29 protein-coding genes are annotated in these 46,167 nt (G+C 72.7%); 18 read left to right on the plus strand and 11 right to left on the minus strand.

All coding sequences use genetic code 11. The annotated features are described in order from the left end of the window. The 3 genes from BMZ82_RS35490 to BMZ82_RS35530 all read left to right on the plus strand — a co-directional run. Window positions 1–3,275 (plus strand): SDR family NAD(P)-dependent oxidoreductase (locus BMZ82_RS35490; RefSeq protein ID WP_143098970.1); only part of this gene is annotated, 3,275 nt, incomplete at its 5' end. A gap of 186 nt (window positions 3,276–3,461) precedes the next feature. Beyond that, window positions 3,462–13,085 (plus strand): type I polyketide synthase, encoded by a 9,624-nt coding sequence (locus BMZ82_RS41075; protein ID WP_177244819.1) that lies wholly within the window; start codon window positions 3,462–3,464, stop codon window positions 13,083–13,085. 156 nt (window positions 13,086–13,241) lie between these two features. Beyond that, complete coding sequence (locus BMZ82_RS35530) at window positions 13,242–14,030, plus strand: thioesterase II family protein (RefSeq protein WP_093781530.1); 789 nt, start codon at window positions 13,242–13,244, stop codon at window positions 14,028–14,030. 87 nt (window positions 14,031–14,117) lie between these two features. On the opposite strand, the gene BMZ82_RS35535 is transcribed toward BMZ82_RS35530, so the two are convergent. From BMZ82_RS35535 to BMZ82_RS35545, 3 genes are all read right to left on the minus strand, one after another. Then, window positions 14,118–15,986, minus strand: a complete 1,869-nt coding sequence (locus BMZ82_RS35535) for a non-ribosomal peptide synthetase (RefSeq protein ID WP_093781531.1) — start codon at window positions 15,984–15,986, stop codon at window positions 14,118–14,120. Then, window positions 15,983–18,961: a condensation domain-containing protein gene (locus BMZ82_RS35540; RefSeq protein WP_093781532.1), complete on the minus strand. Its 2,979-nt coding sequence runs from the start codon at window positions 18,959–18,961 to the stop codon at window positions 15,983–15,985. Before BMZ82_RS35540 ends, BMZ82_RS35535 begins: the two co-directional genes overlap by 4 nt. 134 nt (window positions 18,962–19,095) lie before the next feature. Continuing rightward, the gene (locus BMZ82_RS35545; protein WP_177244820.1) at window positions 19,096–20,310 is read right to left on the minus strand and encodes a cytochrome P450; all 1,215 of its coding nucleotides are present in this window, start codon (window positions 20,308–20,310) and stop codon (window positions 19,096–19,098) included. 250 nt (window positions 20,311–20,560) lie between these two features. Between BMZ82_RS35545 and BMZ82_RS35550 the strand changes: the two genes are divergently transcribed. The 4 genes from BMZ82_RS35550 to BMZ82_RS35565 all read left to right on the plus strand — a co-directional run bounded on the left by BMZ82_RS35550 (window position 20,561) and on the right by BMZ82_RS35565 (window position 24,851). After that, a complete protein-coding gene (locus BMZ82_RS35550; protein WP_177244821.1) occupies window positions 20,561–21,577 on the plus strand; it encodes a sensor histidine kinase in 1,017 nt (338 codons plus the stop codon). Beyond that, entirely contained in the window at window positions 21,574–22,269 is a 696-nt protein-coding gene (locus BMZ82_RS35555; RefSeq protein WP_093781535.1) for a response regulator, read from the plus strand. Before BMZ82_RS35550 ends, BMZ82_RS35555 begins: the two co-directional genes overlap by 4 nt. Before the next feature lie 265 nt (window positions 22,270–22,534). Further along, window positions 22,535–23,899, plus strand: coding sequence for an NsdA family TPR-like regulatory protein (locus tag BMZ82_RS35560; protein WP_093781536.1), 1,365 nt, complete (start codon window positions 22,535–22,537; stop codon window positions 23,897–23,899). 94 nt (window positions 23,900–23,993) lie between these two features. Then, complete coding sequence (locus BMZ82_RS35565; RefSeq protein ID WP_256252279.1) at window positions 23,994–24,851, plus strand: SDR family NAD(P)-dependent oxidoreductase; 858 nt, start codon at window positions 23,994–23,996, stop codon at window positions 24,849–24,851. Here the strand turns inward: BMZ82_RS35565 and BMZ82_RS35570 are convergent. Further along, complete coding sequence (locus tag BMZ82_RS35570) at window positions 24,844–26,403, minus strand: class I adenylate-forming enzyme family protein (RefSeq protein WP_093781537.1); 1,560 nt, start codon at window positions 26,401–26,403, stop codon at window positions 24,844–24,846. The genes BMZ82_RS35565 and BMZ82_RS35570 overlap by 8 nt on opposite strands. Next, entirely contained in the window at window positions 26,396–27,568 is a 1,173-nt protein-coding gene (locus BMZ82_RS35575; protein ID WP_093781538.1) for an NAD(P)-dependent alcohol dehydrogenase, read from the minus strand. The genes BMZ82_RS35570 and BMZ82_RS35575 overlap by 8 nt, the downstream gene beginning before the upstream one ends. 575 nt (window positions 27,569–28,143) lie before the next feature. Here BMZ82_RS35575 and BMZ82_RS35580 point away from each other — a divergent pair. The 5 genes from BMZ82_RS35580 to BMZ82_RS35600 all read left to right on the plus strand — a co-directional run bounded on the left by BMZ82_RS35580 (window position 28,144) and on the right by BMZ82_RS35600 (window position 34,895). After that, entirely contained in the window at window positions 28,144–28,896 is a 753-nt protein-coding gene (locus tag BMZ82_RS35580) for a ZIP family metal transporter (RefSeq protein ID WP_143098972.1), read from the plus strand. Window positions 28,897–29,707: 811 nt separating this feature from the next. Next, window positions 29,708–31,195 (plus strand): tyrosinase family protein, encoded by a 1,488-nt coding sequence (locus BMZ82_RS35585; RefSeq protein WP_093781540.1) that lies wholly within the window; start codon window positions 29,708–29,710, stop codon window positions 31,193–31,195. A 586-nt stretch (window positions 31,196–31,781) separates the two neighbouring features. Further along, on the plus strand, window positions 31,782–32,909 hold the full coding sequence (gene rsgA, locus BMZ82_RS35590; RefSeq protein ID WP_177244822.1) for a ribosome small subunit-dependent GTPase A: 1,128 nt from the start codon (window positions 31,782–31,784) through the stop codon (window positions 32,907–32,909). A 55-nt stretch (window positions 32,910–32,964) separates the two neighbouring features. Next, window positions 32,965–34,350, plus strand: a complete 1,386-nt coding sequence (locus BMZ82_RS35595; RefSeq protein WP_093781542.1) for a DNA-3-methyladenine glycosylase 2 family protein — start codon at window positions 32,965–32,967, stop codon at window positions 34,348–34,350. Then, complete coding sequence (locus tag BMZ82_RS35600) at window positions 34,347–34,895, plus strand: methylated-DNA--[protein]-cysteine S-methyltransferase (protein ID WP_093781543.1); 549 nt, start codon at window positions 34,347–34,349, stop codon at window positions 34,893–34,895. The genes BMZ82_RS35595 and BMZ82_RS35600 overlap by 4 nt, the downstream gene beginning before the upstream one ends. On the opposite strand, the gene BMZ82_RS35605 is transcribed toward BMZ82_RS35600, so the two are convergent. Beyond that, complete coding sequence (locus BMZ82_RS35605) at window positions 34,858–35,340, minus strand: DUF456 domain-containing protein (RefSeq protein WP_093781544.1); 483 nt, start codon at window positions 35,338–35,340, stop codon at window positions 34,858–34,860. The two genes, BMZ82_RS35600 and BMZ82_RS35605, sit on opposite strands and share 38 nt — an antisense overlap. 140 nt (window positions 35,341–35,480) lie before the next feature. Between BMZ82_RS35605 and BMZ82_RS35610 the strand changes: the two genes are divergently transcribed. Continuing rightward, window positions 35,481–37,028 (plus strand): PP2C family serine/threonine-protein phosphatase, encoded by a 1,548-nt coding sequence (locus BMZ82_RS35610; protein ID WP_093781545.1) that lies wholly within the window; start codon window positions 35,481–35,483, stop codon window positions 37,026–37,028. Window positions 37,029–37,071: 43 nt separating this feature from the next. On the opposite strand, the gene BMZ82_RS35615 is transcribed toward BMZ82_RS35610, so the two are convergent. Both BMZ82_RS35615 and BMZ82_RS35620 read right to left on the minus strand, forming a co-directional pair. Next, window positions 37,072–37,287, minus strand: coding sequence for a DUF397 domain-containing protein (locus BMZ82_RS35615; RefSeq protein ID WP_093781546.1), 216 nt, complete (start codon window positions 37,285–37,287; stop codon window positions 37,072–37,074). Next, window positions 37,284–38,105 carry a DUF5753 domain-containing protein gene (locus BMZ82_RS35620; RefSeq protein ID WP_093781547.1) on the minus strand — a complete coding sequence of 274 codons (822 nt, stop codon included), beginning with the start codon at window positions 38,103–38,105 and terminating at the stop codon, window positions 37,284–37,286. The genes BMZ82_RS35615 and BMZ82_RS35620 overlap by 4 nt, the downstream gene beginning before the upstream one ends. On the opposite strand from BMZ82_RS35620, the gene BMZ82_RS35625 reads away from it, so the two are divergent. Further along, window positions 38,089–38,388 carry a hypothetical protein gene (locus BMZ82_RS35625; protein ID WP_143098973.1) on the plus strand — a complete coding sequence of 100 codons (300 nt, stop codon included), beginning with the start codon at window positions 38,089–38,091 and terminating at the stop codon, window positions 38,386–38,388. The genes BMZ82_RS35620 and BMZ82_RS35625 overlap by 17 nt on opposite strands. Window positions 38,389–38,507: 119 nt before the next feature. Here BMZ82_RS35625 and BMZ82_RS35630 read toward each other — a convergent pair whose 3' ends face one another. After that, on the minus strand, window positions 38,508–39,821 hold the full coding sequence (locus BMZ82_RS35630; protein ID WP_093781549.1) for a helix-turn-helix domain-containing protein: 1,314 nt from the start codon (window positions 39,819–39,821) through the stop codon (window positions 38,508–38,510). A 233-nt stretch (window positions 39,822–40,054) separates the two neighbouring features. Here BMZ82_RS35630 and BMZ82_RS35635 point away from each other — a divergent pair, with 233 nt between their 5' ends. From BMZ82_RS35635 to BMZ82_RS35645, 3 genes are all read left to right on the plus strand, one after another. Then, window positions 40,055–40,684 (plus strand): hypothetical protein, encoded by a 630-nt coding sequence (locus BMZ82_RS35635; protein ID WP_093781550.1) that lies wholly within the window; start codon window positions 40,055–40,057, stop codon window positions 40,682–40,684. A 137-nt stretch (window positions 40,685–40,821) separates the two neighbouring features. Continuing rightward, entirely contained in the window at window positions 40,822–41,289 is a 468-nt protein-coding gene (locus BMZ82_RS35640) for a hypothetical protein (protein ID WP_093781551.1), read from the plus strand. 630 nt (window positions 41,290–41,919) lie between these two features. Further along, the gene (locus tag BMZ82_RS35645) at window positions 41,920–42,408 is read left to right on the plus strand and encodes an ATP-binding protein (protein ID WP_093781552.1); all 489 of its coding nucleotides are present in this window, start codon (window positions 41,920–41,922) and stop codon (window positions 42,406–42,408) included. A 145-nt stretch (window positions 42,409–42,553) separates the two neighbouring features. Here BMZ82_RS35645 and BMZ82_RS35650 read toward each other — a convergent pair whose 3' ends face one another. Together BMZ82_RS35650 and BMZ82_RS35655 are read right to left on the minus strand one after the other, a co-directional pair. After that, on the minus strand, window positions 42,554–43,618 hold the full coding sequence (locus tag BMZ82_RS35650; RefSeq protein WP_093781553.1) for a DUF2637 domain-containing protein: 1,065 nt from the start codon (window positions 43,616–43,618) through the stop codon (window positions 42,554–42,556). A 314-nt stretch (window positions 43,619–43,932) separates the two neighbouring features. Further along, on the minus strand, window positions 43,933–44,781 hold the full coding sequence (locus BMZ82_RS35655; RefSeq protein WP_093781554.1) for a (2Fe-2S)-binding protein: 849 nt from the start codon (window positions 44,779–44,781) through the stop codon (window positions 43,933–43,935). Window positions 44,782–44,937: 156 nt separating this feature from the next. Between BMZ82_RS35655 and BMZ82_RS35660 the strand changes: the two genes are divergently transcribed. Continuing rightward, window positions 44,938–45,756: a GntR family transcriptional regulator gene (locus BMZ82_RS35660; protein WP_256252280.1), complete on the plus strand. Its 819-nt coding sequence runs from the start codon at window positions 44,938–44,940 to the stop codon at window positions 45,754–45,756. Window positions 45,757–46,167: the final 411 nt, after the last annotated feature.

Below are 46,167 nucleotides of genomic sequence, written 5' to 3' on the forward strand. Positions count from 1 at the left end.
AGGCGCATCCCGTGTTCGCGGATGCGTTGGACGAGGTGTGTGTGCGCTTCGACGGGCTGTTGGAACGTCCGTTGCGTGAAGTGCTTTTTGAGGATGCGGAGAAGGTGATCGACCGGACGGAGTTCACCCAGCCTGCGTTGTTCGCGGTCGAAGTGGCCCTGTTCCGGCTGCTGGAGTCGTGGGGCGTGACGCCCGACTTCGTCGCCGGTCATTCCATCGGTGAGATCGCCGCCGCGTACGTGGCCGGTGTCTGGTCCCTGGACGACGCGTGCACGCTGGTCGCGGCGCGTGGTCGTCTGATGGGCGAACTGCCCTCGGGCGGTGCGATGTTGGCGGTGCAGGCGACCGAGGCGGACGTACTGCTGGAGCTGGACGAGCGTGTTGCCGTCGCGGCGGTTAACGGACCCTCGTCGGTCGTGGTCTCCGGTGATGCGGAAGCAGTCGCGGAGTTGGAGTTGCGCTGGCGTGAACAGGGACGCCGGGTCAAGCAGTTGACGGTCAGTCATGCGTTCCACTCGCCGTTGATGGACCCGATGCTGGCCGAGTTCCGCCGCCTGGCCGAAGGCCTGTCGTACGACGCCCCGCGTATCCCGGTCGTCTCGAACCTGACCGGTGAGATCGCCACGGCCGACGAACTGTGCTCACCGGAGTACTGGGTCCGGCACGTCCGCGAGGCCGTCCGTTTCGCCGACGGGATCGTGACGCTGCGGGACCGGGGTGTGGCCACCCTGCTGGAAGTGGGCCCGGACGGCGTGTTGTCGGCGGCGGCCACGCAGTCCCTGGACGCGGGGCAGGCGTGCGTACCAGTGTTGCGCCGGGACCGGGCCGAGGGCATCAGCGTGGCGTCCGCGCTTGCGTCCCTGCACGTGCGCGGTGTGGTGGTGGACTGGTCGGCGTACTACGCGGGCTCGGGTGTCCGCCGGGTCGAGCTGCCGACGTACCCGTTCCAGCGCAGCCGTTACTGGCCCGAGGTGTCCACCGCCGTACCGCACACGACGCACACGACGCACACGCCGGACGGGTCGGGCAGCGAGATCGACCGGAGGTTCTGGGAGGCCGTCGAACGCGAAGACCTCGAGGCACTCGCCGGCGACGGTCTGGATGCCCTGGCCGATGCTCTGCCCGCGCTGTCCTCCTGGCGTCGTCGGCAGCATGAGAGCGCCACGGCCGACGGCTGGCGTTATCGCCTGGCGTGGCGTCCGGTGAGTCTGCCCACGCCGGAACTGCGCGGTGGTTGGCTGCTGGTGAGCACACCGGACGCGGGACCCACCGCCCGCCAGGCGGCCGAGGCTCTGGAACTGGCCGGGGCCGCCGTCGCACACGTCGTGCTGGATCCGGGCAGCGCCGACCGCGAGACGATCGCTGCAACGCTGCGCGAGGCGCTGGAGGCAACGGCCGCCCCGGCAGTCTCGGGCGTCCTCTCCTTGCTCGGCTGGCACGACGGGAGCGACGGGAGCGACGGACAGGACGGGGGCGATGGACATAACGGGGGCACCGGGGCCGTCCCGGTCGGCCTGTCGGCGACCACCGGGCTGATTCAGGCTCTCGGTGACGTGGGCATCGATGCCCCGTTGTGGTGTGCCACGCAGGGCGCGGTCGTCACGACGGCCTCGGAGCGGATCGTCGAACCCGCGCGGGCCGGGGTGTGGGGTCTGGGCCGGGTCGCCGCGCTGGAGTACCCGCAGCGCTGGGGTGGCCTGGTCGACCTGCCCGGCGACCTCACCCCGGCGGTGGGCGTACGCCTGGCCGGGGCGCTGTCCCAGACCGGCGAGGACCAGTTGGCGCTGCGTCCGGACCACGCGCTGGCCGCCCGTCTCGAACCGGCCCCGACGGCCCTGACCGCCCCGACCGGGTCCCTTGACTCCACAGGGTCTCTTGACTCCACCGGCTCCCTCGGCTCCACCGACTGGACGCCAGGTCCGGGCACCGTCCTGGTCACCGGTGGCACCGGTGCCCTCGGCGGCCATGTCGCCCGGTGGCTGGTCCGGCAGGGGGCGGAGCATCTGCTGCTGGTCAGTCGCCGTGGGCAGGAAGCGCCCGGTGCCGAGCAGTTGGGCAAGGAACTGGCCGAAGCGGGGGCGCTGTCGGTGACCATCGAGGCCTGCGACATCGCGGACCGGGACCGGCTCGCGGCCCTGCTCGACGGGATTCCCGCCGACCGGCCGCTGACCGCCGTCTTCCATACCGCCGGTGTCCTGGACGACGGCGTCATCGACGGCCTGACCGCCGACCGGTTCGCCGGTGTCCTGGCCGCCAAGTCCCACGCGGCCTGGCACCTGCACGAGTTGACCCGCGACCGTGATCGGGGCCGCGATCTCTCCGCGTTCGTGCTGTTCTCCTCGGTGGCCGGCACGGTCGCCGGTGCCGGACAGGCCAACTACGCGGCCGCGAACGCCGTACTGGACGCTCTCGCGCAGCACCGGCGGGCGGCCGGGCTGCCCGCCACCGCGATCGCGTGGGGCCCCTGGGCCGACGGCGGCATGGCCGCCGACAGCGACCTGGCCCGCAGCCGTACGGGCGGTGCCGGGCTGCCGGCGATGGCTCCCGACCGGGCGGTGGCCGCCCTGGCCCGTGCCCTGGCCTCGGGGGACACGACCGTCGCGGTCATGGACGCGGACTGGCCCCGGTTCGCGGCCGGTTACACCGCGGTCCGGCGCAGCGCGCTGCTCGGCGGGGTGCCGCAGGCGGCAGCGGTGCTGGCGGCCGTCGGCGTGGCCGCCGAGGAGACGCGGCCCGCGTTCGGGGCCCGGCTCGGCGCGGCCGGTCCGGCCGAACGGGACCGGATCGCCCTGGACCTGGTCTGCGCCGAGGTGGCGCTCGTCCTCGGACACGGCGCGGCGCAGGACATCGACCCCCAACGGGCCCTGCGCGACATGGGTTTCGACTCGCTCACGGCCGTCGAACTGCGCAACCGGCTCGACAAGGCGACCGGCCTGCGGCTGCCGACCACCCTCGTCTACGACCATCCGACCCCCACCGCGCTGGCCGAGGAACTGCTCGCCCAGCTCCTGCCCGACGCCGGACCGGCCACCGCCGACGCCGGACTGCGGCAGCTCAACTCCCTGGAGTCGGTGCTTTCGGGCCTGTCCCCGCTGGACACCGACCCGGCGACCCGGAACGCGATCGGCACCCGCCTCGGCGCGCTGCTGGCGGTCTGGTCGGACGGCGCCGCCCACCGCGACCCGGCGGCCGAGAACGCCGTACGGGACGAGTTGGGCGACGCCACCGACGACGAGGTCTTCGACTTCATCGGCAAGGAGTTCGGGATCTCCTGACCGCCCGCAGCAACGGCTCATCGCGCAGCAACAGTTCTCATCCCGCAGCGACGGCTCATCCCGCGCGTAACAGCTCGTTCCGCCGCCGCGGCGGCACCAGCGCACCGGGCCGGCCCCACCAGCCCGAAAACCGGTCCCCCGACCGCGACCACGATCTACCGGCCCCACCCCGAGGTGTGACACGACATGGCGAACGAGGAGAAGCTCCGCTACTTCCTGAAGCGGGTGACGGCCGACCTGCACGAGACCCGGCAGCGGGTGCGCGAGTTGGAGGAGGGCGGGCAGGAGCCGGTGGCGATCGTCGGCATGGCCTGCCGGTTCCCGGGCGGGGTCGGTTCGCCGGAACAACTGTGGGACCTCGTGGCCTCCGGTACGGACGCGCTGGACGGCTTCCCCGACGACCGGGGCTGGGACGTGGAGGCGTTGTACGACCCGGACCCGGACCACCCCGGCACGTCCTACGTCCGCGAGGGCGGATTCCTGGAGGGGGCCGGCGACTTCGATCCGGAGTTCTTCGGGATCTCGCCGCGTGAGGCGCTGGCGATGGACCCGCAGCAGCGGCTGCTGCTGGAGACCGGCTGGGAGGCCGTCGAGCGCGCGGGCCTCGACCCGACCACCCTGCGCGGCTCCCGCACCGGCGTGTTCGTCGGCTCCAACGGCCAGCAGTACACCGCCCAGTTGCTCGGCGACCCGACCGAGGGCATCGAGGGCTACATCGGGACCGGCAACTCGGCGAGCGTCATGTCCGGCCGACTGTCGTACGTCCTCGGCCTGGAGGGCCCGGCGGTCACCGTCGACACCGCGTGCTCCTCCTCGCTTGTCGCCTTGCACCTGGCCGCCCAGGCGCTCCAGCGCGGCGAGTGCACCATGGCGCTCGCGGGCGGCGTCACCGTCATGACGAGCCCCGGCATCTTCGTCGACTTCAGCCGGCAGCGCGGTCTGGCGGCGGACGGCCGCTGCAAGGCGTTCGCGGCGGGAGCGGACGGTACGGGCTGGGGCGAGGGCGTCGGCATGCTGCTGGTGGAGCGGCTGTCCGACGCGCAGCGCAACGGCCACCGGATCCTGGCGGTGGTGCGGGGCTCCGCCGTCAACCAGGACGGCGCGTCCAACGGCCTGACCGCCCCCAACGGCCCCTCGCAGCGCCGGGTCATCCGGCAGGCCCTCGCCACCGCGGCCCTGTCGGCCGCCGAGGTCGACGCCGTCGAGGCGCACGGCACGGGGACGACCCTGGGCGACCCCATCGAGGCGCGGGCCCTGCTCGACACCTACGGTCAGGGCCGCGACCCGCAACGGCCCTTGTGGCTCGGGTCGGTGAAGTCCAACATCGGCCACACGCAGGCGGCGGCGGGCGTGGCGGGCATCATCAAGATGGTCATGGCGATGCGCCACGGAGTCCTGCCGCCCACCCTGCACGTGGACGAGCCCACCCCGCACGTCGACTGGTCCGCGGGCGCGGTCCGACTCCTGACCGAGACGACCCCCTGGCCCCAGACCGGCGCCCCCAGACGAGCAGCGGTCTCCTCCTTCGGAGTCAGCGGCACCAACGCCCACACCATCCTCGAAGCAGCCCCGGAACCGGCCCCGGCCCCGGCCAACGCCTCGGCCCCGGCCAACGCCTCGGCCCCGGCCCCGGCCAACGCCTCGGCCCCGGCCCCGGCCAACGCCTCGGCCCCGGCCTCGGGTTCGGGCTCGGCCCCGGCCTCCGCCCCTGGCAAGCCGGTCGCCCCGGCCACTGCCGCCCCCGCTGAACCGGCCGAAGCCGCCTCCCAGCCTGCCTCTGGCCCTGCCGCCGCCCTCGCGCCCTTCGCTCACGAGTCGGCCCCGTCCATCCCCTGGATCGTCACGGCCCGTACCCCCGAAGCACTGGCTGCGCAGGCCGACCGCCTCGCCGGTTTCGCCCGGTTCGCCGCAGGGGATACCGCAGGACCGGGCGGGACACCGGCACCCGATCTCCGCGCCGTGGGACGGGCGTTGGCCTGTGGGCGGACGGTCTTTGAGGAGCGTGCCGTTCTGCTCGGTGCGACCGGGGCCGAACTGCGCCTGGCCGCCGAGGCGTTGGCGGTCGGCGATGACCAGCCGGGAAGCGTCGTACGCGGACGAGCCGCGAGACGCGGCGGCGTTGTTTTCGTCTTCCCCGGGCAGGGTGCGCAGTGGGCGGGCATGGCCCGTGAACTGCTGGGCACCAGCCCGGTGTTCGCCGCGTCGATCGCCGACTGCGAGACGGCACTGGCCCGTTACGTCGACTGGTCGCTGACCGAAGTGCTCACCGGTGACGGCACCGAACTGGGCCGGGTGGACGTGGTCCAGCCGGCGCTGTTCGCGGTCCTGGTGTCGCTGGCCGCGCTGTGGCGGTCGGTGGGCGTGACGCCCGCCGCCGTGGTCGGGCACTCGCAGGGCGAGATCGCCGCCGCCTACGTGGCGGGCGCGCTGTCGCTGGACGACGCGGCCTGCGTGGTCGCCCTGCGCTCCAGGGCGATCACCCGCCTCGCGGGCACCGGCGGCATGGCCTCGGTCTCCGCCCCGGTCGAACGCGTCCGTGAGCTGACGGCGGACGACCACGGCGTCGGTACCGGCGTCGGCGTCGGCGTCTCGGCCGTCAACGGGCCCCGCTCCGTGGTCGTCTCCGGAGAGGCCGCGGCCCTGGACGCCTTCCTGGCCGCCTGCGCGCAGGCCGGCGTCGAGGCCCGCCGGATAGCCGTGGACTACGCCTCGCACTCCGCGATGGTCGAGGAACTCGCCGCCGAGATCACCGGCGCCCTCGCCCACATCACCCCGCGCGCCCCCGCCGTGCCGATGCTGTCGACGTACACCGGCGCATGGGTCGAGGGCGCCGAACTGAACGCCCGCTACTGGTACGAGAACCTGCGCCACCCGGTGCGGCTGCACGACGCCGTACGGACCCTGGCCGGTGCCGGACACGCGGTGTTCGTCGAGGTCAGCCCGCACCCCGTGCTGGCCGTGCCCGTGCAGGAGACCCTGGACGAGGCGGGCGGCGGCACCGCGCTGGGCACCCTGCGCCGCGACCACGGCGGCCCGGCACGCTTCACGGCGTCCGTCGCGGAGGCGTTCTGCTCCGGCGCGGCCGTGGACTGGCCGGCCCTGCTGCCCGGCACCCCGGCCGCCCCGGTGGACCTGCCGACGTACGCCTTCCAGCACCGCCGCTTCTGGCCGTCCGCACCGGTACCGGGCGCGGGCGATCCGACGGGCCTGGGCCTGGCGGGCGTCGACCACGGGCTGCTGGGCGCGGCCATGACCCTGGCCGAGGGCGACGGCCTGGTGCTCACCGGCCGCCTCGCGCTGCGCGGCCGGCCATGGCTGGCGGACCACACCGTGCGGGGGACCGTACTGCTGCCCGGCACGGCGTTCCTGGAGTTCGCGCTGCGCGCCGCCGACCAGGCGGGCTGCGACCGGGTCGAGGAACTGACCGTCGAGACCCCGCTGCTGCTCCCCGCGACCGGCGGCGTACGCGTCCAGGTCCGAGTCGGAGCCCCCGACGGCACCGGCCGCCGGCCGCTGACCGTCCACTCGGCCCCCGACGACGCCGACGACGACCTCCCCTGGACCCGCCACGCCACCGGCTCCCTCGCCTCCGGCCCCGCCCCCGTCTCCGGCACGGCACTGTCCGGCGAGTCCCTGACCGTCTGGCCGCTGGCCGGGGCCGAGGCCGTCGACACCGACGGCTTCTACCCGGCGCTGGCCGAGAGCGGCTATGGCTACGGCCCCGCCTTCCAGGGCCTGCGCCGCGCCTGGCGGCTCGGCGACGAGGTGTACGCCGACGTCGAACTCCCCGCCGACCAGCACCGGCAGGCCGCCCGCTACGCCCTGCACCCGGCGCTCATGGACGCCGCGCTGCACACCATCATGGCCGCCGGCCTGTTCGCCGACGACCCGGACGGCCAAGGCCGGCTGCCGTTCTCGTTCGCCGACACCGTGCTGCACGCCCACGGGGCGTCGGTGCTGCGCGTACGGCTGCGGCAGACCGCGCCGGACACGGTGTCGCTCGCCGTCGCCGACGCGGCCGGTGCCCCGGTCGCGACCGTGGGCGCGCTTGTCCTGCGCCCGATGACCGACGAGACCCTCACAGGCAGCGGGGGCGACGATCTGTACGCCGTCGAGTGGACCTCCGTAGCCGTCCCGGAAGCCGATCCGGAGCGCCACGGCGAGCAGACCTGGGCCCTCATCGGCGAGCTATCGGCGCAGACGCAGGCACATGCCTGGGAGCCGCTGGCCGCCGCCGGTGTCACCCTCGACACACATCCGGACCTGTCCGCCGTCGGTGACGGCCCCGCGCCGCCCCCCGTGGTGCTGCTGGACCTGCGCGCCCACGGCGTCGCCCCGTCCGGGGCCCGCTCCGGGGCCCGCGAACTGACCGCCGATGTCCTGGGCACCGTCCAGCAATGGCTGGCGGACGCCCGCTTCGACGACTCCTGCCTGGTCGTCCTCACCTGCGGCGCGGCGCCCGCCGTGGCCGGTGAGGCGGTCACCGATCTGCCCGCCGCCGCCGTCTGGGGCCTGGTGCGGTCCGCCCAGTCGGAGCACCCGGGCCGTTTCCTGCTGGTGGACACCGACGGCGACCCCCGCTCCTGGTCCGCCCTGCCCGCCGCGCTCGCCGCCGACGAGACCCAACTGGCCCTGCGCGCCGGGACCATGACCGTGCCCCGCCTCGTCCGGCTGCCGCCGCCCGCCGACGACTCCCCGCTGCCCTGGGACCCGGCCGGCACCGCCCTGCTCGTCGGCGGCACCGGTGTGCTGGGCCGCCTGACCGCCCGTCACCTGGTCACCGCGCACGGCGTACGGCACCTGCTGCTGGCCTCCCGGCAGGGCCCCGCCGCCCCGGGCGCGGCCGCGCTCGCCGCCGAACTGACCGAGCTGGGTGCCGAGGTCACCGTGGCCGCCTGCGACGCCGCCGACCGCGACGACCTGGCCAGGCTGCTGGCCGCCGTACCCGCCGAACGGCCGCTGCGGGCCGTACTGCACCTGGCGGGGGCCCTCGACGACGGCACCATCGGTACCCTGGACGCCGGGCGGCTGGACACCGTCCTGCGGCCCAAGGCCGACGCCGCCTGGAACCTCCACGAGCTCACCCGCGCCCTCGACCTGACCGCGTTCGTGCTGTTCTCCTCGCTCACCGGCGTGGTCGGCACCCCGGGCCAGGCCGGCTACGCGGCCGGCAACACCTACCTGGACGCCCTGGCCGCCCACCGCCGGGCCGCCGGACTGCCCGCCACCTCGCTCGCCTGGGGCTTCTGGGCCTCGGCCAGCGGTATGACCGGCCACCTCAACGACACCGACCGGCGTCGTATGGCCCGGGGCGGCGTCCTGCCGCTCGACGACGAGCGCGGCATGCGCCTGCTCGACGCGGCCTGCGCCGCCGGCCGCGCACCGGCGGTCGTGCCGGTGCTGCTGGACCTGCCCGCGCTGCGCGCCCAGGCCGCCGCCACCGGGCTGGCCCCGCTGTGGCGGACCCTGGTGCCGGTCCGGGTGCGGCGCACGGCGGCGGCCGTCGGCGTCCCGGCCGACGCCGGAGCCGCCTGGGCCGCCCGGTTGGCCGCCCTGCCCGAGGCCGAACGCGACCGCGAACTGACCGTCCTGGTCCGGGACCGGGCCGCCGCCGTGCTGGGCCACGCCTCACCCGACGCGGTCGGCGCGACCCGCACCTTCAAGGATCTCGGCTTCGACTCGCTGACCGCCGTCGACCTGCGCAACCGGCTCGCCGCCGCCACCGGCATCCGCCTGCCGGTCACCCTCGTCTTCGACCACCCCACGCCCAGCGCCCTGGCCGCCCGCCTCGCCACGGAACTGCTAGGCACCGCCCCGACCGCCTCCCTCACGACCGCACCGGCCGCCCGGAGCAGCACCGAGCCGATCGCCATCGTCGCCATGGCCTGCCGCTACCCCGGCGGCGTCGCGAGCCCCGAACAACTGTGGGACCTGGTGGCCGGCGAGACCGACGCGGTCGGCGACCTGCCCGGCGACCGGGGCTGGGACCTGGAGGCGCTCTACGACCCCGAGCCCGGACGGGCCGGCCGCAGCTACGCGCGCCACGGGGCCTTCCTGCCCGACGCCGCCGAGTTCGACGCGGGCTTCTTCGGCATCTCGCCCCGCGAGGCGCTGGCGATGGACCCGCAGCAGCGGCTGCTGCTGGAGACGTCGTGGGAGGCGTTCGAACGCGCGGGCATCGACCCGCAGTCGGTGCGCGGCAGCAGCACCGGTGTCTTCGCCGGGCTGATGTACCACGACTACGCCTCCCGGCTGCGCTCGGTGCCCGAGGGCGTCGACGGTTTCCTCGGCACCGGCGGCTCGGCGAGCGTCGCCTCCGGCCGCATCGCCTACACGCTCGGCCTGGAGGGCCCTGCGGTGACGGTGGACACGGCGTGTTCGTCGTCGCTGGTCGCCCTGCACCTGGCCGCGCAGGCGCTGCGCTCCGGAGAGTGCGCGATGGCGCTGGCGGGCGGTGTCACGGTGCTGTCCACGCCGGGCGTGTTCATCGACTTCAGCCGGCAGCGCGGCATGGCCGCCGACGGCCGCTGCAAGCCGTTCGCCGCCGCCGCCGACGGCACGGGCTGGGGCGAGGGCGCGGGCATGCTGCTGCTGGAGCGGCTCAGCGACGCCCGGCGGCTCGGCCACCCGGTGCTGGCCGTCGTCCGGGGCTCGGCCGTCAACCAGGACGGCGCGAGCAACGGTCTCACCGCCCCCAACGGCCCCGCCCAACAGCGCGTCATCCGGCAGGCGTTGGCCGCCGCCCGGCTCGGCCCCGACCAAATCGACCTGGTCGAGGCCCACGGCACCGGCACCACACTCGGCGACCCGATCGAGGCGCAGGCCCTGCTGGCCGTCTACGGCCAAGGGCGGCCCGAGGAAAGGCCGTTGCTGCTCGGCTCGGTCAAGTCGAACATCGGCCACACCCAGGCGGCGGCGGGCGTCGCCGGCGTGATCAAGACGGTCATGGCGCTGCGGCACGGCATCGCCCCGCGCACCCTGCACGTCGACGAACCGTCCCCGCACATCGACTGGACCGCCGGCGCGGTGCAACTGCTCACCCGGTCCGTGCCCTGGCCGGACACCGGCCGCCCGCGCCGGGCCGCCGTCTCCTCCTTCGGCGTCAGCGGCACCAACGCGCACGTCCTGCTGGAACAGCCGGCCCCCGCCCCCGACCGGCAACCGCCCGCCGACGTACGACAGTCACTGGCGCCGCTTCTGCTGTCGGCCCGGAGCGCGGCGGCGCTGCGCGCCCAAGCAGGCCGGCTCGCCGACCGCCTCGAGACCGGCGGCGACCGGCTGGCCGACATCGCCTACTCGCTGGCCACCTCCCGGGCCGCCCTGGAACACCGCGCCGCCCTGGTCGGCGACGACCCGGCCGCACTGACGGCGGCGCTGCGGGCCCTCGCCGGAGACGAGGTCGCCCCGGGGACGGTCACCGGCCGACCCGACGGCGGCGGCACGGCCTTCCTCTTCTCCGGCCAGGGCAGTCAACGCGCGGGCGCGGGACGGCAGTTGTACGCCGACCAGCCTGTGTTCCGGCGCGCGCTCGACGAGACGTGCGCGGCGTTCGAGGGGCTGCTCGACCGTCCGCTGCGCGAGGTGCTGTTCGCCGAACGCGGCACACCCGAGGCCGAGTTGATCGACGACACCGGCTTCACCCAGCCCGCGCTGTTCGCCCTGGAAGTCGCCCTGTACCGGCTGCTGAAGTCCTGGGGCGTGACCCCGGACGCCCTGGCCGGGCACTCCATCGGCGAACTGACCGCCGCCCACCTGGTCGGCGTCTGGTCGCTCCCCGACGCCGCCACCCTGGTGGCCGCCCGCGCCCGCCTCATGCGCGCACTGCCGCCAGGCGGGGCCATGTTGGCCGTCGAGGAGACCGAGGACGCCGTCCGCAAGACGCTCCAGGAATACGGCGAACGGGCCGACGTCGCCGTCGCCGCCGTCAACGGCCCCCGGGCCGTGGTGGTCTCCGGAACGGCGGAAGCCGTAGGCGAGTTGGCGTCTCGCTGGCGCGAACAGGGCCTGCGCGTCAAACAACTGACGGTCAGTCACGCCTTCCACTCGCCGCTGATGGACCCGATGCTGGCCGAGTTCCGAGCGGTGGCCGAGAGCCTGACCTACAACGAGCCCCAACTGCCGCTGGTCTCCTGCCTCACCGGCCGCTTCGCCGAGCCCGGCACGGTCACCGACCCCGACTACTGGACCCGGCACGTCCGGGAGGCCGTACGGTTCGGCGACGGCCTGACCGCACTGGCGGAACGCGGCATCCGCGTACTGGTGGAAATCGGCCCGGACGCGGTCCTGTCCGCGATGGCGTCCAGCACCCCACCGGGCACCCCCGGCTCCGTCGCGCCCATAGCGCCCGTCGCCGTGCCACTCCTCCGCACCGACCGCTCCGACCGCCAGGCACTGGCCACCGCGCTGGCCGCGTTCTTCGCCCACGGCGTCCCGGTCGACTGGCCCGCGTGCTTCGACGGCACCGGCGCGACCCGCGTCGACCTGCCGACGTACGCCTTCCAGCGCACCCCCTACTGGCTGCACGACGCCCCGCCCCCGGCCGCACCGGACGCCGGTCTGTGGGCGGCGATCGAGAACGAGGACGTCGAGGAGCTGGTCCGCGTCCTCGGCGACGGCTCCGGTGCCCTGGCCGAGGCGCTGCGGCCCGCGCTGCCGGTGCTGGCGCCCTTCGTCCGGCGCACCCGCGAACAGCTCACGGGCGTCGGCCCGACCGCCGGACCCTCGCCCGATGAGGCCCCGGCCGCGCCGCAGCCGGAGCCGGGCGGGCTGCGCCGCAGGCTCGCCGAACTCCCGGAGGAGGCCAGGCACGGCCACCTCCTCGGGACCGTACGGGCCATCGCGGCCGATGTCCTCGGCCACCCCTCGGCGGACCACGTGGAGCACGGCAAGGACTTCCTGGACCAGGGCTTCGCCTCCCTCACCGGCGTCGAACTGCGCACCCGCCTGGCCGCCGCCGCCGGACTGGACCTGCCCGCCGCCCTGATCTACGACTTCCCCTCCCCGGCCGACGTCGTCGCCCACCTCCTGGAACTCCTGGACCAGGACGAGACGGCTCCCACGACCGCCCCCACCACCGCCCCCGAGACCGTGTCCTCGCCCCGCCCGGCGGACGGCGTGTTCGGACCGCTGCTGGTGCGGGCGTCCGAGGAGGGCCGGACCGCCGAACTGCTGCACACGCTCGGCTCGGCGGTCGCCTTCGACCCGCGCTGGACCGGCCGCCACACCCCCGCCGCCCCGGCGCGACCGATACACCTCGCCCGCGGCCCGGAGCAGCCCGCCCTGGTCTGCCTCGGACCGCTGACCGCGGTGTCAGGGCCCGAGCGGTACGCCGCTCTCGGGGCCGCGTTCGACGGGGTGCGGGACGTACTGCTGCTGCCGGCCCCCGGGTTCGGGCCCGGTGAGAGCCTGCCGCCCTCGTTCGAGGCGCTGGTGAACCGGCTCGCCGACGCAGTCACGGACCTGGCGGGGGCGCGGCCGGTCGTGCTGGCCGGACACGGCTCCGCCGCCGTACCGGCCGCCGAGGTTGCCCGGCTGCTCGCGGAGTCCGGGCGCGCCCCGGCCGGGCTGGTACTGATCAACGCCCCCGAGCCGGACGCCGACCCGGCCGACATCCTCGCCGCCGAACTCACCGACGGTCTGGCGGCGGGCGACCCGCAAGTCCTGCACGACGGGCGGCTGTTGGCCACCGGCGGCTACCTCCGGCTGCTGCCCGCCCGGCAGTTCACCGAGCCGCCGGTCCCCACCCTGCTGGTCGGCCCCGGCCGGCCCGTCGACCCGCGGGCCGTCCACGACTGGTGCACCGACCTGTGAGCTGTGACCTGTGACTCGTCCTCCACATTCGGCAACTCGTGGGCTCGTAGCCGTGTTTCGTATTCCGTAGCCAGTAAGTCGGTAATCAGCAATCAGTAGCCCGTGATCCACCCGACAGACAACAGACGACAGACGACAGAACAGAGGAACCACGACGTGACGACGCACACCCCCTCCGACACCAGCCTGTGGGTGCGCCGGTACCACCAGGCGCCCGGCAGCCGGGTCCGCCTGATCTGCTTCCCGCACGCCGGGGGATCGGCCAGCTACTTCAACCCGGTGTCCGCCGCCCTCTCCCCGGCCGTCGAGGTCGCCGCGATCCAGTACCCCGGACGGCAGGACCGCCGGGCCGAACCGTGCGTCGGGGACCTCCGCGAGCTGGCCGCCCTGGTCTGGGAGCAGTTGCGGCCGGTGCTGGCCGAGCGGCCCGAGGTGCCGACCGCGCTGTTCGGACACAGCATGGGCTCCATCGTCGCGTTCGAGGTGGCCCGGCTGATGGAACGCGAGCCCGGCACCGGCCCCCTGGTGCTGTTCGCCTCCGGCCGCCGCGCGCCCGCCATCCCGCACGACGACGACATCAGCGGCCGTGACGAGGCGGGCATCGTCGCCGAGATGCGGGCCCTGGGCGGCACCGACTCACGGGTGCTGGCCGATCCGGAACTGCTGGAGATGGTGCTGCCCGCGCTGCGCAACGACTACCGCGCCGTCGAGAGCTACTGCAGCGACGCCGACACCCGGATCTCCGCGCCGGTGTCCGTGCTGGTCGGCGACACCGACCCGCGCACCTCCATGGAACAGGCGCACGCCTGGAGCGGGCACACCAGCGGCACCATGGAGATCCACACCTACCCCGGCGGCCACTTCTACCTGGAGCACAACCAGGCCGGAGTGCTGGGCACCATCCGCGACACCCTCACCAAGCACGGCATACGCCTGGCCCCCTGATCACGGCACACGCGAACGTGAAAAGGCCCGCCGCCCTGTAGACCGTTACAGGGCGGCGGGCCGGTTCATGTGCGCCGGGACCGGGCGTCAGCCCCCCGTGCCGTTGGCGTCCCCGGCGTCCAGCACCTCGGCCAGGGCCCGCACCGACGGGGCGTCGAACACCTGGGCCATCGCGATGTCGACCGCGAACTCCCGCTCCACCAACTGGCAGAGCTGGGCCGCGTACAGCGAGTTGCCGCCCAGCAGGAAGAACGACGTGTCGCGCGGCACCTGCGCCAGCCCGAGCACCTCGCCGAACACCGCCGCGAGCCGGGCCTCCGTACCGTCGCGCGGTGTCGTGCCGGCCGCCGCCTCCCGGTCGCGCAGCCGCTCGGCCAGCTCGGCCAGCGCGTGGCCGTCGACCTTGCGGTCCTCCAGCACGGGCAGGGCAGGCAGCCGGTGCACGCGGGCGGGCAGCAGATACCCCGGCAGCCGCTCGGCGAGCACGGCCCGCACATGTTCCGGCTCCGGCTCCTCGGATGCCGTGTCATCGGCCGTGCCGGTCGCCACGTAGAAGAGGCACAGGTCCTCGCACGCGCCCTGCGGCCCGTACAGCGGGACCACCCGGCAACTGCCGACCCCGGGCACCAGCCGGGCGGCGCGCTCGACGTCGTCCAGCTCCACGCGGTAGCCGCGCATCTTGACCTGGCGGTCGGCGCGGCCGTCGAAGTGCAGCAGGCCGTCGGCCGACCAGTGGCCCAGGTCTCCGGTGCGGTAGACGGTCAGCAGCGCGCCGTCGGGCCCGACCGGGACCTTGACGAACTTCTGCGCCGTCAGCTCCGGGTCGCCCAGGTAGCCCAGGGCCAGGCCCGCGCCGGACAGGCAGATCTCGCCGGTCTCGCCGACCGCGCACGGCTCGTCGCCGTCCAGGACGTACGCGGCGGTGTCGCCGTACGGGCGGCCGAGCGGGACGCCGGACTCGTCCTGGCAGTCCTCGGGGGTGACGATGTGCCCGGTGGCGGCGATCGTGCACTCCACCGGCCCGTACATGTTGTGCAGCGGGATGTCCGGATGCCGCTCCAGGAAACGGCGGGCGTGCACCGGGGACAGCCGTTCGCCGCCGGTGCCGACCACCCGCAGACCGGTGAAGGCGTCCAGGTCGGTGTCGATCACCATGTGCAGGACGGCCGTCGGCAGGAACACCGTGTCCACACCCTGCTCGGCAACCAACTCCCGCAGACGGCGCGCCAGTTCGACGGTGTCGGAAAGGATCAGCACCGTGCCGCCGCCCAGCAGCACCGCCCAGGAGTCCAGCCCGAAGGCGTCCCAGGTGGCAGCCAGCGACTGCGGCATCACAGCCCGGCCGCCCACCGGCGCGAACGCCCACTCGTCGAAGAGGCGCACATTGCCGCGGTGCGCGGTCAGCACCCCCTTGGGCGTGCCGGTGGTGCCCGAGGTGAAGAACACGGCGCTCGCGTCGTCGCCCCGCACAGTCACCTCGGCGGCCTGCCGCCCGTCGGCCGCCAGCGCGGCGAAGTCCGCCTGCCCGACCCGCCAGACGGGTACCGGCCAGGACGCGTCCTCGGCCACCGCCATCAGCGGCGGCGCGAGCCGTTCCACCAGCGCCTCGATCCGCTCCTTCGGCCACCGCGGATCCAGCGCCGCGTACGCGGCCCCACGGCGTACGACCGCGAGCAGCACCGCCAGCAGCTCCGCGGAGCGGGGCATCAGCACCGGCACCAGATCGCCGGGGCCAACGCCCCGGTCGGCCAGCTCGGCGGCGAAGTCGTGGGAGGCGGCGGCGAGTTCGGCGTAGGTGACCCGGCGCGGGCCGTCCACCACGGCGGTCGCGTCGGGATACCGGCGCACACACCAGTCGAACAGCTCGTGCATGGTCTCGCCCCGGACCGGGGGCCCGGCGAGCGGGTTCCAGGCCGGGTCGGGCAGGGGCGCGCGGGGCGTCACGGGGGCGCTCATGAGCGCGCCGCCAGGGTGGACATCCGCACGGCCAGGCCCGCCGGGGTCGGGTTCTCGAAGACGTCGGCCAGCCGCAGCCGGATGCCGGTGTCCTCCTCCAACTGCTGGACCAACTGCGCGGCCAGCAGCGAATGGCCGCCGCTGCCGAAGAAGTTGGCGTCCGGGCCCAGGTCCTGCCGGCCGGTCAGGGTGTTCCACAGGTCCACCAGGCGTGGCGTCCAGTCGCCGTCGGCCGGCGGCGTGCGCGTCGCGGCGGCCTCGGCGGCCAGCGCGGTGACCGCGACGAGGTCCACGGTGCCGTCGGCGGTCTGCGGCAGCGCGTCTGTCACCAGCACGAACGCCGGGACGGCGGCGCGCGGCAGCCGCAGCTCCGCGTGTTCGCGCACCGTCTCGGGGCTCGGCGGCTCGTCCGGGCCTGGCACCGGGCGGACCAGGGCCACCAGCGTCGGCTCGTCGCCGGGCAACTCCACCACGGCGGCCTGGGCGACCGCCGGATGTTCGCTCAGGACGCTCTCGGCGCGCTCCGGTTCGACCCAGCCGCCGAGCCGGTACAGGCGGCGCGCGACGGAGCCCAGCACCTCGACCGTGCCGTCGGCGGTCCACCGGCCCAGCAGGCCGGTGGCCACCGCGTCGTGCCCGCCCCGGGACACCCGCAGGTCACCGGTCACACCGAGGGGCAGCTCCCGTCCGCCGGGCCGCCCGGTGACACGGACCCGGACACCCGGTGCCGGACGCACCTCGTTCAGCCGTCGGCCGTCCGCGTCCACCGGCGTCGCCACGCCCCACACACCGCAGTCGTCGACGCGCAGCAGGTACGGACGCGCGCCGAGGGCCGTCAGCCGGGGCGTGAGGCCCGTCGGCGGCGGCTCGGTCAGCAGGGCGGGCCGGGTCACCGGGCCGCCCCGGGCCAGCAGGTCCCACCAGGTGGCGGGCGCGGCGCGCAGCGCGGCATGCGGATGCCGGTCCAGCAGTTCGTCCAGCGTGCCGTCGTCCCCGGTGGCGACGATCACCCGGCCGCCGGTGGCCAGCGGCAGCCACATCTCCAGCACCGCCGCCGGGTCTCCGGGCGCGCCGTGCCAGACGGCGTCCACCGGGCCGTCCGCCGGGCTGTCCTGTCGGGCCGCCAGCGCGCGGGCCGCGTCCTCCAACAGCGCGCCCAGATCGGCGTGTTGGACCACACCGTCCGCCCGCCGCCAGGCCGCCGCGCCGGGGTCCAACCCGCCGTCCTCACCGGCACTGGCACCGTCGCCGTCGGTCACGTCCGGGAGGGCCAGTCGTACGCCGTCCGGCAGGAGCAGGGCGGTGTCGCCGTCGCCCGCCTCGGTGGCACCGCAGGCCGCGCCCGCCAGCCACAGGCCCAGGACCGCCGTCAGCCCCGCCGACCCCGCAGCCGCCGACACGCCCACGGTGTCGCCGGGTGCGACCCCGTGCTCACGCAGCAGGGCGGCCGTGGCCCGGGCGGCGCGCCACAGCGCCGCGTACGTCACGGTCCGGCCGCCCTCCTCGACGGCCACCGCGTCCGGGGTGGCCGTGGCCCGGGCGGCGACGATCGCGGGCAGGGTGCGCGGAGTTCCCTGCGCGCGGGGGGTTTCCTGCGGGCGCGGGGCGTGCGCGCCGTCCACGGTCGTCTGGTCGGTCGCGCACCACGCGGTGATGTCGGCGAGCCGTTTGCCGGGGTCGCGGCCCAGTTCGGTCAGCAGCGCGTCGTACCGGTGCAGCAGCAGGTCCACGTCCCGCGCGGTGTGCGCGACCGTGGAGTACACGGCCTTGACCTCGTAGCTGCCGGGCACCGGCGAGATCACGAACTCCAGGTCGAACTTGCTGCTGCCGGTCTCCACGACCGTCAGCTCGCCCGGCAGTCCGCCGACCAGGATCTCGCGATTGTCGCGCCCCGGCAGGTAGTTGAAGATATGCCGGAACAGCGAGGAGCGCCACGAGGAGTCCAGCCGGGGCGCGTCGGGCACCAGGACGTCCACGGGCGCGTCGGCGTGGCCGACCGCCTCCAGGAAGATGTCACGGGTGGCGCGGACGAACTCCCGGAAGCCGAGTTCGTCGTCCACGTGGTTGCGCAGCGGCAGGATGTTGACGTGGTAGCCGATGGTCCGCTCGGTGCGCGGGCCACGGATGTTGACCGGCAGGCCGACCGCGAAGTCGGGGCCCGCGCCGTGCCGCGCCAGCAGCAGGTAGTACGCGGCGAGCAGCACCACCGCGTCCGGCGCCCGCAGTTGCCGCTGGCAGTCGTGCAGCACCGCCGCCGACTCCGCCGACAGCACATGGCTGCGCGTCGCCCCGGCCAGCGAGTCGCCGTCCACGGGCCGGTCTCCGACCCGCAGTTGGGCGCTGTACGGGTCGATGCCCTCCAGATGCCGCTGCCAGAACTTGAGGCTCGCCTCGGCGGGCTCGGGCTCCACCCAGGCGGGCACCACCTCGACCGGAGCGGCGGACAGGTCGTGGCCGTCGGCCGCGATGCCGTAGGCGGCGGCCAGCTCCTCCAGGAAGATCGAACTCGACATGGAGTCGAAGACCAGGTGATGCACCGACAGGCACACCACATCGCCGTCCGGTGCCCCGAAGTGGCCCACCCGCAGCAGCGGACCGCCGTCCAGCGCGAACGGCCGCAGCACGAACTCGGCCATCGCGGACCGCAGTTCGTCCTCGTCGCCGACGCTACGACGCTCCACCGACGGCGCGGTGTCAGCGGCCGGCAGCAGTTCCTTGACCAACTGCCCCGCCTCGACGCGGAAGACGGTACGCAGGGTCTCGTGGCGGCGCACCATCGCCCGCACCGCGTCGCCGAGCAGCCGGCCGTCCAGCCGCCCCGCGACCCGGACGGCCGCACCGGGCACGTTGTTGACGCTGCCGTCGGGCACCAGGCGCTCCAGCAGCCACAGCGCCTCCTCCTTGCGGCTGACCGGCCGCGGCGCGCCCCGGGGCCGACCGTGGTCGGCCGTGACAGTGCTCTCAGACGATCCCATGCGCTGCGCTCTTTCGTGCTCGGGGCCGGGCCCTGGCGGCCTTCGGCGTCCGTGATGCGGCGTGCCGGGCGGCAGGCCGCCGTACGGGGTGCGGGGTGCGGCGTGTCCTGCGGGGTGTCGTGCGGGGAGTCCGGTCAGCCCGCGGCGACCGGGAACCGCCGCAGCCCCCGGGCCGATGCCGACATCCAGCGCTCCTCAGGACCGGTCTGCCGCAGGTCCGGCAGCCGGGCCGCCAGTGCCCGGAACGCGGCGGCGGCCTCCATACGGGCCAGCGGCGCGCCCAGGCAGTAGTGCGGACCGCCGGAGAACGACAGGTGCTCGGTCTTCGTGTTGCGGGTGATGTCGAAGCGGTCGGGGTCGGGGAAGACCTCCGGGTCCCGGTTGGCGGCGCCCAGCAGAACCGCCACCAGCGACCCGGCGGGCAGGGTGTGCCCGGCCAGCTCCACGTCCTCGTGGGCGACCCGGGTCGCCAGTTGCGCGGGGGAGTCCCAGCGCAGCGTCTCCTCCACCACGCCCGCGGCCAACTCGGGGTCCGCGCGCAGCAGTTCCCACTGCTCGGGGTGGTTCAGCAGCGCCATCGTGCCGTTGGCCACCAGGTTGGTGGTGGTCTCGGTGCCCGCCACCGCGAGGATGCCGCAGATCCCGATGGCCTCGCTCCTGGTCAGCACACCGTCGCGTTCGGCCGCCACGAGCCGGCTGATCACATCGTCGCCCGGCTCCATGGCGCGCAGCTCCATCAGGTCGGCGAACACCTCGTACAGGCCGTCGACGGTCAGTTGCAGCTCCCCGAGCAGCTCGGGCGAGACGAACCCCTCCAGCACCTGCGCCGCCCCGTGGCAGCAGTGGTCGAACTTCTCGCGGTACTCGTCGGGAATTCCCAGCAGGCCCCGGATGAGGGCGATGGGAAGATGCTTGGAGAAATCCTTCACGAGGTCGAACCCGGCGACCGGATCGAGCCGGTCGAGCAGTTCCGCGCAGACCTCTTCCACATGCGGAAGATACGTCCCCATATGGCGCGGGCTGAACAGCGGAATGGCCAGTCGGCGCATCCTGGTGTGGTCCGGCGGATCCAGTTTGAGGAAAGAATCGTCCAGCGAGGAGAACTGCGGCGCGACCCGTTCCCCGGCGACCGTACGCGTGCCGAAACGGCTGTCGCGCAGAATGCGGTTGCCCAGCGCATGGTCGGCGGTGACCCAACTGTCGACCCGGCTCAGATGCAGCGGACCGCGCTTCCTGATCTCGTCGTACAACGGGTACGGATTCGCCTGCCCACGCAACAGCAGTGCGTAGGGATCCCCCAGCGCGCCCATACTCCATATGAACCGCGAGCTCTGGAGGTAGCTTTCCATTTCTTTTTCGGTCGGGACCGGCATGCAGCTCCTCGGACATTACGCAGACCGCGATTCGATACGTGTCGTATGCTAGCGACGCGATGCGTGGGAGAAACCCCCTACCGTGCCCTGAAACCCCCTAGTGGCACCCCCGATCGCCGTGCCGAACGACCCTATGACGGCTGCTTGCAATTGGCGGGAGTGGAAGTCGGGAGTGGAAGTGTCAAGACCTGGGAAAGACTGGGCGGGCTCGAACAGCTCGTGGGCCGTGGAGACCGCCCGGTGGGAGATCCTGGACGCCTGCGAGGCCGAGTTGCAGGGTATGCTCGCGCCCGGTGAACCCGCTCTGATGGCCTGGCTGTTGGCGCAGGCGGACCAGATGGTCACCGAAGTCGTGGACAGCCTCAGGGCCGGCGAACCGAAAGTGCGGTCCGCTTCCCGGGGAGTCTGCGACGGCCTGACAGACCCCCCGGCGCTCGAGGACTTCATTCACGCGTCCTCCGCCTGCTTCTGTTCCGTTCTTGATTCGATCCTGCGGCTGGCGGAGCTGGACAAGGCGCTGAACAGCGATATCCGGCTGGTGGTCAAAGTCCTGGAGGAAAGCCGCAGCCGGCGCCTTCGGGAACTGACGGAAAGACTCCGAAAACTTCTGATGGAATGGACCCTGCGCGCCCAGGAGAGCGAGCGTACCCGAATATCGCGCGAACTCCACGACCGTATCGGCTACGGGCTCTCGGTGGCCTACCGGAATCTGGAGCTGTTCCATCTGTACCGCGCCTCCGATATCGCCGTCGCGACGGTGAAGGCGGAGGCCGCCCAGAAAGCCGTACGCGATTCCATGGACCAGTTGCGCATGATCAGTGCGGATCTGCGCGGAAACGACAGGAAGGGCGGCCTGAAAAAGGCGCTGCTGCACTCGCTGCAAGACCTGGAGATCGAAGGCGTCTTTGTGCAGGTGCAGGTGGAGGGCGACGAGTCGACGGTGCCCGTCGGCATTCTTGACGAAGTGTTCCTCATTCTCCGCGAAGCGCTGCTCAACGCGCTCCGGCACGGACGGCCCAGACGACTGCGGATAAAGGTGGACATCTCCGCCGACGAGATCCGCGCCAGGGTCGACGACGACGGCCGGGGATTCGACCGGGAACCCCTTCCGTCCGCCAAGAGCATCGGGCTGATGGCGATGGCCGAACGCGCCCGGCTGCTGTCCGGGTCCGTCGTGATCCGCAGCCAGGTCGGCACCGGAACCCACGTCGCCCTCGCCGTACCCCTGCGGGAGGTGCGATGACGACGCCCGGCGCACCGAGCAGCGCCGTCCCGGGCGCACTGATCAGCGTGGTCCTGGTGGACGACCACACCCTCTTCCGCGACGGCATCCGCGAGATCCTCGGCTTCTACCCGGACCTCACCGTCGTCGGCGAGGCCGCCACCAGCCAGGCGGCGATCGAGCAGATCGACGAACACCGCCCCGACATCGTCCTGTTGGACATCGAACTGCCCGGCGGCGAGCCGTACGACACCGTGACCCGGATGCGCGAGCTGTCCCCGGCCACCCGGATCATCGTGCTGAGCATGTACGACCGGCCCCAGATGGTGCGCCGCCTCACCGAGGCGGGAGTCCGCGGCTACCTGCTCAAGACCGCCGACCGCGAGGAACTCGTCGGCGCCGTCCGCCGCGTGCACACGCACGCCGACTGCCTGGTGCTCGGCATCTCCGCCCAGTCGGCCGCCACCCTGCACGACCGGGCCGAGAACCCCTTGTCCCCGCGCGAGAGCGAGGTCCTGGAAATGGTCGCCCAAGCCCTCAGCAACAGCCAGATCGCCGTCCGGCTCGACCTCTCCGAGGCCACCGTCAAACGCCACCTGCGCAACGTCTTCGCCAAACTCGGCGCGGTGTCCCGCATCGACGCCGTCAACAAGGCGGTCGGCGCGGCCCTGATCTCCCCCACACACCACTCGGAGAACACCCCGTTCACATGAGCGCCGCCCGACTGGCCGACTGACGGACTGACCGCCTGCCGGGCCCTGTGCCGAGCAGGGACTCCTGCCGTGCCGGAGGCCGCCGCGGGGGCGTGAAGCGCACGGCGTCCTTCGGGATGCGCTGGGCCAGAGGGGCTTGTACCACTGCGCGCGCGCCGCGTGAGCCATGTGCTCCCGCGCTCCCTCGCATGCATCAGAACAGTGCAAATAGGCTGAAATTCCACAGAGGTCACGCAAGACCTCCCTGGTCATCAGGGGAGACTCGATGGCACAGCTCCGGCAGCCGAACGACACTCTGCGCAGCATGCTGGTGCGGTCCGCCTGGACTTTGGAGGCGCTTGCGCGTTCCGTCAACGCGGTGGCCGCCGAGACCGGCAGGTCGCTCACCTACGACCGCACGTCCGTCTCCAAGTGGCTCGCCGGTGTCCTGCCCCGCGACGACGTGGTCCCGTTGCTGGTGGAGGCGTTCTCTCGACGACTGGGGCGGCCTCTTACTTCGGCGGATCTCGGCCTTGGCGGAGCAGTAGCGGCTGCGGGCCGGTCGGCCGCGCGAGGGGTGTCCGAGCCCGCCGTGGTGCTCGCTGAACTCGCTGCCGGCCAGGCCGATTTCCGTCGGCGAACGGCGCTGGAGTCGTCTCCGTACCAGTTGCTCGACAGCCTCGTCCGCCCGGTTTCGGCCCCTCGCGTGGGCGTGGGCGTGTCGCCGTATCGGTCGGGGCGGGCCGAGGTCCAGGCCCTGCGGACCGCGAGCGTCCTGTTCGCCTCACTGATGGAGGCTCTCGGTGGCGGCACTGCGCGCGTCGCGCTCGCCACCTTCCTCGCCGAGGACGTCACCACATGGCTGCACGCCCACGCCAGTGACACCGTCCGAGGTGAACTCTTCACCGGCGCCGCCGAACTGACCCTGCTTCTGGCCCGGATGAACATCGACCTGCATGCCCATGGCCTGGCTCAGCGCTACCTCGACATCGCGTTCGCGCTCGCCTCGGAAGTCGGTGGCCGTACCACGGAGGCCATCGCGCTGCGCGTCATGAGCGCCCAGGCCCTCGACCTCGGCCACCACGAGGCAGCGTTGCATCTGGCCGAAGCGGCCGAGAGTGCGGTACGGGAGTCACCGGGCGCCGTTCGGGCCTTTGTCGACGCCCAGCTCGCACTCGCCCAGGCGGCCACCGAACAACACCGTTCCTGCCTCCGGTTGTTCGACCGTGTGGATCGCAACTCCCCTGATGGAGAAGGTGCATTCGCAAGTCCCTTCGGCTCGTACAGCCGGGCCTCGGCGCTGTACCAGCGCGCCGGCGCTCTCACCCACCTCGGCGAGGTCCGCCTGGCCGCACAGGACTTGACCGTCTCGCTTCGCCACCGCGCCCATGACGAGACCCGGGCCCGGGCCCTCACACTGTCCCGGCTCGCCGGCCTCCACCTGCGCATGGGGCATGTGGACGAAGCCTGCGCCGCCTGGCTGGAGTTCCTCGACCTCTACCCGCTGCTGCACTCCGCTCGTGCCGATCGTGAACTGACCGGCCTCATCCAGAAGTTGCGTCCGCACGGCCGACATCATGCGGTCGCACACGTGCTGGAGCGAGCGGGCGGACACGGCTACGGCGGTCTGCGCCGGGCAGGGCCGGCCTGATCTGACGGGGGTTCAGGAAGGGGCGGGGATCGTTCGTCGACGTGTTCAGCCTGGCACCCATGGTCCCAAGGGTGCCTGGAGAAAAGGGAGTTCCGTGACTGCTGAGAACCCTTCGGCCGCCGCGAGCACGGCGGCCCGGTCCGCCTTGCGCGGCCGCACCGTGATGATCACCGGCGCGGGCGGCGGGCTCGGCCGGGCGTTCGCCACGGCCCTGGCACGGGAGGGCGCCCGCCTCGTCCTGGTCGGCCGGGACCCCGACTCCCTGGCACGCACCGCCGAAGAGGTGCGGCCGACCGGTGCCTCCGTCCTGATCGCGGCGGGGGACGTCACACGGGCCGCGGATCTCGCGGCTGCCGTGGCCGCGGCGGTGTCCGCCTTCGGGTCCGTGGACGTGCTGGTGAACAACGCGGGACAGCCGGGGCCCATCGGGCCGACCTGGGAGGTGGACCCGGACCACTGGTGGCGGGCCATGGAGGTCCATGTCAAAGGAACGCTCCTGGCCTGCCGCGCGGTGCTGCCGCACATGGTGGGACGCGGGTCCGGACGCGTCATCAACATCGTCAGTCAGGCGGGGGTGGATCGCTGGCCCTATGTGACGGCGTACGCGGTGTCCAAGGCGGCCGTGATCAAGCTGACCGAGAACCTGGCAGCCGAGCTGCGCGGACACGGGGTGACCGTGCTCAGCTACCACCCCGGGCTGGTGGACACGGGCATCACCCGGGCCCAGATGGCCCGGCCCCGTGACAGCGACCCCTGGTCGGACCTGGTGTCCGGCTGGTTCCTGGAGCAGGACCGGCAGGGGGCCTTCACGGACATCGGCCGGTCGGCGTCCATGTTGGTGCGGCTGGCGCGGGGAGACGCCGACGCGGAGTCCGGGCGCTACGTCACGCCCGACTCACGGCTCGGCGACGGCGAAGGCGACGGCGAAGGCGACGGGCGGGCGGCTACGTGAGACCGGCGGTCCCGAAGCGTTCCCGGAGGGCCGGCTTGTCGGTCTTCCCGGTGGCGGTACGCGGGATCTCGTCGACGATGTGGACCACGGTGGGCTGCTTGTAGCGGGCGAGGAGTCCGTCGGCGTAGGCCCGCAGCGACGCGGCGGAGACGGTCTGTCCCCGGGCGGGCCGGACCGCGGCGGCGACGGTCTCGCCCCACCGGGCGTGGGGAATCCCGAACACGGCGATGTCCCGCACGGCCGGACACTGGCCCAGGACCTGCTCGACCTCGGCGGGGGAGACGTTCTCACCGCCGGTGATGACCATGTCCTTGCGGCGGTCCACCACATGGACACGGCCGTCGGCGTCCAGGAATCCCACGTCGCCCGTGCGCAGCCAGCCGTCCGGACCGAGGTGTTGTGCGGTGTGCTGCGGATCCTTCCAGTAGCCGGGTGTCACCTGTGCTCCGCGGACCCACAGCTCGCCACGCCGGCCCGGCAGGAGCGGCTCGCTGCCGTCGAGCGCGGTGACACGTACTCGGGTGAACGGCATGACCGGGCCCGCGGAACCGGCGTGGAGGAGGGTTTCGTTGCGCGGCAGGCAGGTGACGAACGACGTCGTCTCGGTCAGCCCCCATGCCTGCTGGAGCAGTATCCCGTGGCGGGCGTACGCCGTGACGAGCTGACGCGGTACGGGGGCACCGGCGACGACGGGCAGCCGCAGGTGGGGCAGCGGCGTGTCCGCGGTGTCGAGGTGGACGAGCAGCTCCTGGTACATCGTCGGCACCATGAACAGCGCCGTCACCCGGTGCGTGACGAGGTCGGCCAGAGCGGCCGCGGGGTCGAAGGCGCGGTGGACGAGGAGCGTGCCGCCGTAGGTGAGCACGGGCAGGGTGAGCGCGCACAGTCCGCCGACGTGGAAGAGCGGTGCTGCGCCCAGGACCGTGTCCCGGGCGCCGAGGCCCAGTGCCTGACGGACGTTGCGGTTGTTGCTCCGCAGGTTGCCGTGGGTGAGGATCACCCCGCGGGCCCGGCCGGTGCTGCCCGAGGTGTAGAGGAGGACCGCGAGATCGTCGTCGCCGGCGCACACGGGGGGAGCGGGGGCTTCAGGGGGAGCGGGCGCGGGCGGGCGGCCGTCGACGAGTACGGGTCGGTCGCCGAGTACGGGTCGGTCGACGAGTCCGGGTCCGTCGCCGAGTCCGGTGTCGAGGAGGGGACTTGACGCCTCGGCGACGACCGCGGCCGGTGCGCAGTCCTCCAGTACGGCGAGTGCTTCATGGGGCGACGAGCGGAAGTTCAGGGGGACGAAGGCCGCGCCCAGCCAGTGCGCGGCGTACATCGTCTCCAGGAGCAGCGGGCTGTTGCGTCCGGCGTAGGCGATCCGGTCGCCGGCCCGCACTCCGCAGGCGGCGAGGGCGCCGGCCAGCCGCCGTACCGACGCCAGGAGGTCCGCGTAGGAGAGGGACCGGCCGTCGTAGCGCACGGCGACAGCTCCGGCAGCGTCTGCCGCGAGGCGGCGCAGGGCGGTCAGCGGGTCGTCGGCAGGCCCTGCGGTCCCGTCGTGGCTAGCCATGACCCGCGCCCGCGACGGCCTCGCGATCCGTGGCCGTGTTCCTCGCTGCCGGGGCGGGCACGTCGAGGGTGAGAACCGGTTTGGTCACCCGGCCCGCCTTCATGTCGTCGATCGCCTCGTTGATCCGCTCCAGCGGATACCGGGTGATCAACTGGTCGAACGGCAGGCGGCCTTGGCGGTAGAGCCGGATCAGAGCGGGGACGAACGACTGCGGTACGCCTTCGCCCTCCACGATGCCCACGACCCGGCGGCCGAGCAGCAGCCCGAACATGTCGAGCTTCACCTCCGTACCGGGAGTCGGCACGCCGGCCAGTCCGCAGGTGCCGCCGGGTGTCAGGCAGTCCACCGCCTGCCGCAGCACCTCCGGTGCGCCGGTCGCCTCCAGGCTGTAGTCGGCGCCCGCGCCCCCGGTCAGCGAGCGGATCGCGGCGGTGGCCTCGCCGTCCGCGAGGTTGAGGGCGTGGGTCGCGCCGAGGGCCTCGGCGCGGGCCAGCCGGGCCGGGTTGCGGCCCACGACGATGATCGTGGTGCATCCGGCGATGCGGGCCGCGAGGACGGCCGCGCAGCCGACCATACCGGTGCCGAACACGGCGATGCTGCTGCCCGCTTCGCATCTGAGCACGTTCAGCACGCTGCCCGCGCCGGTCTGCACACCGCACCCCAGCGGGCCGAGAACCTCCAGCGGCAGGCCGGGCCACGCGTCGACGACGATCGCCGAGCGCGCGGGGACGACGGCATGGCTGGCGAACGCGGACTGCCCGAAGAAGGAGTCGTGGATCACCGAACCGCCCGCACTGAGCCGGCTGGAGCCGTCGGGGCGGCGCCCGGACATGTTCCGGGCGAAGAACTCGTGGCAGTAGGCGCCGTTGCCACGCAGACAGGGGCGGCACGACCCGCACGTCGCGTAGTTCAGCACGACGGGGTCGCCCGGCGACACCCCCAGAACCCCGTCACCGACCCGCTCCACCACGCCCGCGCCCTCGTGCCCGAACACGGCGGGCAGCGGGACGGGCAGGCGGGCATCGCGGGCACTGAGGTCGGTGTGGCAGACACCGGTACCGGCGATCCGGACGAGGACCTCGTCCGGTCCAGGCTCGGCGAGCTCCAACTCCCGCACTGCGAAAGGCTCATGGGCGGTCTCGGTGACCGCCGCGGTGATCCGCATCCTGACGTTCCTCCCCGGGTCGGCTCCGGGCGTCACTCGCCCGGCGTGCGCACCTTCAGCCTCCGGCGTCCCGCACGGATCATCACGGACATCAAGGCCAGCAGACCGGACCATGTCCACCGGTGAGTCCACGACCGGCTTCGTCTTCTGCCTGGTTCCGGGGTTCATGGTGAGCCCCAAGGACTTCTCGCGTCCCTGAAGCCCATGCCACCGCCTGTGGTCGGGCCTTGGTCGGCGGCGAGTTGTACCTCCCCAAGTGCGCCGGGCCAGTTCACCCTTCGTGGCGAACTCCCGCTCGTCGCGGCCGGGGCCCGTAATCGCAAGAACCCCACCCGGCCCGAGCCAGGATCCTCGCCGCCGGCGACAACGCCTGCCGACTGCTGGAACACCTCCACCGGCACAGAGCGGGTTACCGGCCCGGCCAGCAGGCCGAGGCGCTGCGGCAGATCGTCGTGCTCCTCGTCCTTCACACCAATGGCCCCTGGAGCAGCAGGGCAGCATGCGGCCAGGCAGGAGATGTGGCAGCGTCACGGGAATCTGTCCCATTCCTGCGCTCGCTTCAAGAAGGGCGAACGGTGGCTGGTGCGGTTGTCGAGGCGGGGGCAGGGGTCGCGCTGTCATGGGGAAGAGAATTCAGCCTCGGGCAGTACCTGGGGCTGATGCTGATCGCGGCGGGGACACTGGTCGGTGCCTGGTCGGGGCGGCGGTGGTCGCATCGTTCGACGGTGCTGCTCGGGGCCGCGTCGGGAGTGCTGCTGGCCGTGGCCGGGGCCGACATCGTGCCGCACGCGGTCCACGAGGCGGACGAGGTGGGGCTTTCCCGCTGGGTCGTGCCGGTCGCCGTCGTGATGGCCTTCGCCCTTGCCTCGGCGGGCCGCCTACTGCGCAGGCGGTGTGAGCCGGGACGTCTTCAGAGTGCCGGGACCGCGATGGCCCTGGTGCTGCACCGGTTGGTGGAGGGCATGACGGTGGCCTTGCTGGCTTCGGTTCCTGTGGTTGCCGCGCTGGTCGTGCACTCCGTCAGTGAAGGACTCGCCCTGACGGCGGTCCTCGACGCGCGGGGCCGGCGCCGCCTGACCCCGTGGCTGGTCACCGTCTGCCTGAGCCCGCTCGTGGGCGGCTGGATCACCCTGGTGGCGCCCGTGCCGGAGTGGGTGCACGTCCTGCTGCTCGCCGTGGTCGCGGGGGTGCTGCTGCGGGGTGCGGGCACCGCTCTGGCACTGGCCCGGCGCCGCCGGGCGGCCGGGGAGTTGGCGGGGCCGCCCGTGCTGCTGGCGCTCGGGTCGGCTGCCGTCGTCACCGTCGCAGCAGTGCTGGTCCAGCGCTGACCTCGCCAACGTCGAGCAGGTCCACTGGGAGAACGTCCCTCCGGGCGATGTCGACATTGCAGGCCTCGTTCGGCTCCGTGATCGTGGGCGGACACCGTGGATGCACCTCGCAAGACCCAACTGCTCGGGTCAGCAGCCGGCCGCTGCAGAGGGGTGACCGGGCGCGCCACCCGGACGAGCGGCAGCGGTGGAGCAGGGAAATTCCCCCGTTCCAACAGAAGTGCGCCCCTCGCGCTCGGCACCCGGTTGGTGCTTTCCCGCTCGCGGAGCCGCCTCGGTCGCAGCATCCTGGACGGGCGCGCTCAATGCGGGTCACCTTGCCCAGGAGGGACATGGCGAACGTCGTAGATCTGACCGGGACGTCCACGTACCGGAGTTTTCTCAGCCGGCCGGAGCCTGTTGATGACTTCAACAGAAGGAACCGGGAGCCGAACCTATCGCTATGGACATGACGGGACGGGCGTAGGGCTCGTCTCCCGTGCCGTTCACCTTGACCGGAAGGGGTCGGCCGAACAGCCCCATCGTGGACTTCGACTACGAGTATGACGGCATCGTCCTGCGCCACTGGGAGACGCGGCAGCCGCTATCAAACGCCCTTTCCCACCACAAGTAAGTACTGAGGGGAACGGGACTACGCCTTGAGTGCCGAGGGTGACGGGTTGGTGAGGCCAATTTTGTGCGCGCAAACCGCCACTCTTATAAAGACGAGAAGGTTTTACGTACCCCATGCTTGCAATATCTCTTGCGAGAATCTCGGCGACTGTAATGATGAGTCGACCGTAACGCCTCTTCGGAACCCAGCGGAGGAATCATGAACAGCCCGATCGTTGATCAAGTCGTTGCAGCGCCGACTTATCTGGCGAATATTCGCTTCTTCTTCCGGCCGGTCGACGTGGAACATATGGCCGCCAAGGGAATCGAGATCGGCACCTACGACGGGGTGAGGAGCAACGCGCTCTCCATTCACGCACAGACCGCTCCGCCAGATGCACGGATGCCCCCGGACGCGGAAGGGAAATGGAGTGCCGAGCGCTCGCAGACGTTCCGGAACTGGATCGTCAACGGATTCCCGCTCGGTACAGCGACGCCGGCCGAACCGTCGCCGCCCCCGACACCCCCGACCCGGCTGCGCAAGGACGTCACGGCGCTGAGCGATGCCGAGTTCGACCTGCTGACGGCAGCGTTCACCGGCCTGATGGCCCGCGACCCGGAGGCTCCGGACAGCTACTTCGCCCTGGCCGGGCACCACTGGCTCCCGAAGCGTTGGTGCTTGCACCACGAAGACCGCTTCAACCCCTGGCACCGCCAGTACCTGCTTGAGTTCGAGGACGCGCTGCGCTCCGTCCCAGGCTGTGCGGAGGTGACGATTCCTTACTGGGACATCGCGACCGACCTGCCGGACCGGCTACAGCATCCGCCGTTCGACAAATACGTTCTGCCGGCCGATCCCGGAGCCGCCGCGACGCCGCCCGCGACCGGATTCTTTCCGTACACGACCCAGCGCTTCTCGGTCGCCGACATCGCACAGAACGTGACGGAGTTCGGGGTCCTGGATGACATCGCCACGTCGTTGACCCAGTCCCTGTGGGGCGTGTCCGATGTGAACGGTTACCAAGACTTCTCGATCCAGGCCCACGACTCTGGCCACGGATCGATCGGACCGACGATGGGCAATCAGAATGTCTCGTCCTACGACCCGGTGTTCTGGTTCTTCCACTGCAACCTCGACCGCCTCTGGCTGAGCTGGCAGACACGCGTCGCCGCGACCACACTGACCGGATTCCGATCCACACTGGGACAGAACACCGACTGGCTCACGGCGCCGTTCAACGCACTGCCACCGTTCAGCGCGACCGCCGACCAGACGATCGAAACCGAAGTCTCGTACGATCGACTGGAACTCGTCACCCCCGAGGAGGGCGTGTTGGAGAATCTTTCCGGAAACATCGACGCCGCCCACGCCTTCGCGTTCCGTAGTGCCGACCCGGTCTCGGTGCGGGTGAAGGGAATCGACCGGCTGAACATTCCGGGGTCGTTCGTCGTGAATTTGCTCGCCGACGGAGAGCCGGTCGCGAAGCGCTTCTTCTTCCAACCGGACGAACCGCGGAGCTGCGCGACGTGCGCGCAGCACGGCACCGTCAACATCGACTTCCGGATGACACAGGAGCAGCTTCTCGACCGGACGCTGTCCGTCCGTATCGACGTGCCTGGGCACTCCGAGGAGATCGGTACGGCCTTCCCGCTCACGCAGGCAGGCAATCCCACCATCAACGCCCGGCTGCTGGTGCAGGAAGCGTAGTCATCGGGACGCCGCCCGTGTAGACGCCGCCGCCGGCCCTGGCGACGGCGTTTGCCCGGCGACCGAGTGAGCACGTGGCAAATACAGCCGGACCGGAAAGCTCAGTTGGCTGGGACAGGCGCCCCAACTCGTCCGCGTGTTGCCCGTTCCCCGGCCCCGAACAAGCCGTTCTGGCCACTGACGGTGTCGTCGGGGACGGTCCCGTTGCCTGGGCGGGGGCCCTGCCGGTCGCCCCCCCTGACCAAGGGCCTTCGATCCGGCCGCTGCTGTACAGCTCCGGCGAGGCGGGCGTAGCGGTGGACCTCAACTCTTCTGCCGCCGTGTCGGGTGCGCAGTAATTCGATGGCGTCGCCCCCTCGTGTGCCTCTAGGGTCAGTCCTGTTCAAGCGGCGACCACGTGTTTCCGCAGGTGAGCTGAGTCGAGTTGGTGGGGGAGGTGTGACCGATGGCTGTCTCTGTGACGGGCGCTGCCCGCATCCGGAAGTTCGTCAAGTCCACTTCCGTGGCCACCGGCTGACCTCACCACTTTTCCCGCGCCCATGAGCGCGGTGCCGGGGCCACCCTTGTGAAGGGTCACCCCTTGTCTTTGTCTTTCTCTTCTCACCCGGGTTCGTCCTCGCCGTCCTCGCATCCGCTCGTGCCGTACGGCTGGGATGCGGACCGGGAGGCCGAGTTCGTCCCCTATGCCGAGCAGGGGCTCCTGCCGGGCCGTGTCGTGCGGGTCGACCGCGGTCAGTGCGACGTCGTCACCCCCGTCGGCACCGTGCGTGCCGACACCGAGTTCGTCGTGCCCCGTGACCCGATGAAGGTCGTGTGTACGGGGGACTGGGTCGCCGTCGACCCGGAGGGCGGCGATCCCCGGTATGTGCGGACGCTCCTGTCCCGCCGTACGGCCTTCGTGCGGTCGACCTCCTCCAAGCGGTCGGAAGGGCAGATCCTCGCGGCCAACGTCGACCACGCGGTCGTCGCACTGTCCCTGGCCGTCGAACTCGACCTCGGGCGCATCGAACGCTTCCTGGCCCTGGCCTGGGAGTCCGGCGCGCAGCCCGTCGTCGTGCTCACCAAGGCCGATCTGGTGCCCGACCCGGTCGTGCTGTCGCACCTCGTGCAGGACGTGGAGACCAGCGCGCCCGGCGTGCCCGTGCTCACCGTCTGCGCCCATGACGGCGAGGGCGTCGAGGAACTCACGGCGCTCCTCGGCCGGGGCACCTCCGTGCTGCTCGGGGCGTCCGGCGCGGGCAAGTCGACGCTGGCCAACGCGCTGGCCGGGGCCGACATCATGGACGTTCAGGCCACCCGCGACATGGACGGCAAGGGCCGGCACACCACGACCACCCGCAACCTGCTGCCGCTGCCCGGCGGCGGCGTCCTCATCGACACGCCGGGACTGCGCGGCGTCGGCCTCTGGAACGCGGGCGGCGGCGTCGGGCAGGTCTTCTCGGAGATCGAGGAGTTCGCCCGGGACTGCCGGTTCCAGGACTGCGCGCACGAGTCCGAGCCGGGGTGCGCGGTGCGCGCGGCCGTCGACGAGGGGGAACTGCCCCTACGACGGCTGGAGAGCTACCGCAAACTGGTCCGGGAGAACCAGTGGATCGTCGCCAAGTCCGACGCCCGTATGCGCGCCGCCTTCCGCCAGGACTGGAAGCGCAAGCAGGCCGAAGGCCGGGCGGCGTGGGAGGCGAAGCGCGGGCGGGGGCACGTGTTCGAGGTGTAGCGTCACGTCCGATTTCCGCTAGCGCGGTACCGGTCACGGGCGAAGACTGGGACCCATGACGGACCAGGACACGAGGTACGAGGCGGTGCGCAGCCGGGACGCGCGGTTCGACGGCGAGTTCTTCTTCGCCGTCGAGACGACCGGCATCTACTGCCGGCCCAGTTGCCCCGCCGTCACGCCGAAACGCCACAACGTGCGGTTCTTCGCGACGGCCGCCGCCGCGCAGGGTTCGGGATTCCGGGCCTGCCGGCGGTGCCGTCCGGACGCCGTCCCGGGGTCGGCCGACTGGAACGTGCGCGCCGACGTCGTGGGCCGCGCCATGCGGCTGATCGGCGACGGCGTCGTCGACCGCGAGGGCGTCACCGGGCTCGCCGACCGGCTCGGCTACAGCGCCCGCCAGGTGCAGCGCCAGCTCACCGCCGAACTCGGCGCGGGCCCGGTCGCCCTCGCCCGGGCCCAACGCGCCCACACCGCACGGGTGTTGCTGCAGACGACCGGCCTGCCGGTCACCGAGATCGCCTTCGCGTCCGGGTTCGCCAGCGTGCGGCAGTTCAACGACACCGTCCGGGCCGTGTACGCGGCGACCCCGACCGCGCTGCGGACCGCCGTCCGCGCGAGCCGCCGCACCGCCACCCCGTCCGCCGGGATCCCGCTGCGCCTCGCCCACCGCGGCCCCTACCACGCGGGCAGCATGTTCGACCTGCTGGCACGGGAGGCCGTGGCCGGCGTCGAGGAGGTGAGCGGCCCGGCCGGCCGCCGCACCTACCGCCGTACGCTGCGGCTGCCGTACGGCACCGGGATCGTCGCCGTCGACGAACGGCCGGGCGACACCGGCCGGGCCACGGCCGTCCACCCCGGCGGCTGGCTCGACGCCCGGCTGCACCTCACCGACCCGCGCGACCTCACCACCGCCGTCCAGCGGCTGCGGCGGCTCTTCGACCTCGACGCCGACCCGTACGCCGTCGACGAGCGGCTCGCCGCCGATCCACGGCTCGCCCCGCTGGTCGCCGCCCGCCCCGGACTGCGCGCGCCGGGAGCCGCCGACCCGGAGGAGTACGCCCTACGGGCCCTGGTGGGCCGGACGGAAGCGGAACGCCTCGTCCACGCCCACGGCAAGACCCTCGACGCGCCCAGCGGAACCCTCACCCACCTCTTCCCCGAACCGGCCGTCCTCGCCGCATCAGTCCCCTACGGGCCGTTGGGCACGCTCGCCGCCGCCCTCGCCGACGGCACCGTACGCCTCGACCCGGGCGTCGACCGGGACGACGCCCAGGCAGCACTGCTGACACTGCCCGGCCTGGACGCCCGTACGATCGCGGCGATCCGCGCCCGCGCCCTCGGCGACCCCGACGTCGCGCCGCCCGGCACGGACGTCCCCGACACCTGGCGCCCCTGGCGCACCTACGCCCTGCACCACCTGCGCGCCACGGAGGAACGATGAACACCCAGACCGACCCGACCGCCCCTACGGACCTGACGTACTACACCACCGCGGACAGCCCCCTCGGCCCCCTGCTGCTCACCGCCGACCCGTCCGGCGTGCTGACCTCCCTCTCCGTACCCGGGCAGAAGGGCGGGCGGACCCTAGGGGACGGCTGGCGGCAGGACCCCGGCCCGTTCCGGGCCGCCGTCGAGCAGCTTGCCGCCTACTTCGCCGCCGAGCTGACGGAGTTCCGGCTGCCGATGCGCGCCGACGGCACCGAGTTCCGCGAGCGGGTCTGGGCCGCCCTCGACTCCGTCCCCTACGGGGAGACCACGACGTACGGCGAGATCGCCGCCCGCGTCGGCGCTTCGCGGATGGCCGTACGGGCCGTCGGCGGCGCGATCGGAGCGAATCCGCTGCTGATCCTGCGGCCCTGCCACCGCGTGATCGGCGCCGACGGCTCGCTGACGGGATACGCGGGCGGCCTGGAACGCAAGGTCCGGCTGCTCACCCTGGAGGGCTCGCTCACCCCCACAGCACCGCGCCCAGCCACGCGCCCATGATCAGCAGGCAGGTGAACAGTTCCGCGAGGACGCTGGAGCCGCCCGAGCGCATCGCCGTACGCAGAGCCGCCCGCGCCTCGCCGTGGCGGCCGAGACGGAGGCGTTCGGAGAGGTAGATGCCGCCCATGAAGCCGGGGATCGCGCCGAGCACCGGGACCAGGAAGAAGCCGAGGAACGCGCCGAGCCCCGCGTACACCGCCATCCGGGGCGTCGCGCCGCTCTCGCGCAGCCGGCGGGGCGGCAGGGCCCAGCGCACCACCTGGGACACGAACAGCGCCACCGTGGCCCCGACCAGCACGCCCCAGGCCACCGGCTGCGGATCCTCCAGCGCCCACCACAGCACCGCGGCCCACACCAGCCACGATCCCGGCACGCCGGGCACCAGCACTCCGCACAGGCCGAGCAGAATGACCAGTCCGACCAGCAGGAGTTCCGAAACTCCCATCTGCCCAGGGTGCCCGAGCCGACGAGAACACGCAGGTCAAGACAGACGGCGTCACTCGACACACTGTTCGAGACACTCGTCGTGGCGCATTTTCCGAATGCCCCGTTTTCATACGGCCCGTGCGGTGGACAATTGGGGGCATGAGCCAGCAGGGGGGAAGGACCACCGGTCGCGAGGACGACTGGTGGGGGCAGTTGTACGGCGACTCCACCGAGGACACGGGCCCCACACCCGCCACCGACTCCCTGGACGACCGCTTCGCCTCGGCCGCCGGGACGGTGCGCTCGGGTGGAGCGGGGGCCGAGGAGGGCGTGGCGGACGAGGGGGACGGCGCGGACATCTCGGGCGTCGTCGGCTCGGTGCCGCCGCCCCGGTCCGAACCGCCGGGACCCGGCAGCGGCCCCGGCCCCGGCGGCCGGGCCGATTGGTGGGCCTCGCAGGACGGGCCGCCGACCGGGTCGGACGCCGCGGGCACCCGCCCGCCGGAGCGGCACCCGGCCCCCTGGGAACCGCCGTCGGACATCCCCACCGGCCCCACGACCTTCCTCCCCCCGCCCCTGCCTCCGCCCCTGCCCCCGGGCTTCGCCGAACGGTCGCCGCACACCCCCGCACCCCCACCCCCACCTCTGCCCGCGCTGCCACCCACGCCGACCCATTCCCCCACCGTCCCCGTCCTCCCCCTCCCCGCCCCCAAGGACGAGGAGGACTACGTAGGTTCCGGACCCCCCACCTACGACGCCCAGCCCACCGCACTCCCGCTCGCGGACCCGGACGACCTGGACGATCTGGTCGCCGACACCGTCCTGGACGGCGCGCGGTACGGCGCGTTCGCGCTGCGGGCCGTGTCCGTGCGGGGGGACTCCGCGCGGTACCGGGGCGAGCCGCGCCGCGACTCGCTGCTCACCGCCCGCTTCGGCACCGGCGACGACGCGCTGATCCTCGTCGCGATGGCGACCGGCGCGAGGGCGACCCCGGGAGCGCACCGGGCGGCGGCCGAGGTGTGCCGGTGGATCGGGCGGGCCGTGGGCCGCAGTCACGTGCGGCTCGCGCAGGACATGAGGGCGGCCCGGCGCGGCGACCTGAAGTCCGGCCTGCACCGCCTCACCGACCGCAGCCTCGGCCGGCTCCGCGCCGGCGCCGCCGAACAGGGCCTGGCACCGGAGGAGTACGCGGCCACCCTGCGCTGCCTGCTCCTGCCCGCCGACCCGGCCTGCCGCACCCGCGTCTTCTTCGGCGTCGGCCCCGGCGGACTGTTCCGGCTGCGCGGCGGCGTGTGGCGGGACATCGAGCCCCGGGTGGGCGAGGTCGCCGGGGAACCGGTCGTCGGGTTCGGGTCCCTCCCGGCCGAGACCCCCGAAGGCGACCGCCTCACCATGGACCTGGGCATCACGCCCCCGCCGAACCCCTACGGGCTCGACCCCGACCCCGAACCGCCCCGCGAACCCTTCCGCTTCCGTGCCTCCGTAGCCCGCCCGGGCGACGCGCTCCTGATGTGCACCGGCGGCCTGGCCGAACCCCTGCGCGGCGAACCCGACCTCTCCGCGCACCTGACGGCACGCTGGTCGGGCCCCACCCCACCCGGCCTCACGGCTTTCCTTGCCGACACCCAGGTACGGGTCAAGGGCTATGCCGACGACCGCACGGCGGCGGCCGTCTGGGAGCGTGACGCGGTACGACAGAGCCCCTGACGAGGGATGTCCCGTCAGGGGCTCTGTGCGTTCCTGAACCAGGTCAGACGACGTCGCCGCGCTTCACAGCGTCGACGAACACGCCCCAGGAGAAGTTGCCGAAGAGGACTGCGGGCCCGGCGGGGGCCTTCGAGTCCCGTACGGGGAGGGCGGCGGGGACGGCGCCGAGGGCGACCTCCACGCAGTTGTTGTTACCGCCGCTGAACGACGACTTCGTCCAGTTGAAGCCGTAGGCGGAGGCGTCAGGGATCATGGTCATTGGATGCTGTCCTTCAGTCGTGCGATGAGGTCGGCCGATTCGTCGAACGGCAGCGCTGCGGCCCTGAGCCGCTCGAAAGCACCGCCGTACCGACTCACTTCCGCAGTGTCCTCGACGTACAGCGCGCTCGTCAGGCTCTCCACGAGGGCGACGTCAAGATCGGCCGTCTCCGGGAAGCCCAACACCGCGAACGCGCCGCTCATCCCGGCGTGCGGGGGAGCGTCGAGAGGCAGTACCTGAATCGACACGTGCGGAAGCCTCTGTTTGTCGAGCAGCGTCTGTAGCTGCTCCTTCATCAACTGCGGGTCGCCCTTCACCCGTGGATGGAGGGCCGACTCGTGGATCACCGCCCACACCTGCATCGGACTGCGCCGCGACAGTACCGACTGACGGGCCATGCGCACCTCGACGAGGGCGTCCACCTCCTCAGGCTGCGAGTCCATCCGGATGGCTTCGATCGTCACGCGGGCGTAGGCCGACGTCTGGAGGAGCCCGGGAATGAGTGTCGACTCGTACGTCCGCATGGACGTTGCCCCGTCCTCCAGGCTGATCAGGTCGGCGTATGCAGGGGAGATGATGTCCCGGTAGGGCTGCCACCAGCCGCGCTGACGTCCGTGCCGGGCGAACGAGTGGAGGGCCCCGCGCTTCTCCGCGTCGTCCACCTCATAGAGGTCGAGGAGGAGATCGAGGTCGTGAGGGCGGACACCGAGGCGGGCCCCCTCCTGCGGCGCTTCGACGCTGGTTCCGCCGAAGATGGCGGAGACCCACCGCAGGGTGACCGGGCGCGACGACTGGTCGAACGTGACGGTGATCTGCACCCGCCAGAACGTGCCGCACGACACGCATTCCGGGTCGATGATCCGCGACGGCAAGCACGTCGGACGGCACTACTGGACGGTGCCGACCGAGAAGCCCGTCTGTGGTGCGAAGACGATGCTTCCGGCGGAGTTCGTGGACGCCGAGCGTCGGCTGACCGGACGCGACTGTTCGGGCGTGACGGTGGTCTGCGACGGCGAGGGCGCACCGCACGACAGGCACTCCGGGCCGGTGGTGCTCGACGGCGCGGACCTCGGACCGCACCGCTGGGAGGCGCTCCCTTAGACCCGCGTGCGGCGTCCGCACGTCGCGCGCGGAGGGCGCGGCAGGAGCCGGAAAGCTGGTGAGGTCGGCCCTCCCGGCTCCTGCCTGCGTCCCGTACGGGTCCCCGACGGCGCGGGGGGTCAGTCGGTCGCCGGGACCCACTTGCGGTCGCCGTTGTCCGAGCCGTACCAGTAGCGCGGCAGGCCCTTGATGCCGCTGGTGCGGAACGGGCGGCCGTGGTCGTCGACGCGGACCGTCCCGGTGCGGCCCTGGGACGACCAGTCGAGTTCGAGGTACCAGTTGCAGTCGCAGGTGTCCGTCCGGGCCGTGACCAGCAGCACCTCCGGGTCCGTGCTGGACACGCGGTAGGGCATGCTCACCGCCGGGATCGGCGTGCCCGCGTCGTTGCCGGCGATCGAGTGCGCCACCGGGCGGTCCTTGTCCAGGTCGACCGCGAAGTAACGCCTGCTCAGCGAGCCGCCGCAGCCCTGGTCCATGTCGTAGGCGATGCCCTGCGCGGGTGCGGCGCGGCCGACGACCCGCACCCGCAACGCCGTCAGGACGACGGCCGTCGAACTGCGGCCCTGCACCGAGATCTCCACGTTGGTCTCGTGCCCGTGCACGGCCCCCTGGGCCGACGCCCACGGCCCGGCGTCCTGCTCCACCGGGGGCGGCGGAACCTGCGCCGGCGGTTTGCCGATGACGTAGTCGTGGCTGCAATGCAGCGCCCAGACCTGGGAGTCGGCGGTCCAGGCGAGCGGTACGCCCGTCGCGGCGGCCGAGACCTTGCCGCCGGTCCCGGGGGCGGTGGCAGGGGAGGGGGTGGGGGAGGCCGAGGTGGCGTCGGGTGTGGGGGAGGTGGTCGGGCTTGTGGTGGGTGTGGGGGTGGTGGGCGTGGGGTGCGGGGGCGTCGTCCCGTAAGGGGCGGTGGCCGACCCGGAGGGGTGAGGGGAGTCGGCCGCGGCGTCTGGAGCCGACCGGTGGCCGCCGCCGGGCAGTGCGGACAGGCTGCCCAGGGTGGCGAGGAGCGCGCAGGCGACACCGACGAGAACCGTGGTGCGCCGACGGCGGTACCAACGGCGAGGCGGCGCCTGTGGCTCGTCCGGGTTCCGGACTGACGGCGTTTCGGATGTTTCAGGCGCTCCCGGTGTCGCTGGCGTCGCTGTCGGCGTCGCCGCACTCCGCGCCCGCTGTTGCCGTGCCGCCGCCGCTCGCAGCCACCGCCGGTGCAGTTCGAGGCGTTCCTCCGGTGTCGCCCCGCAGAACTCCGCGAGCCGTTCCACGGGCGCGAAGTCCTGCGGAACCGCTTCCCCCGCGCAGTACCGGTGCAGCGTCGAGGTGTTCATGCCCAGCCGGCGCGCGAGGGAGCCGTAGCTGCGCTCGGTGCGCCCCTTCAGTTCCGTCAGTAACGCCGCGAACTCCGTCACATCGTCCACACCGTCGTCGGTCGACACCGTTCCCCCGTGCTCGTCCGGCCCGGGCGGTCATCCCAGGCACCCATATACCTGCACGTCAGATGGGCTGGGATGGTTCCACCACGGCCGATCGGGCAGAGACCGTTGCAGCGGGCCGCCCCGGCAGCCGATGCTCTTGGTGTCGCACCGACCAGGCCGGACCGACCAACCGGCATCGCGGCGACGACCCACACTTCCGCACTCACTCCTGCACTCACTCACGGGGGACACCCATGCCCAAGCGCATCCGAGCCGCCACGCTCACCGGGCTCACCGCACTCACGGCCGCGGGCCTCACCCTCGGCACCCTGCTCGCCGTACCCGCCGGTGCCGCGCCGCAGCGGCCGGGCTTCCTCTCGGCCGCCGACCTGCCGCCGCACCCCAGCTCGTCCTGGACGGCCGGGCGGATCACCGCAGGCGCGTCGCCGGAGGTGGAGGTCGACCGCTGCCTCGGCATGGCGCTGGGCGACGGCCGGGACTCCTGGTACCGGGACTTCCGCACCGACCTCGACACGAGCGCCCGTCAGGTCAGCGTCGAGTCGTCGAGCGTCAGCGCGGCGAAGGGGCGGTTCTCGCGGGTCAGCCAGGACATCCGGTCCTGCGCCGCGCGGATCGAGCAGGCCGACCCGGAGGTCGAGGCCACGCTCAAGGACTACGGGACGGTGAACGTCGAGGAGGGCGCCCACGTCTACGGCCTGCACACCGAGACGTCCTGGGGCGCGACCGACATCCGCCTCCTCTCCGTGGGCCGGGACGGCACGACGGTGACGGTCGTGGACTGGAGCCAGCTCGGCGACTTCGACGACGCCCCGGTGAAGGCCTTCAAGAAGACGACCGTCACAGCCGTCAACAAGCTCCACTGACCGCACGACCACCACGACCTGCACGACCACCGAGAAAAAGCCGGGGCCGCCACCCTCCCGTCACGGGGGTCGGGAGGGACGGCGGCCCCTCCCACACGCCACACACGAGACATACGAGAGACACGGGGAACACGCACATGACCAGCAAGAGCACCACCCGCCGCCGTACCACCACCCTGGCCCTCGGCCTCGCCCTGGCGCTCGGGCTCGGCGCGACCGCCCAGGCATCCGCCGGCAGCCCGCGCAGCGTCAGCGGGAAGCCGTCCGACAACATCACCCGCATCGCCGACTTCTACGGCGCCTACATCGACGCCGTGACCGACGAGGGCGGCGGCAAGCTCAAGGACGAACTCCGCAAGCACTACCTCACCCCCGCCTTCCAGAAGGAACTGAACGCCTGGGAGGCCAAGAACCACGCCGACGGCGTCCTGCTCGCCCAGAACGTCCCCCTCGCGTGGAAGGTCACCGACAACGGCACCGCGAACTACACCGAGGCCGGCGTCACCCTCACCTGGAGCAGGGACACGAGCACCAAACTCGTCGTCGACATGACCCGCGACCACAAGATCTTCCACATCGGCACGAAGGGGGCCGCGGGCAGCTAGGTCGGGCGCACACCCGTCGAGGGACCGGCGCATTCCGGCCAACCTCGCCGACCGCGGGCAGGTGGTGCCGTCCAGCACCACCTGCCACGCCTCTTTCCCGCCTACGGCCATGTCGGTAGCGGCGAATCCGCGTACGGTCCGACGGTTTGCGGTCGGTAGTTCGCCCGGGTGCGCAGGGCCGAAGGGGTACGGGACGGCCGCGTCGGCGTCCGACTCGCGGCGCGGATGCACCGGCTCACCACCGCTCGCGGGCGCGCGCCCCTCAGGGGGACGTTCGGGTCGTCGTACGGCAGCCTCGTCGCCCGGCGGCCGGGGCCGTCACCCGCCGGAACACGCCCGACGGACCGGACGGCGGCACGCGGGGGCCGTACCGCGCGGGGGCGCACGAAGCGGGCCGCGGACGGGGCCGACGGCCCGACCCCCACCCCATGGGAGCCCTCCGGAGGCCTCGGGAGCCCTTGGGGGAGCGTTCGGGACCGCCCCCGGCGGCTCGTCGGAGTCCCGCCCGAACATGGCCGAACACTCGGTCGTTGATGATTCGAGATGACTGGGCCGGTGTCGACCGGGCAAGGATCCCCGTGAACGTGTTCGAGCAGGAGGGGAACCGACATCGACACGCGGGCGGGGGCCATGGAGAGGCAGGCACGGGGAAGCGGTCCGGCGACGATCGCGAGCACCTCGGCGACGGGACGGACCGGGGAGGACCCGGCCGAGGACGGGGCGGAGCGGGATCGGACGCCACAGCTCAGCCGGCGCCTCGGACGGTCGGATCTACGCGCGGTGCCCGAGGCGCGCCGGGCGGTAAGGGAACTGCTGCGGGACTGGGGGAAACCCGAACGGTCGGACACGGCCGAACTGCTGACCAGCGAACTCGTCACCAACGCGCTCGTGCACACCGACGACGACGCGGTCCTGACGGCCACCGTCTCACCGTCCGGACTGCGGGTGGAGGTGCGGGACTTCGCGGACCGCCGCCCCCGGCCGAGATTCCCGACCTCCGACGACGGCACGCACGGGCGGGGCCTGGTCCTGGTGGAGTCCCTCGCGGACACCTGGGGCGTACGGTCCCAAGGCGGCGGCAAGGTCGTCTGGTTCGAGCTGGAGGCCGACGCCGCCTGAACGACGTCCGACGCGTACGCCGCTATGGGCAACGTGCACCGGGAAGGGGGCGCGACCGTTGCGGTCGCGCCCCCTTCCCGGTGGCGTCTGGCTATCGACTATCTGGCTGTCCGTCAGCCGAACTATCCGTCAGCCGAACTGCCTGTCAGCCGAACTGCTGCTCCAAATCCTTGAGCTTGCGCTCCAGGGAGTCGAGGCGCGGCAGGGCCATGGTGTCGTCCTCCGCCGTGAGGTCGACGGTGATCGAGTCGGTGCTCTGGCGGACGGGCTGCAGGGAGTGCCGTGAACGGGTGGGCAACTGCTCCGCCGAGTTCGCTATGGCAGGCTCCGCGGAGACACGCTCGGCCGTGGCCCGCTCCAGAGCGGCCTGGGCCTCCACCTGACGGCCACCGCCGCCACCGCCACCACGGCCGGGAAAGCGGCCGTGACCTCGACTGATCGCCTTCAACTGCGCGCGCTCGACACGCTGCTGCTCGCGGCGACGCAGCCTGGTCTCCTCCTTGCGCGCCTTGTCGTCGCGGACCTCCTCGACGGCCTCGTCCAGGCTGCGCACGTTCTCCAGCAGCATCAGCGACCAGGCCCTGTAGGTCTCACGGGGAGCACGCACCCAGCGCACGACGCGGATCTGCGGCAGCGGACGGGGCACGAGGCCCTGCTCGCGCAGCGCGGCCCGGCGGGTCTGCTTGAGGGCCCGGTCGAAGAGCACGGCCGCCGACAGCGACATACCGGCGAAGAAGTGCGGGGCGCCCGCGTGGCCCAGGCCCCTGGGCGCGTGCACCCAGTTGAACCAGGCCGCGGCGCCCGCGAACGTCCACACGAGTATGCGGGAGCCGAGGGCCGCGTCACCGTGGCTGGCCTCGCGCACCGCGAGGACGGAGCAGAACATCGCCGCGCCGTCCAGGCCGAACGGCACCAGGTATTCCCAGCCGCCGGTGAGGCCGAGGTTCGTCTCGCCGAAGCCGACCAGGCCGTGGAAGGAGAGCGCGGCGGCGACGGCCGCACAGCAGAACAGAAGGACGTAGGAGGCGGTTCCGTATATGGCTTCCTTGCGCCTGCGGCGCTCCTCGGTGCGCTCCCACGAGTCGTCCGCGTTCGCGTCTGCCCCGGAGGCGCGCTTCCCGCGCGCTAGCACCGCCACCGCCGCCAGCATGCCCAGGAGCAGTACGGCGCCGGGAAGCAGCCAGTTCAGCGATATGTCGGTCAGTCTCATCTGGGGGTCCCTTGCATTGGGATAGGGCGTAACGCCCGCCATAGTGGCCCAATCCCGCCGTCCCTCAGGGGGTTTCGGGGCAAGAGGCCGCCAAGGAGGTGCAAGGGGATGCCCAGGGCGACGTTCTGCTCGAACTGCCGCTTGAGGGGCGGGAGTTGAGTTCGAATAAGACTACCCGTACGGGTGGTTCCACGGAAAGTTCCCGTGGCACGTGAGGAAATTGTGAATCGCCTGTGACCGTAAGGAAGCCTCGTCCGGGTGATCCTACGGGACGACCGGGCGTGTCCGGTCGCCGGGGGGTGACTGAGTGTGCATCAACTCGCGGCGGCGGCCATGAGCTTGGTGACACGGTCCGCGTCGCAGGTGCGCGGGCAGGTGACGCAGGTGTCCTCGGGGCGCACCGTGTAGAACATGCAGCAGCTCGCCCGGTCCCGGGTGGGCAGGGCCGCGCCGTCCGGTCCGGTCAGCTCACGGAAGGCCGCCGAGCCGACGTACGGGCGTGTCGCGCCCGGCAGCAGCAGTTCCAGTTCCCGGCGCGCCCGCCGCTGCTCGTCCTCGCCGAGCAGGTGGGCGACGTACCAGAGCCCCTCGACGACCTCGTCGGTCACCATGCCCCACAGGGCCCGGCCGCGCCGCCGCGCCCGCGGCCCGAACCCGGCGAGCACCGGCTCGTGATGCTCGGCTATCGCCGCCCGCACCTCCGCCCGCAGCGCCTCCTCGTCCCCGACCACCCGCGCGCCGGGCAGCAGCGCCGCCGGATCGCCCGGCAGGCACGCGAAGGAGTCGGGCGGCCGGACGGCCATCCGCATCCCGTCGCCGGTCCGGTCGTACGAGACGTGCGTCACGGGCAGCCGGGGCACCCGGCGGTGCAGGAACCAGGGGACGGTGATCAGCAGGCAGGCCGGCCAGGCGTACCGGTGCAGTCCGAAGCTCGCGACGACGTCCGGGCGCGCCTGATGGTCGTAGTCGCGGACGATCTGGGCGTCGTCCCAGGCGAGGAAGGCCTCCAGCGCGGCGCCACCCGCCGCGAGCTCGGTCGCGGCGACCCAGCCGCCGCCTTGGGGGAACGGCTGCGCGGGGCCCAGTTCCGTGACGGTCAGGCCCGGGAAGACCTCCGCGAGACGGGCGTAGGCCTGCGCTGTGGCCGACGGGGCTGAGGGCATGCCGGGACCGCCGTTTCGGGAGAGATTGGAGGTAAGCCTTACCTTACCCAGTCTCGTTGGGATTTGAACTGGCGGCCAGTACGCCTAAGGTGCTTGACGGGCGAGTGACAACCCGTCGTAATGACCCCAAGTACCGACAAGACCGGAGGAGACCCCGTGGAGCAGAGTGTGCAGGGCTCCACGAGTACGGGAACCCCGGTCGGGCCGGGTGCCCGCGACAGCCGGGCCCGGGTGCCGGCGCAGTCGCGCGGCGAGTTCGGGGACGGCGCCGACCGGGAGCGGGGCGGGGCCGCCGGTGCGGCGCGCGGTGAGCACACGCACAGCGAGACGCCCATCCCGCGTCCCCGGGCGGTCGTCCAGCGCGCGTCCGTGCGCGGCCAGATCCTCGACGCCCTGCGCACCGCGCTCGTCACCGGGGAACTGCAGCCGGGTGAGGTGTACTCGGCGCCGGTGCTCGGGGAGCGCTTCGGGGTCTCCGCGACGCCGGTCCGGGAGGCGATGCAGCAGCTCGCGCTGGAGGGCGCCGTCGAGGTCGTCCCCAACCGGGGGTTCCGGGTGATCGTGCGGGGCACGCGCGAACTCGCCGAACTGGCCGAGGTGCGGGCGCTGATCGAGGTTCCCGTGATGCTGCGGCTGGCCCGTACGGTGCCTGCCGAGCGGTGGGCGGAGCTGCGGCCCCTCGCCGAGGCGAGCATGTGCGCGGCGGCCTCCGGCTGCCGGGCCACGTACGCGGAGGCCGACCGGGTCTTCCACCGGGCGGTGCTCGCGCTCTCCGGCAACGAGCAGTTGGCCGACATCGCCGAGGATCTGCACCGGCGGTCGCAGTGGCCGCTGGTCGGCGGGACCGTCTCACGCGGCTGTGCCGACCTCGTCGCGGACGCGATGGAGCACATGGCCTTGCTGGAGGCGTTGGCGGCGCGGGATGTGGACGTGGTGCGGGCGCTGGTGCGCGGGCACTTCGCCGGTGCGGCCTGAGCCGAGTCCGTCCGCGCGCTTTCTGTTGGCGCCGTCCCCTGGGGGCTGCGCCCCCAGACCCCCCTATCGGCCCTTAGAAGCCGTATTCCTATCGATCACGAGGACGGTTCTGATCGAACGGGTTCCCTGGTCGGGTGATCTTGGCCGCGCGGGCGCATGAAAGCAGGGCCTCCGGTGCAGCACGAGGGTTGCGAAGCCAACTCGTTCACCAGGAGGCCCTGTTGTCCCAGTCTTGCGTGACGACGTTGTTCCCGTCCAACTCGCGCGTGTCGGCGTGCGATTGCCTCGCTCACCGGTTCGGGAACGCGGCCGACCGACCCGACCGGGTGCGGCAGTACCCCTCCGACATGACGGACGCCGAGTGGCAGGTGGTGCGCGACGCGATGCCGGTCCCGGCCTGGCTCGAAGGGC

Source organism: Streptomyces sp. yr375 (genome assembly GCF_900110755.1).
In the GTDB taxonomy this organism is placed as follows: domain Bacteria; phylum Actinomycetota; class Actinomycetes; order Streptomycetales; family Streptomycetaceae; genus Streptomyces.

Bases quoted from the DNA above. Each gene is read 5' to 3' on its own strand.
- BMZ82_RS35560 (WP_093781536.1), top strand. From the start codon at position 22,535: ATGGCACAGCTCCGGCAGCCGAACGACACTCTGCGCAGCATGCTGGTG.
- BMZ82_RS35535 (WP_093781531.1), bottom strand. From the start codon at position 15,986: ATGAGCGCCCCCGTGACGCCCCGCGCGCCCCTGCCCGACCCGGCCTGG.
- BMZ82_RS35600 (WP_093781543.1), top strand. From the start codon at position 34,347: ATGAACACCCAGACCGACCCGACCGCCCCTACGGACCTGACGTACTAC.
- BMZ82_RS35595 (WP_093781542.1), top strand. From the start codon at position 32,965: ATGACGGACCAGGACACGAGGTACGAGGCGGTGCGCAGCCGGGACGCG.
- BMZ82_RS35645 (WP_093781552.1), top strand. From the start codon at position 41,920: ATGGAGAGGCAGGCACGGGGAAGCGGTCCGGCGACGATCGCGAGCACC.
- BMZ82_RS35575 (WP_093781538.1), bottom strand. From the start codon at position 27,568: ATGCGGATCACCGCGGCGGTCACCGAGACCGCCCATGAGCCTTTCGCA.
- BMZ82_RS41075 (WP_177244819.1), top strand. From the start codon at position 3,462: ATGGCGAACGAGGAGAAGCTCCGCTACTTCCTGAAGCGGGTGACGGCC.
- BMZ82_RS35635 (WP_093781550.1), top strand. From the start codon at position 40,055: ATGCCCAAGCGCATCCGAGCCGCCACGCTCACCGGGCTCACCGCACTC.
- BMZ82_RS35615 (WP_093781546.1), bottom strand. From the start codon at position 37,287: ATGACCATGATCCCTGACGCCTCCGCCTACGGCTTCAACTGGACGAAG.
- BMZ82_RS35585 (WP_093781540.1), top strand. From the start codon at position 29,708: ATGAACAGCCCGATCGTTGATCAAGTCGTTGCAGCGCCGACTTATCTG.
- BMZ82_RS35655 (WP_093781554.1), bottom strand. From the start codon at position 44,781: ATGCCCTCAGCCCCGTCGGCCACAGCGCAGGCCTACGCCCGTCTCGCG.
- BMZ82_RS35650 (WP_093781553.1), bottom strand. From the start codon at position 43,618: ATGAGACTGACCGACATATCGCTGAACTGGCTGCTTCCCGGCGCCGTA.
- BMZ82_RS35570 (WP_093781537.1), bottom strand. From the start codon at position 26,403: ATGGCTAGCCACGACGGGACCGCAGGGCCTGCCGACGACCCGCTGACC.
- BMZ82_RS35540 (WP_093781532.1), bottom strand. From the start codon at position 18,961: ATGGGATCGTCTGAGAGCACTGTCACGGCCGACCACGGTCGGCCCCGG.
- BMZ82_RS35610 (WP_093781545.1), top strand. From the start codon at position 35,481: ATGAGCCAGCAGGGGGGAAGGACCACCGGTCGCGAGGACGACTGGTGG.
- BMZ82_RS35545 (WP_177244820.1), bottom strand. From the start codon at position 20,310: ATGGAAAGCTACCTCCAGAGCTCGCGGTTCATATGGAGTATGGGCGCG.
- BMZ82_RS35555 (WP_093781535.1), top strand. From the start codon at position 21,574: ATGACGACGCCCGGCGCACCGAGCAGCGCCGTCCCGGGCGCACTGATC.
- BMZ82_RS35640 (WP_093781551.1), top strand. From the start codon at position 40,822: ATGACCAGCAAGAGCACCACCCGCCGCCGTACCACCACCCTGGCCCTC.
- BMZ82_RS35605 (WP_093781544.1), bottom strand. From the start codon at position 35,340: ATGGGAGTTTCGGAACTCCTGCTGGTCGGACTGGTCATTCTGCTCGGC.